Source organism: Pseudoduganella sp. R-32 (assembly GCF_049913245.1).
Taxonomy (GTDB): Bacteria; Pseudomonadota; Gammaproteobacteria; order Burkholderiales; family Burkholderiaceae_D; genus Rugamonas.
The window spans coordinates 1,413,363-1,467,427 of sequence record NZ_CP183987.1; the positions used below are offsets into that span (position 1 = coordinate 1,413,363).

Consider the following 54,065-nt stretch of genomic DNA (forward strand, 5'->3'; position numbering starts at 1 on the left):
TTGGTGACGCTGAGCGATATGACGGCGCGATAGGTGGCCTGGAATTACTCGGCGAGGATTTGCCTATTAGTGGCCCTGATGACTAAGCATAACAATTCCGCTAACCTAAGCGATGCGTCGTTTCCAGCTACATCGGGTTGCGGCCAACAGCAGACCTCCGCAATTCGCTCTACATGAGACGGTAACCCATGCAACCCCCGACAACTTTAGACGAGCGTTTTGCATTCATCGCAGCCCTTCAGTATCGCTTAAAACCTGAGAGCCTTTGGGTTACGGATTTCCTTGCCCAGCGCCTTACGGATGTTGAATGGACATTTTGCGGTGGTGAGAAAGAGAATGCGGCCACTGCTAAACTTTGTGCCGAATATAGTCGGGACATTTTGCAGGCTATGCATCCCGACAAAGTCGATTTTGCTGAAAGCCTTCAGTTGGTCGGAATTTCTGCGGCCGCACAGGAGGAAGTCCGAGACCTGTTTGTTTTGGATGCGTCAATGGATGCAGTTCCGGTGACAACGCAACAAGCGTGTGCTGCGGTTTCGGCCTTCTTCCGACTTGTATACGCTCGTGATTTCAGCTAAACCGACGCTGTCGGCCAGGAGCAGCCGCAAATTGGGAACGAAATTGAAGGAAGAATGGAAGACTTGAATTGGTATGAGGTATGGTTGGAAGACACCTTAATTCCTCCTTGCACACTCTTGTTGATGTGCCAGCGCGACGAATCTTTGGCCATATTCGATCAGGTTGAGCAGAAGATCGTGCTCAAGACTTCCGATTATGGCGAGGCGCGAAATTGGCTGCTAGAAGACGAGTATCGCCAGGTGATCGGTCGAATGAAAATTGAGTAAGACAGACGGCGCAAACGGCCACCACCAGCAATCGTGCTATAGTTGCTTGAATGGTTAAAGAAGACTTGAGCGGAGATTCGTGTCGATTCTTTTTTAGTAGTTGGGACAATTTGTATGCAAAAAACAAAAACGATTCACATGCCCGCCACGCTTGACCTGCAAAGTTCTCTCGTTTTTTCTTCGGAAATGGCGAGCATTGAGGAGTCTGAGCGCTATGTTTTTGACTTTCATCGCACCAGATTTAGCGAACCTTTTGCGATGCTGCTTGTCTCAAGCGAATTGCGGCGGCTCGTGCAAAATCATCCAGAAGCGACCGTTTCCTGTTCCAATTTTGAACAAATGACTTATGCCGCGCATATGGGCTTCTTTAAGGCATTTGGTCTTGACCACGGCAAGGAGCCTGGCGAGGCAAAAGGCGGGGTTAAGTATATTCCACTTCGAATTTTCGATTGTTCAACGCTCGAAAGAGAGGCCGCTGAAAAGGGCATAGAGGTCGGAGAGAAAATAGAGGAGAACAGTGGGCAGATGGCCGCGTTATTATGCGGGCAGACAGAAGGTGCTGTTTATGAAACTCTGACCTATTCGATGCGCGAAATCATGAGGAATGTAATCGAGCATAGTAAATCGGTGCGGTTTGGAATATGCGCTCAATACTGGCCCTCGAAAAATCGAGTCGAGGTGGCATTGTTGGATAGAGGCGTTGGCTTGCGCCAAAGTTTGAGTGCCAATCCTCACATTGATGCAAGCACAGACAAGAACGCGATCAAGTTTGCGTTAATGCCTGCAATTTCAGGAAAGGCATTTAAAGGATCGCGAATCAAACAAAAAGGCCACTGGGCAAATTCTGGATTTGGGCTTTATATGACAAGTAGAATTTGCAGAAATGGGGGGAATTTCTTTGTGGCGAGCGGAACAGCAGGCTTGCTTTTGACTTCTGGAAAAGAAGGGAAAAAGTGGTTTGACTGCGATTCGATGGGAACGGCAATTCGAATGGTCATAAAAACAGACCAATTGTCGACGTTGAAAGAATCGTTAGCGAAATACAGACAGGAAGGCTATGAATTTCAAAAAAGGTACCAAGAGATTGTAAGCATTGATCCATCGTCCGCTTCATTGATGCTTTCCGACGATTTCGATGAATCAACATGGCACAAAATCAAAATTAACTTGGGTTTGGCTCGGTAGGAAGCAAGTTTGGATATTCTGCGGAAAGTAGAGATTTCAATTCTTGCGGTGTATCAGCAAGAGCTTGAACTGCCGGAATTTACCGAAGAATTGATTGTTCGCACAAAAAGAGAATATAGCGTGACCGGCGGCTTTGGGGCGGTTGCCGCCGGTCACCAGGCATAATGGTTCTGGTCAAGTCTGAGCCAGAACAGATCAGATAGTTTTGGAGAAAGGGGGAGGATTTTTTCCTATAGCGGGTATAGGTTGCCGGCGCAGGACGCATTAGGACGGAAGAGCCTCTCGGTGAAAGGCTCTTCCGTTGCGGTTACAGGTTGGGCGCCAGCCAGCGTTCCAGCTGGTCCTTGGCAACACCGCGGCGAGCGGCCATGTCCAGCACCTGGTCTTCGTTGATCTTTCCGACGGTGAAGTACTTCGACTGTGGGTGCGCGAAGTAGAAGCCTGATACGGCGGCGCCTGGGAACATAGCGAACGATTCCGTCAGTTCCATTCCGATCTCATTCGCGTTGAGTACGCGGAAGACATCGGCCTTCACAGTGTGCTCAGGGCAGGCCGGATAGCCCGGCGCTGGGCGGATGCCGCGATATTCTTCCTTGATCAGCTCTTCGTTGCTCAGCGTTTCATCGGCGGCATAGCCCCACAGGTCTTTACGCACGCGCTCGTGCAGGTATTCCGCGAAGGCTTCGGCCAAGCGGTCCGCCAGCGCCTTCAACATGATCGAGGAGTAATCGTCGTGCGCATCTTCGAAGCGCTTTTCGTATTTCTCGATGCCCAGGCCTGCGGTCACTGCGAACATGCCGATGTAATCCTGCTTGCCAGACTCCTTCGGTGCGATGAAATCCGACAGGCACTGGTTCGGGCGCTGCACGCCATCGATCACAGGCTTCAGGCCTTGCTGGCGCAGGCCGTAGTAAGTGAACGCCACTTCCGAGCGCGACTCGTCGGTGTAGATTTCGATGTCGTCTTCATTGACGGTGTTTGCCGGCAGGAGCGCGATCACGCCGTTGGCGGTCAGCCAGCGGCCTTCGATGATTTTCTTCAGCAGCGCCTTGCCTTCTTCAAACACCTTCGATGCGGCCTCGCCGACCACTTCATCGCTCAGGATGGCAGGGAAGGGGCCGGCCAAGTCCCAGGTCTGGAAGAATGGACCCCAGTCGATGTATTCGGCGATCGCCGCCAGGTCCACGTTCTTGAATACGCGGCGGCCGACGAACTTCGGGCGCACCGGCGCAAATTCGAGCTTGGTCTTGTTGGCGCGTGCGGCTTCCAGCGAAACGGTAGGCAGCGCCTTCTTGTTGGCGTGCTGTTCGCGGATGCGGGCGTAGTCGTGGTCCAGTTCTTCCACGAACTTGCCGCGCTGTTCGTCGGTCAGAAGCGACTGCGCCACCGACACGGAACGCGAAGCATCCGGCACGTACACGACCGGGCCTTCGTAGTTGTGGGCGATCTTCACCGCAGTGTGAGCGCGGCTGGTGGTGGCACCGCCGATCAGCAGCGGGATCTTCATCATGCGGAAGTGCTCGTCGCGCTGCATCTCTTTCGCGACGTGCGCCATTTCTTCCAGTGACGGCGTGATCAGGCCGGACAGGCCGATGATGTCGGCGTTTTCCAGCTTGGCGCGCGCCAGGATCTCGGAGGCCGGCACCATCACGCCCATGTTCACCACCTCAAAGTTATTACACTGCAGGACAACGGACACGATGTTCTTGCCGATGTCGTGCACGTCGCCTTTCACGGTTGCGATGACGATCTTGCCCTTCGGCTTGGCGACGATGCCGGTACGTGCTTCCTCCGCCTTCTTCTCTTCTTCGATGTAAGGAATCAGGTGGGCCACGGCCTGCTTCATCACGCGCGCCGACTTCACCACCTGCGGCAGGAACATCTTGCCCTGGCCGAACAGGTCACCGACGATATTCATGCCATCCATCAGCGGGCCTTCGATCACATTGATCGGACGGCCACCGGAAGCGAATACCTGCTGGCGCATTTCTTCCGTGTCTTCGGTGATGAACTGGGTGATGCCGTGCACCAGCGCGTGCGCCAGGCGCTTCTCGACCGGCGCGTTGCGCCATTCGAGGTTGGCAGCTTCCTGCTTGGCGCCGCCTTTCAGCGTCGCTGCGAATTCGATCATGCGCTCGGTGGCGTCTTCGCGGCGGTTCAGCACCACGTCCTCCACACGTTCGCGCAGTTCTGCCGGCAGGTCGTCGTAGACGCCCACCATGCCGGCGTTGACGATACCCATGGTCATGCCCGCCTTGATGGCGTGGTACAGGAACACGGTGTGGATCGCTTCGCGGGCCGGGTCGTTGCCGCGGAAGGAGAACGACACATTCGACACGCCGCCGGAGATCTTCGCGTGTGGCAGGTTGTTCTTGATCCAGCGCGTGGCCTCGATGAAGTCGACGGCGTAGTTGTTGTGTTCTTCGATACCGGTTGCGATGGCGAAGATGTTCGGGTCAAAGATGATGTCTTCCGGCGGGAAGCCGACTTTCTCGGTCAGCACCTTGTAGGCGCGTTCGCAAATTTCGATCTTGCGCGCGAAGGTGTCGGCCTGGCCGGTTTCGTCGAAGGCCATCACTATCACGGCGGCGCCGTAGCGGCGGCACAGCTTTGCCTGGCGGATGAATTCCTCTTCGCCTTCCTTCATGGAGATCGAGTTCACCACGGCCTTGCCTTGCACGCACTTCAGGCCCGCTTCGATCACCGACCACTTGGAGGAGTCGATCATGATCGGCACGCGCGAGATATCCGGTTCGGAGGCGATCAGGTTCAGGAAGCGGGTCATGGCGGCCTGGGAATCCAGCATCGCCTCGTCCATGTTGATGTCGATGACCTGGGCGCCGTTTTCCACCTGCTGGCGGGCCACCGACAATGCCTCGTCGTACTGCTCGTTCAGGATCATGCGCGCGAAAGCTTTCGAGCCGGTCACGTTGGTGCGCTCGCCGACGTTGACGAACAGGGAGTCGTCGTCGATGGTGAACGGCTCCAGGCCGGACAGGCGCTGGGCCACCGGCACGTGCGGCAGCTTGCGCGGGGTGGCGGTCGACAGCAGCTTGGCGACGGCTGCAATGTGGTCTGGCGTGGTGCCGCAGCAGCCGCCGGCCACGTTGATGAAGCCCGCGTCGGCGAACTCGCGCAGCAGGCGCGAAGTATCTTCCGGCAGTTCATCGAAGCCGGTATCGCTCATCGGGTTGGGCAGGCCGGCATTCGGGTAGATGCAGACGAAGGTATCGGCGATCTGCGACAGCTCTTCGGCGTAGGGACGCATCAGGGTTGCGCCCAGCGCGCAGTTCAGGCCAATGGTTAGCGGCTTTGCATGACGCACCGAGTTCCAGAAGGCCGGGACGGTCTGGCCGGACAGGATACGGCCGGAGGCGTCGGTCACGGTGCCGGAGATCATCAGCGGCAGGCGCTCGATTTCCGGACGCTCGTCGAAGTACTGGTCGATCGCGAACAGCGCTGCCTTGCAGTTGAGGGTGTCGAAGATGGTTTCGACCAGCAGCACGTCGACGCCGCCGTCCACCAGGCCGCGCACCTGCTCGTAGTAGGCGGCGACCAGTTGGTCGAAAGTGACGTTACGCGCGGCCGGGTCGTTCACGTCCGGCGAAATCGAAGCGGTCTTCGGGGTCGGGCCGAGCGCGCCGCAGACGTAGCGCGGCTTGTCGGCGCTGGAGTACTTGGCGGTGGCCGCCTTGGCCAGCCGGGCTGCTTCCACGTTCATCTCATAGGCCAGGTGGGCCATGAAATAGTCGTCCTGCGCGATCGAGGTGGCGCCGAAGGTATTGGTCTCGATCAGGTCCGCACCGGCTGCCAGGTAGCGCTCATGGATCTCCTGGATGACGTGCGGCTGGGTCAGCGTCAGCAGCTCGTTATTACCCTTGACGAACAGCTCGCGGTGGCCGCTCCCTTCGGGCGCGGCGAAGCCGGCGAAGCGTTCGCCGCGATATGCTTTTTCGTCCAGCTTGTACTGCTGGATGATGGTGCCCATCGCGCCATCCAGGAACATGATGCGCTTCGCGAGGATCTCGCGCAGCTGGGCTTCGGTCTTGGAGGTTGGACGGGTCGTGTTAGTCATTTTGATATCGCGGATTGGGCAACGTGGACCTGAAATTATACGGCAAAGCAGCATTTTCCCTCGGCCACCGCCCCCTGCCGCCGAGACAAATTCGGTATTTGCTTATTCGGAAAAGGCATCAACTTTCACATTTGTGCTGAATCAGCACAAATCATGTGTTGCCAGAGTGCTACCAAAGCGTCAGCGGCCCGCCTAAGATGGCTTCATCAACCAACCACTTTGAAGGAGCTCAAAATGCCTATCCTGAATATCACCGTCAGCGGCACCCCGGAACAAGTGCCTGCCAAAAAAGTCACCAATATCCTGATGAAGCACACCGGCGAAATCCTGCACAAGGCGCCGGCCCTCACTGCGATCGCCGTGCATTACACGCCCCGCGAGCAGTGGTTTGTCGGCGGCGAGTCTCTGGCGGAGCTGGGAAAGGCCAGCTTCTTCTTCGACATCAAGGTGACCGACGAGACCAATACCGCCAACGAGAAGTCGGCCTACATCGCGGCGGTCTACAAGGACTTGCAGGAGCTGCTCGGCGAACTGCATGAAGTCAGCTACATCCACATCGACGACGCGCGCCCGGCAGCCTGGGGCTGGGGCGGCCTCACGCAGCAGTTCCGCGCGGTTCAGAAGATGTTGATGTAAATGCTGGCGGCGTAATCGACGAAGGCGCGCACTTTAGGCGACAGGTGGCGGTTCTGCGGGTAGAGGGCGTACAGCTCGCGCGGCTTGGGTGTATAGCCGGGCAGGACTTCCACCAGTGCGCCGTTCTCAAGCTCTTCGCGAACGATGAAGGCGGCGGCGTTGGCAATGCCAAGACCGGCCGCTGCTGCCGCTTTCAGGGCGACGTTGGTGTTGGCCTGCAGCGATCCGCGCACAGCGACAGCATGCTCCGCGCCATCCGGGCCGACCAGCGTCCATTCACTGGCGCGCGTCGCCGCCGTGTAGACGAGGCAGTTGTGTTGCGCGAGATCGTCCGGGACGGCAGGTGCGCCGTGCGCGCCCAGGTAGCCGGGGCTGGCGACAAGCACGACCTTGCTGGTGGCGAGGCGGCGTGCGACCAGCGTCGAATCGGGCAAGTCGCGCGCCAGCCGCAATGCGACGTCGAAACCATCCTCGATCAAATCGACCATGCGGTCATTGCATACCAGGTCGACCTGCACGCCGGGATGCTTCGCCATGAAGCCGGGCAGCCATTGCGCCACCTCGATGGTGCCGAAAGCCATCGGCGCATTGATGCGCAGGACGCCGGTGGGTTCGGCCTGGTGGCGGCCGACGTTGCGGTCGGCGTCATCCAGCAGGTCGAGCACTTCGCGCGTGGATTCGTAGTAATCGCGGCCGGCATCGGTCAGGGCGAAGCGGCGCGTGGTGCGGTTCAGGAGCTGGGCGCCGAGGTGTTCCTCGAGCTGGCGCACCTGGCGCGAAACGATGGTGTGGGAAATGCCGAGGGCGTCGGCGGCAGCCGTGAAGCTGCCCAGTTCAACAACGCGGCGGAGCGCACGCAGCGCCGCGAGTTGGTCCATTTACTGGAAGCGCTGCCCGTCGAGCGGGAAGCCTTTGATGAATTCGGCGGCCGGCAGGCGCTTGCCGCCCGGTTTTTGCAGCTGCGTCAGGCGCAGCGCGCCTTCGCCGCAGGCGACGATGATGCCGTGCTGCGCGTCGGCGGCAATCACCTGGCCGGGCGCGGCGCTGCTGCCTTCGTCCAGCACTTCAGCGCCCCACAGCTTGATCACCGTGCCATTCACTTCGCCGTGGGCGCCGGGGAATGGATTGAAAGCGCGGATCTTGCGGCTGATTTCGCGCGCAGGCTGGGTAAAGTCCAGCGCCGCTTCTTCCTTCAGGATCTTGTTGGCGTAGGTGACGCCTTGCTCGGGCTGCGGCACGGCTTCCACCACGCCTTTTTCCATCTTGTGCAGTACCTTGACCATCATCTGGGCGCCCATGGCGGCCAGCTTGTCGTGCAGGGTGGCGGTGGTGTCCTGCGGCGTGATCGGGGTGCGCTCGATCAGCAGCATCGGGCCGGTGTCCAGGCCTTCTTCCATTTCCATGATGGTGACGCCGGTTTCCGCATCGCCGGACTCGATCGCGCGGTGGATCGGGGCGGCGCCGCGCCAGCGCGGCAGCAGGGAGCCGTGGATGTTCAGGCAAGGCTTGATGTCGAGGGTGGAGCGCGGCAGGATCAGGCCGTAGGCGGCGACCACCATCACGTCGTAGTCGGTGGCCAGCAGGCGCTCGTGGGCGGCCTTGGCTTCCGCTGCGCGCTGCGGATCCTTGGCGTCCATGCGCAATGAGAGCGGCTGCAGCACTTCGATGCCGTGCTTGACGGCATATTGCTTGACCGCCGAAGGCTGCAGCTGCATGCCGCGGCCAGCCGGGCGGTCGGGCTGGGTCAGTACCAGGGGAATCTCGAAACCTGCTTCGTGCAGGGCCTGGAGGGCAACGGCCGCAAATTCAGGCGTGCCCGCGAAGATCACTTTCATGCTTCCCCCCGCAGGTATCAGTAACGGCGACCCGAAGCGCGCAACGCTTCTTCGCGCTGCATGCCACGTTCTTCTTTTTGCAGTTTGGTCTTGATACGATTGCGTTTCAAGGGAGACAGGTATTCAACGAATACCTTGCCTTTCAAGTGGTCCATCTCGTGCTGGATGCAGACAGCCAGCAGGCCGTCGGCGTCGATCTCGAACGGCTCGCCCTTGACGTTGTAGGCGCGCACCTTGACTGCCGACGGGCGCTCGACGCCGTCATAGATGCCTGGCACGGACAGGCAGCCTTCGTCGTACACCTGTTTTTCCTCGCTCGACCACAGGATTTCCGGGTTGATGAAGGCGGTCAGGCCGGTTTTGTCTTCGGTAACGTCAATGATGACAACTTGCTCATGCACGTCCACCTGGGTAGCGGCCAGGCCGATGCCCGGTGCGTCGTACATGGTTTCCGCCATGTCTTCCACCAGTTTTGCCAGGCGCTCGTCGAACACGGCAACGGGTTTTGCAACTTTGTGCAGGCGAGGGTCCGGATAGCGGAGAATATTCAGTTTCACGAGAGAATCTTATTTAAACAACAATGATTGTGCGGTAAACGGCGCATATTATGCGTGCACGATTGCTTCAGTGACACGAATTCCTTGCTTGATCAGGGTAATATGGGCAGAATTTGATTTCAGTGAGGCAAGCCTTTGTGGCCTTCCGTCATTGCCGCACCTAACGGATATATCAATGAAAAATTTTAGCACAAGCAGCCGCCGCCTGTTGGCCGCAGCCCTGTTTTGCGGTGTGACGGCCGTTTCGGCCCACGCCAAGACCATCGTCTGTGAATTCAAGCCGAACGCACCGGATAGCCATACCGTCGTCAAGGGAGATACCCTGTGGGATATCTCCGGAACCTTCCTCGACAAGCCTTGGTGCTGGCCGCAGGTTTGGGGCATGAACAAAGAAGAAATCGCCAATCCGCACTGGATTTATCCAGGGCAGATCGTCTGGTTCGACCGAGAGGCCGGCCGCCTGCGCCTTGGCAACAAGGTTGGCGGCGATGGCACCACGGGCGATATGCGCCTCGGCCCGCAACTGCGGACCGAAGGCCTGGGCAAGGACGCCGTCCAGTCGATCCCGTCCGGCGCGATCGAGCCCTTCCTCAGCCAACCGCTGATCATCGAAGAAGATGAACTCAAGAATGCCCCGCGCATCATTGCGACGCGCGGCGCCCGCGTCTTCATCGGCAAGGACGACAAAGCCTATGTCCGCGGCGACCTGAAGGGCAACACCTCGTTCCAGGTGTTCCGTCCGGGTAAGCCGCTGAAAGACCCGGTCACCAAGAAGACCATCGCCCTGGAAGCGTTCTACCTCGGCACCCTGAAGCTGGAAGCCCCGGCTGAAGCAGGCAGCGACGTGCATACCTTCATCGTCGCCAGCGCCAAGGAGGAAATGGGCAAGGGCGACTTGCTGATGGCAATGCCGCCGATGCCGATGCAGAACTACGTTCCGCATCCGCCGGAAGTCGAAGTCAATGCCAATGTGCTGGCCGTGTATGGCGGCGTCACGCACGCCGGCCAGAACCAGGTTGTCAGCATTAATCGCGGAAAGCTTGACGGACTCGATATCGGATCTGTGCTGCAGCTTTACCATAAGGGTGAAGTGGTGGCCGATCCGGGCGCGTCGAAAGGCCCGCTGAATCTGCGCAAACCGACGGTCAAGCTGCCGGATGAACGCGTGGGCAGCTTGTTTATCTTCCGTGTGTTCAAGCACATTTCGTATGGCTTGATCATGCAGGTGACTGAACCTGTCGTAGTGGGGGATATCGCCAAGACAGCGGAGTAAATTCCATGGCCGTGCAAGTCACGGATGCCCCCAACCCCGCCCGCCAGGACTTCGAGCGCCTGGCGATGTGGCTGCGCCTGGCGAATACGCCGGGCGTCGGCCGCCACGGAGCCTTCAAGCTGCTCCAGCATTACCACTCTCCCCAGGCAGTTTTCACCGCCGCCAATGCCCGTCTCGCTGCGCCTCCCGCACAGGATGACGCTGCGCCGCTGCCATTGCACATGCTGAAGCAAGCCGATGCCGACATCGTGCGGCCGGGGCGCGAGCGCGCCGCTGCCGGTGCTGCCGAAGACGAGATCTCGCTGGCAGCCGCCCGCTGCCTTGCCGGTCCCATGCCGGAGCGGATACACGCGCTGGCGCATGCCTCGCTGGAATGGGCCGCGCAGGCCGGCAATCACCTGGTCTTGCTGGGCGACCCGGAATACCCGCCGGCCTTGCAGCACATCGCCGATCCGCCGCTGCTGCTGTATGCCAAGGGCGACCTGGCCCTGCTCCAGCGCGAGGCTGTGGCGGTAGTGGGTGCTCGCAACGCCACCATGCAAGGCAAGTCGAACGCGCGCCAGTTTGCGCGGGCCCTGAGCCAGGCGGACATGCCCGTGATCTCCGGCCTGGCGCTCGGCATCGACGCCGCCGCGCATGAAGGCGGCCTGGAAGGACCGGGCAGTACCGTGGCCGTGATCGGCACCGGCATCGACCGCATCTACCCGCGCCGCAATGCCGACCTGGCGCGCCGGATTGCCGAGGAGGGTTGCCTGGTCAGCGAATTCGCGCTCGGCACGCAGGCGCGGGCCGAGCACTTCCCGATCCGCAACCGCATCATTGCCGGCATGACCCGCGCCACGCTGGTGATCGAAGCGGCCGCACGCTCTGGTTCCCTGATCACCGCGCACGCGGCCGTGAATGCCGGGCGTGAAGTCTTCGTGCTGCCAGGTTCCGTGCTCTCGCCGCAGTCGGTCGGCTGCCATGCCTTAATTAGAGAGGGCGCGCGCCTGGTCGCCACGCCGGAGCAACTGCTGGAAGACCTGGGCTTGCAGGCGCCGGGCGAGCCGGTGCCGCAGATGGACCAGGCCGCAGGCTGGCTGCTGGCAGCCCTCGGCCATGATCCGATTGGCGCCGATGAGCTTGCAACAAGGTTGCAACTTCCGCCAAGTGACATGCAGGCAAGCTTGCTTGCACTGGAGCTTGCAGGTGTGGTGGAAAGGCTGCCGGGCGGCGCTTTCCAGCGCCTGAAAGGCTTCTGAACTGCCGTTATGCTTGTGCCCGGCTCACAGATGCTGCTAAAGTAGCGCCATGTTTGACATCCTGGTTTACCTGTACGAGACCTATTACCGCCCTGATGCCTGCCCTGAACCCGCAGCATTGGCAAAGAAACTCTCCGCAGTCGGTTTCGACGACGTAGAGATTTCCGAGGCGCTGGTCTGGCTGAATGACCTCGCCGCCATGGCTGGCGTCGAGCAGTCGCTGACGGCCGCTTCTTCTGGCACGCGCTTCTACGTGCGCCAGGAGCTGGACGTACTGGGCACCCCCGCCGTCGGCTTTATCCAGTTCCTGGAGAGCGCCGGCCTGCTGTCCCCGCTGCAACGTGAAATCGTCATCGAGCGCGCCCTGGCGCTGGACGAGGCACCGGTGTCGCTGGGCAAGCTGAAGATTATCGTGCTGATGCTGCTGTGGAGCCAGGGCAAGGAGCCGGACGCCCTGATGTTCGACGACCTGTTTGGCGCCGAAGAAGACCAGGCGCCACGCCTGTTGCACTAAGCGCACTCTTGCCGGCGTTGCCCAACGCCGGCCGTTTCCGTAATAATATTTGCAGCATTGTGGCTTTCATACGAAGCCGCAAGCCAGCGCTTACTTGCGAATGTTGTATTATGCGCGCTGCCGCATACACCGACGAGAACTATAAATATGAGTAAAGCCCTCATCATCGCTGAGAAACCTTCTGTCGCGAACGACATCGCGAAAGCCCTTGGCGGCTTCAGCAAGCACGATGAGTATTTCGAATCCGACGACTACGTGCTGTCTTCCGCAGTGGGTCACCTGCTGGAAATCGCCGTGCCTGAAGAGCACGACGTCAAGCGCGGCAAATGGACCTTCACCCATTTGCCGATGATCCCGCCATACTTCGCGCTGAACCCGATCGCCAAGACTGAATCGCGGCTCAAGGTGCTGAACAAGCTGATCAAGCGCAAGGACGTCACTACCCTGATCAACGCATGCGACGCGGGCCGCGAAGGTGAACTGATCTTCCGCCTGATCGCGCAGAATGCGAAAGCCAAGCAGCCGGTCAAGCGCCTGTGGCTGCAGTCGATGACGCCGACCGCGATCCGCGACGGCTTCACCCACCTGCGCAGCGACGACGAGATGCTGCCGCTGGCCGACGCCGCGCGCTGCCGCTCGGAAGCGGACTGGCTGATCGGCATCAACGGCACCCGCGCCATGACCGCCTTCAACTCGAAAGAGGGCGGCTTCTACCTGACCACCGTGGGCCGCGTGCAGACGCCGACCCTGTCGATCGTGGTCGAGCGCGAAGAGAAGATCAAGAATTTCGTCTCCCGCGACTACTGGGAAGTGCGCGCAGAGTTCGTGTGCGCCGCCGGCATTTATGAAGGCCGCTGGCTGGACACCAGCTTCAAGAAGGACGAGAACGATCCGGAAAAGAAGGCCGAGCGCCTGTGGAGCAAGGCGGCCGCCGATTCGATCGCGCTGGCTTGCAAGGGCAAGCAGGGCAACGTCAGCGAGGAGTCCAAGCCGACCACCTCGATGTCGCCGGGCCTGTTCGACCTGACCTCGCTGCAGCGCGAAGCCAACTCGCGCTTCGGCTTCTCGGCCAAGAATACCCTGGGCCTGGCGCAGGCGCTGTACGAGAAGCACAAGGTGCTCACCTACCCGCGTACCGATTCGCGCCACCTGCCGGAAGATTACCTGCCGACCGTCAAGGACACGCTGGAAGTCCTGAAGGACAACCACAACTACAACCAGTTCGCCAAGCAGATCCTGGACAAGGGCTGGGTCAAGCCGAACAAGCGCATCTTCGACAACACCAAGATCAGCGACCACTTCGCGATCATCCCGACCGGCATCCAGCCGAAGGGCCTGTCGGAGCCGGAGCAGAAGCTGTACGACCTGGTGACCCGCCGCTTCATGGCGGTGTTCTTCCCGGCCGCGGAATTCCTGGTCACCACCCGCTTCACCGAAGTGGCCGGCCACCAGTTCAAGACCGAAGGCAAGGTGATGACCAACCCGGGCTGGCTGGCGATCTACGGCAAGGACGCAGCCGGCGACGACGACAAGGAAGGCAGCAGCGGCAACCTGGTGCCGGTGGCCAAGGGCGAGAAAGTCCTGACCGAGAAAGTCACGCCAAACGGCCTGGTGACCAAGCCACCCGCACGCTATACCGAGGCGACGCTGTTGTCGGCAATGGAAGGGGCGGGCAAGCTGGTCGACTCCGACGAGCTGCGCGATGCCATGGCCGGCAAAGGCCTGGGCACGCCGGCGACCCGCGCGGCCATCATCGAAGGCCTGCTGGGCGAGAAATACCTGCTGCGCGAAGGCCGCGAACTGATGCCGACCGCCAAGGCGTTCCAGCTGATGACGCTGCTGCGCGGCCTGGGCGTGAGCGAACTGACCGCGCCGGAACTGACCGGCGAGTGGGAATACAAGCTGTCGCAGATGGAGAAGGGCAAGATCTCGCGTGAAGAATTCATGCGCGAAATCGCCCAGATGACCCAGATCATCGTCAAGCGCGCCAAGGAGTACACCGACGACACGATCCCGGGCGACTATGCGACGCTGAAGACGCCGTGCCCGAACTGCAGTGGCGTGGTCAAGGAGAACTACCGCCGCTTCGCCTGCACCAAGTGCGAATTCTCGATGACCAAGGTGCCCGGCGGCCGCCAGTTCGAGATCGAGGAAGTGGAACAGCTGCTGCGCGACCGCACCATCGGCCCGCTGCAAGGCTTCCGCTCCAAGATGGGCCGTCCGTTTGCGGCGATCCTGCGCATCGTACGCGATGAAGAGATCAAGAACTTCAAGCTGGAGTTCGACTTCGGCCAGAACGACGAGGAAGGCGAGGACGGCGAAGGCGTCGATTTCACCGGCCAGACCCCGCTCGGCCCTTGCCCGAAATGCGCCGGCGGCGTGTACGAAATGGGCCTGGCCTATACCTGCGAAAACCAGGTAGCCAAGCCGAAGACTTGCGACTTCCGTTCCAGCCGCATCATCCTGCAACAGGAGATCCTCCCGGAGCAGATGGCCAAGCTGCTCAACGAAGGCAAGACCGACCTGCTGCCGGGCTTTATCTCGCAGCGCACCCGCCGGCCGTTCAAGGCCTTCCTGGTGCGCGGCAAGGACGGCAAGATCAGCTTCGAGTTCGAAGAGCGCAAGGCCAAGCCGGGTGCTGCGGCCAAGAAGTCGGCAGCGAAGGCTGACGGCGCGGAGGGTGCGGCCGAGGCGGAATCCGCAGCCAATCCGGCCGCCAAGCCAGCCGCCAAGAAAGCGGCCGCGAAAAAGGCCCCAGCGAAAAAAGCTGCAGCCAAAAAGCCGGCAGCGAAAAAGGCAGCCGCCAAGAAAACCGCAGCAGCGGAATAAACCAACGGGACCCGCGCGGTCCCGTTTTACTTTGTTCGACACCATGAAGAAATCCCGCTGGGCGGCGATTGCTGCCACCATGCTTGTAGCCGGCGCGTCGCAGGCCGCCGTCGAGCGCATCGAGATCACCGAACGCGTGCCGTTCGCGCCGGGCGTCAAGTTCGGCGAACACGGCGAGTATGAAAAGCTGCGCGGCATCGCTTACTTCTCGCTGAATCCCAAGGCCACGGCCAACCTGCCCATCGTCGACCTGAAACGCGCCCCGCGCGACAAGCGCGGCATGGTGCGTTTCTCCAGCGAGTTCGTCCTGCTGCGCCCCGTGAGCGGCAAGACCGGCACGCTGGTGTATGACGTCAACAACCGCGGCAATATCGTCGTGCTGGGCCAGCTCAATGGCAAGGCGCCGAAGAACAACGATCCAACGACGGCGGAAGATGCCGGCGACGGCTTCATGATGCGGCACGGCTTCAGCATGCTTTTCTCTGCCTGGACCTGGGACGTGGCGCCGTCGCCCGCCGGGGTGAAGCCCTTGATCTTCAAGGCGCCCGTGGTAAAAGGCCCGCGCGGCATGACGGCCAATGAATTCATCGTCGATGCCCCGGCCGAGGTGGCAAGCTACGCGGGCCTGCGCGGCATCGGCTACGAGCCTGCCACGCCGAACGATCCGGAAGCCGTGCTGACCGAGCGTACGCGCCAGGGCGACATCCGCCGCCCGATCGACCGCAACCGGTGGGAATTCGTGGAGCCGGAGCAGCCGGGCGGCCCGGGCCGCATCAAGTTGCAAGGCGGCTTCCAGCCCGGCACCATCTACGAAGTGCGCTACGAGGCAAAAGATCCGAAAGTGACCGGTGCCGGGCTGGCCGGCATCCGCGACCTGCTGGCCTACTTCCGCGACAACCAGGTGGAAGGCGGCTCCTTGCCCAAGACCGTGCTGATGTTCGGCTACAGCCAGTCGGCGCGCCTGATCGGGCGCATGCTGCACGACGGGCTGAACCTCGATGAGCAGGGCCGCATGGTGTTCGATGGCGCCTTGCTGGAAGTGCCGGGCGCCGGCGGATCGGGCGGTTTCAACAGCCGCTTCGTGCAGGTGACGCGCCACCCGTCGATGCTGGAAGAGCATGACTACCCGACCGACTCCTTCCCGTTCACCAGCACGCCGACGCGCGATCCGGTGACCGGCCGCGTGGCCTCTACGCTCGATCACGCGAAAGACAAGCACGGCCGCGTGCCGAAGCTCCTGATTGCCAACACCTCGGCGGAATTCTGGAACCGCGGCGCTTCGCTGCTGACCACCGCTCCGGATGGCGTGGGCGATGCCGCACCGGCCGCCAATGTGCGCGTGTACGGCCTGATGGGCGCCCAGCACTATGTCGGCCGCTCGCGCACCCGCGCACCGTTCACCGCCTGCGTCTCGACCACCAACTACTACCTGTCCTTGCGCGCCCTGATGCTGGCGCTGGACGGCTGGGCCAGCAAAGGCACGGCGCCGCCAGCGAGCGCCTATCCGCGCCTGGAAGACGGCACGCTGGTCTCCGTAGAGGCCTACCGCAAGGCTTTTCCCGCCGTCCCAGGCCTGATACCGCCGGAGCAGAGCCTGCGCGAGCCGCGCCTGGACCACGGCGCGCGCTTCCTGTCGCAGGGCATTGCCGACCTGGTGCCGCCGGCGCAGAAGATGGCCTTTGAAACCCGCGTCCCGGCGCCGGACGCCGACGGCAACGACCGCGGCGGCGTGCGCCTGGTGGAGCTGCAGGCGCCGCTCGGCACCCACACCGGTTGGAACCTGCGCGCGCCCGAGATAGGCTTTGCCTGGGCCACCTCGCGCTACGACGGCAGCTTCGTCCCGTTCGCCCGCACCGAAGCCGAACGCAAGGCCGCCAGCGATCCGCGTCCAAGCCTGCAGGCACGCTACCCCAATCGCGACGCCTTCATCGCCGCCACCCGCGCCGCCGCCGCACGCCAGGTCGCCGCGCGCCTGCTGCTGCAGGAAGACGTGGAACGCACGGTCGCCGAGCGCGCCGGCCTGTACGACCGCATCCTGGCGCGCGACCCGGCCGACCCAAGCTGCAATTACCTGTATCCCAATCAATGAAGAAGCTCAAGCTCCCAAATACTTTCGTCCTGCTGTTCATGATCCTGGCGCTGATCGCGCTGGCGACCTGGCTGGTCCCGGGAGGGAAGTACGAAACGCACCTGGTCAACGGCAAGCAGCTGGTCGACCCGGACACTTTCCATTACATCGAAAGCAAGCCGCAGGGCCTGGCCGCCCTGCTCATGGCGCCAATCAAGGGCTTCGCGGAGGCGGGGCTGATCATCGGCTTTGTCATGCTGACTGGCGGCGCCTTCAACGTGCTGCACAAGACGCAGGCGATCGATGCCATGATCAAGTCCATCGCCAAGGCGCATTCGCGTTCGAGCCTGGTGCGCGCGGCCCTGATCCCGGTGTTCGTGACGCTGTTTTCGATCGGCGGCGCCACATTCGGCATGAACGAGGAAGCGATTCCCTTCATCCTGATCTTCGTCCCGCTGGCGCTGGCGCTCGGCTATGACACCATCACCGGCGTATCGATTCCCTTCCTCGGTTCGCAGGTCGGCTTCTGCGCGGCTTTCCTGAACCCGTTCAATGTCGGCATCGCGCAGGGCATTGCCGGCGTACCGCTGTTCTCCGGCATCGGCTATCGCGTGATCGTGTGGTTCATTGCCACGGCCGTCACGATTGTCTTCCTGATGTGGTACGCAGCGCGCATCAAGCGCCATCCCGAAAAGAGCCCGACCTACCTGCTCGACATCGAAAAGCGCGCCGAAGGCGTGGTCGACTTCGGCGGCTTCGAAGGCATGACGGCGCGTCATCGCCTGGTGTTGTGGATCTTTGCCGCCTCGCTGGGCGGCATGGTGTTCGGCGTGGTCAAATTCGGCTGGTTCATCGAGGAGATCGGTGCGCTGTTCCTGGCCATGACCATCGTGGTGGCCCTGATCGGCCGCCTCGATTCCGATGAGGCGGTGGCAGCCTTCGTGCAGGGCGCGAAAGACCTGGTCGGCACCGGCCTGGTCATCGCACTGGCCCGCGGCACCATGGTGCTGGCACGCGATGCACACATCATCGACACCATGCTGCACGGCCTGATGCCGCTGGTCGCATCGTCCTCGCCAGTGTTCTCGGCGCAGAAGATGTTCCTGATCCAGTCGGTCATCAACTTCTTCATCCATTCCGGCAGCGGCCAGGCTGCGCTGACCATGCCGATCATGGCGCCGCTGGCCGACCTGGTCGGCGTGTCGCGCCAGACCGCCATCCTGGCCTTCCAGTTCGGCGAGTTCACCACGCCGATGATCCCGACCTCGGGCATCACGGTCGGCGTGCTGGCGCTGGCGCGCATTCCGTGGCTGACCTGGGCGCGCTGGATGGTGCCGCTGCAGCTGATTTACCTCGTCCTGGCGCTGGCCTTGCTGGTGCCGCCTTGCCTCATGAACTGGTAGGATGGCAGACATGGAAACCATCAAGCATCCGCTCTCCGCGCCCTATGGCACGGTGTATTACGAACTGACCAGCTACCACTTCGGCAAGGCGGGCGGCCCCAAGGCCTATATCCAGGCAGCGCTGCACGCTGACGAAGTGCCGGCCATGCTGGTGGCGCACGAGCTGCGCCAGCGCCTGCAAGCGCTCGAGGAGGCCGGCAAGGTCAAGGGCGAGGTGATCCTGGTGCCTGCGGCCAATCCGATCGGGCTGGCGCAAGTCATCAACGAGCGCCCGTTCGGGCGCTTTGACCTCAGCAACGGCATCAATTTCAACCGCGGCTACCCGCATTATTTCGAGCAGCTGAAGGTCAGGCTGAAGGGCCAGCTGGGCAGTGATGCCGACGCCAACGTGCGCACCATCCGCCGCCACCTGCGCGAACTGGCCGGCCAGTGGCAGCCTACATCGGATGCCACCACGCTCAAGAAAGCGCTGTTTGAAATGGCCATCGATGCCGACATCGTGCTCGACCTGCATTGCGAGAACGAGGGCGAGCTGCACCTGTACGTGGGCACCTCATTGTGCGAGGCGGCCCAGCCGCTGGCCAACCTGATGGGCGCCTGCGCCGTGCTGCACACCACCGGCGCCGGCGGCGAGCCGTTCGACGAAGCTTGCAGCCGCCTGTGGTGGGACCTGGCCGCGCATTTCGGCCCGGACTACCCGATTCCATCGGCCTGCATGGCGGCGACGGTCGAACTGCGCGGGGAAGTGGAAGTCAGCTACGAGCTCGCTGCACGGGACGCGGATGCCATCATCGGCTACCTGCACGTGCGCGGGCTGGTCGACGCGGGCGACGTCAAGGTGCCGCAGCAGGGCTGTGCGCCGACGCCGCTGGAAGGCACGCAGCGCCTCGATGCGCCGCATGCCGGCATGCTGGTCTACCTGAAGGAAGTCGGCGCCGCCGTGCGCGCCGGCGACGTGATCGCCGACCTGATCGACCCGGTCAGCGGCGATACCACCCAATTAAAATCGGAGGTCGACGGCGTGCTGTTCACGCGCCTGTCGCACCGCTACATCATCCGCGGCATGAACGTGGCCAAGATCGCAGGCGACAAGCCGTTCCGCAGCGGCAGCCTGCTGAGCCTCTAAGGCGTTTCGACAATCACGTTTTCGCGTGCGGCCGTGGTGGAGGCGATGATGCGCCACGGTCCGCCGGCCGTCTGGCGCCAGATGGTGATTTCAGCCGCCTTGTGCGGCTTGCCCGTTGCACGGGCGAGGAATTCGCCGCAGGCGATCTGGTACTGGATGCGGCCATCGTCCAGGACCATCCGGCTGGACGATACCGGCCCGCCGGCTTCGCGCCACCAGTCTTCCTTGTAGCTATCGTCCACGCCTGCTTCGTGCAGCGCATCTTCACGATCGAAGCGCATGAAACCGGCGTCCAGCTCGGGGCTCACAAAGGGGTAGGCGATCTCGGGGCGCCACTCGCAGCGTTCGCCCTCAACCACCGTGGTGCCGGCGAAACCGGTCATCGCCTTGCGGTCGGCCGGAATGCGCAAGTCGATATGGAAGTCGGCGGCCTGGAACCACCAGACCGGCGTCACCAGGTCGCTGCTGCCGTCGGCGCGCCAGATGCCCTTGCGGCGCCACAGCCCTTCGTATGCCTGCGGTACGCTCATTTCAAGTCTTCGGTTTCGAAATAGATGGTAGCGCCGACGGCTGCTGTATTCGCCTTCAGCGCCATGGCCAGGGCGTCGTTGCCGGCGGCCTTCATGCCCCATTTGCGCACCTGGACCGCAGCGGTCGGCGCACCCGGCTCGGCGTGGTAGGAAACGATATGGTCGAAGTCGGGACGGCCGTCGATTTCCTTGACGAGGAAGCGCTGTGCGCCGCTGCCGACTTGCATGTAGCGCGACATGCCGGCGTTGCGCGGCTTGCCGTCCAGCTGGCGGAACAACAGCACCTTGTCGATCACTACCGTGGCGCCTTTGTACTGGGCGCTGCCGCCGCGCTCGAAGTGGCCCTGCACCAGGTCGGCCTTGAATTCCTTGCGCGGCGCCTTGGCTTCCGGCGCCAGGGTGCTCAGCTCGAACTTCTCCGGGTCGATGGTCCACAGCGCATCCTTGCCGTCCAGGCGCTTGCGCAGTGCAGCATCGGTGGCCTGGTCGGCAATGTGGACTCGCAGGATCACCTGGTAGTCGTGTGGCGCATGAAACATCGGCAGGTGGGAGGCGTATAGCCCCTCCTGCCCGCCGAACAGAGCCATGCCGTGGGTGCCGTAGGTCTGGTCCGCCGCCTGCGAGGGCAGCAGCGGCAGGGTGCAAGTTGCCAGTATGGCGCCGGCAAGCGCGCGTCGGATGAAATTCATCCGGCCATTCTACCCCTTCAGGTCGGCGGGCACCTTGCCGCCATTTTCCTCCAGCTTGTGCATCACTTGCTTGTGCAGCCAGATATTCATGGCTGCCGAATCGCCGGAGTCGCCGGTGTAGTGCAGCTCCTGCGCCAGCTCCTTGCGGGCCTGCAGGCTGGAGTCGATGTCGAGCAGCTTGAGCAGGTCGACAATCGACGTGCGCCAGTTCAGCGGCTGGCCTGCCTGGGCGGCCTTGGCGTTGAGGATGGCTTCGACGTCGACCGGTTCCGCAGCGGCCGGCGCTGGGGCAGGCTGGGTCGGGATGGGGGCGGGCGTTGCCGCGGGCCCGCTCGGCGCAGTAGAGGGCGCACCAGAGGCCGGTGATGGGGCGGCCTCTTGATGCGACGACGGGAAAATCTTGTGGAAAATCTTGCTTAGGATGCCCATGTTTGCCTCGCTTTCATTTGCGGAAAAGCTTAACAAGCATGGGCTGGACGCAAAGTGCGCTGTCTAACCGTTGGAGCACCTTAGCGCGAGGTGATGTCCACGTTGCCCAGGTTATCGTCCGGCTTGCGGTCGATCAGTTTATTGTCCGGATCGATGCCTGCCTTGGCCGGGCGGCCGTTGACGACCAGCTTGAAGGTCGATTCGTTGCGGTCGACCAGCTTGCGTTCACGCAGCAGGACATTGCCGTCCTTGTCGTCGACGCCGATCTCGATCAGGTCGTGCAACGGGACTTCCTTTTCCGCACCCAGTTCGTCGGAACGCAGCTTGGCGGCATGCACCACCAGCGTGACATCGTATTTGCCGTCCGCGCGCTTCTGGGCGGTGGCGCTGACCAGGCGGTTGTCGAACAGCACGATGGCATTGAACAGGTCATCCACCAGGTAGGCCTGCTCCGGCGGCACGATGCGGCGCAAGCCGTCCACCAGCACCGTCACGCTTGGATACGGATCGCCGTGGTAGGAATACTTGCGCAGTAGTTCCGCCAGCAATTCGTTGACCTTGGCCTCGCCCACGATATCGGCCAGCAGGTACATGGCCAGGCTGCCCTTGTGGTAGTGGATGTAGTCCTGGTCTTCGTTATCGGCCAGCGGCAGTTCCTTCTTGTTCTCGGTGGCGCGGCCGAACAGGTATTTGTTCAGGTCATAGCGCAGGAAGCGGCGCATGCGCTGCGGGCCGAAGCTCTTCTTCATCACCATCAGCGCCGAGTATTCGGCCAGGGTTTCGCTCAGCACCGTGGCGCCGCGCGTGTTGCCCCCGATGAGCTGGTGCGCCCACCACTGGTGCGCTACTTCGTGCGCCGTGACGTAGGTCGGGTAGTCGATGTCTTTCGGGTTCTTGTCGTCCACGCGGGCGATAAAGCCCACCGCTTCCGAATACGGGATGGTGTTGGGGAACGATTGCGCATAGCGCTCATAGCGCGGGAATTCCACGATGCGCACGATCTTGTGCTGGTAGGGGCTGAAGTTGCGTGTGTAATAGTCGAGCGAATCCTTGACGCCCTTGACCATGCGCTCCAGGTTGTACTCGTGGCCCGGCTGGTAGTAGATCTCGATGCCGACATCCTGCCACCAGTCGTGCTTGACCGCGTAGCGGGCAGACTGGAAGGCGTAGAAGTTGAGGATCGGCTGTTCCATCTTGTAATGGAAGTAGCGGCGGCCGTTCTTGCGCCACTCCTTGACCAGCGCACCGGGCGCCACGGCAGTCTGGTCGCCGGCAGTGCCCAGGGTCGCTTCAAAGCCGACCCAGTCGGCATCGGCGCCGATGTAGTTGCTGGCCAGGCCTTTCGGATCGTCGCGCGGGAGCTTGCGTTCCTGCGCCGGCAAGCCGTGTTTCTTGCGGTCGCGCGGATCGGTCAGTTCGGCGTGGCGCTGGTAGCCGATGTGCGGCAGCACGGTGTTGTTGAAGAAGGTACCGTTGTTCATCACCGGCGTGGTCTTGCCGAGGTTGAAGAAGCCTTTCGGTTCGTAGCTCAGTACAAAATCCAGCGTGATCTTTTCGCCCGGTTGCAGCGGCCGCTCCAGGCGATAGCTGTAAAAGCCAAGCTCCGTGTCGTTCAGGACGCGGAACGCCTTGCGGCCGAATTGCAAGGGCTGCAGGTCCGCGTCGGTGTCCTGCTGCACGTAGATGGTGCTGATCGGCTGCAGGGTCTTGTTCTCGAGCTGGTACCAGCCTTTCACTTTCAGGGTGCGCTGCTCAGGGTACATGTCCAGGCCAAGGCGCACGTCGGTGATGCGCGGCTGGGCCACGTCCAGCACCTGCTTGTACTTGCGTTCATAATCGGCGCGCAATGCGTCGCGCCCGAAGTGGGTCTTGAAATTGTTGACGCACAGGTTGTAGGACAGCACGCCGCCGGCACCGACGAACACGGCCAGGCCGACGCCGAAGGCGCCTAGCACCGGCAGCGTCAATCCGTGGCGCGCCAGGCTGACGCGCTGGCGCCATTCCTCGTTGGTGCCGCGCGGCCAGAACACCACGGTCAGCACCATCAGCATCACGGCGGCGCCGGCCCAATACAAGTCGAACCAGCGCTCGCGCACCATGAAGTGGCCGAAGCCATTCATGTCGGAGTAGGGCAGTTCCGGCGTCACGCCGTACATGAGCAAAGGATGGTCGAGACCGAGGGTGGCGAAGGTGATCGTCGCCACGTAGTAGACGATCATCACGAAGTAGGCCACGTATTTGTGGTTCACCAGCACCTGGGTGGCGATCGCCAGCACGGCAATCAGGGCGCAGGCCGGCAGTTGCACGGTGAACAGCCATTCGAAATACAGGCCGGGCTGCAGGTTGAAGTAGCCGCGGAAAAGCTGAATCGACATGCCGACCAGCATGACGATGAACAGCAACAGCGCCTGCACGCCGATCAGGCCAAACAGCTTGGACAGGATGGGCAGCCAGCTCGGCACTGGCATCGCGTCCAGCATTTGCGACATGCGGTGTTCGCGCTCGCGCCACACCAATTCGCCGGCATAGAAGGTGGTCACCACCAGCATGAATAGCGAGAAGGTGTTCGTCACCATTTCCAGCACCAGGTAGGTGACAGGATAGGTGCCGGTGCCGTACATCGAGCCCATGTCCAGCGAACCGGCATACATGGTCAGCACGCCGGCCAATACGATGACGAAGAAGTAGATGTTCTTGGTGGTCTCGCGCAGGTTCAGGTAGCTGAAGCGCATCAGCAGCAGGCCAAGGCTGCGCGCCTTGAAGTCCGGTTTCTCGTTGGTCGAGGCGGCAACCTGGGTCAGGTTGGCCGGCAGGTCGCTGTCGGTGCGCGCCGCTGCGCCGCTATCGACCGTGCTGACGAAGTGGAAGCGCCAGTAGCCAAGCAGCAGCGCCACGAGCGCGAAGGAAGACCAGATCACGCGGTTCAGCAGGAATACGCCTTCCGGCAGCACCAGGCGCACGTTGCGTTCGGCGATCGGCCAGTATTCGGTGAGGCGGATCACGGCAGTGGTGCCGAATGGATCGATCAGCGCGGCCAGCGTCTTGTAGTCAAGGTCGCGTGCCAGGCCCGGCGCCACGATATAGCCAACCAGCATGACCACGCTCGACACGTACACCGGCAGCATGCGCCGCGTCAGCGCCGCCAGCACGAAGAAGATGGCGCCGAAGATGAACAGGTTGGGCAGCAGCGACAGCGCGTAAGGCAGCAGGTAGTGCAGCAGGTTGAAGGGGCCGAGGCGCTCCGGATCGATGCCCGGCACCTGCGTGCCAAGCCACACACCAAGCGGGATCGAGGCGAACACCACGCACAGCACCAGCCAGGCGCCGAGGAAGCGGCCCAGCATGTACTGGAATTTGCGGATCGGGGCGGAAAAGAAGAAGTGGTGCGTTTCGTACTCGAAGTCCTGCTGCACCGAGCGCCCCATCATGGCGGCGACGATGATCACGCCCATGCAGCCGAGGAAGGAGGAGGTCAGCATGATCGAGCGCGGCGCATTGATGAACACGCGGCCGCCGAAACTGACGATGGCTTCCTTGAACACGCCGCCGGCGGCGGCCATCCACAGGACGGCCAGCAGCAGGAACATGCCGAAGTAGACCCAGGTCGAGAACAGCTTCAGGCGCTGCTTCGCTTCAAAGAGGGCGATGGCGAACATGGCGGCCCCGGTCAGTCGCAGGCTTTGCTGACGTCGTGGCGGCCGAGGATGGTCGCGAAATACAGGTCTTCCAGGTCGCCCAGCGCTTCCTCGAAGCCGTCGCCCGGATCGTCGTCGTTGTAAACGTGGATCAGGGTGCGGCCGGACATCAGGCGGGTCGAGATCACGGCATGGCGCTGCTGGAAATAGGACAGCTCCTTCTTGTCGATGAAACGCGCCCAGATCTTGCAGCTCACGTCATCGATCAGTTGCTGGGTGGCGCCTGCCACCATCAGCTTGCCTTTGTTGATGATGGCCATATTGGCGCACAGGTCGGCCACGTCGGACACGATGTGGGTCGACAGGATCACGGTGCGGTCTTCGCCGATATCGGACAAGAGGTTGTGGAAGCGCACGCGCTCTTGCGGGTCCAGGCCGGCGGTCGGTTCGTCGACGATGATCAGTTTCGGGTCGCCCAGCAGGGCTTGCGCGATGCCGAAACGCTGGCGCATGCCGCCGGAGAAGCCGCCCAGGCGCTGGTTGCGCACTTCGAACAGGTTGGTTTGCTGCAGCAGGCCGTCGACCACTTCACGGCGGCGGGAACGATTGGACAAGCCTTTCAGGATCGCAAAATGGTCGAGCATTTCATAGGCGGTTACTTTCGGGTAGACGCCAAAATCCTGCGGCAGGTAGCCGAGCAGGCGGCGGATTTCATCCTTTTCATCCAGTACATCAAGGTCGCCGAAAAAGACCGAACCGGAATCGCATTCCTGCAGGGTGGCCAAGGTACGCATCAGGGTCGACTTGCCGGCGCCGTTCGGGCCCAGCAGGCCGAACATGCCGGACGGGATGGTCAGCGACACGTTGTCGAGCGCGACGACCCCATTGGCATAGGTCTTCGATAAATTCTTGATGCGCAATTGCATGGTGGCTCCGCTAACCCCTTTTCACATGATGGCATTGTATTGAATGCGCGACATATCGGTTGCCCGCATGCGATAGCCCGCACATTCAGCGCCCCAGGATGCACTTTCCGGGGAGCGAAAAGTGCGCTTCCGGCTTTGGTTTAGCACTAAAGTTTCAAGGGTAACAAGTCTGATACCCCCGCGCAAGGAACAAATCTGGACAAAAGTGCTATATAGTTCCTTGACATGCAAGTACACCATCCAAAACTCGACGCTGCTATACAGGAGAAGATCCTGACGGTGACCCGTTGCGGGCTGACGGCCAGCGAGTCCACCGGCTTTTTCCGCACCGCGATCGGGCTGTATTACCTGGCCAGCCTGATGACCAAGGAGCAGCTGGATTTCAAGGCGCTGGACAAGGCCTTCAACCGTTTCGTCTACCGCTCGATAGGCGGCGGGCATAGCATGACCAGCATCCTGCAGTTCCTCAGCGGCGGGAAGGTGGTGGAGGTGTTGGACTCGCCGCGCTTCATGCGGGCCATGGCGGACTACCTGCCGGAAGTGCCGGTCGATTCGATTCCCTTCCTGCTGGGCCTGAACCTGGGCGTGGCAAAAGACATCTCAAAGATCGACGCCCGCGGCCCGGTCGCCGATTGGCTGGAGAAGCAGCGCATCCAGCGGGAGGGCAACTGATGCGTATCCTGATTACTGGTGCCACGACGTGGCATGACGAAAGTGCGATCCGGCGCGAACTGACCGCACTCGGCAATGTAGGCTCGGTAGTTACCGGGGATACACCCGGCATTGACGCCTTGGCGATTTCAGTGGCTCATGAACTGGGCATCGAGATCGATTCCATGAAGAAGAGCCGGGCTGTCTACAAGGCTTTTCCTGGCGAAGGCTGGAAGGGCCTGAACGTTCGCATGATGGCGACGGGTGTCGACCTGGTGCTGGCATTCCATGCCGACTTTGATACCCCGGGCTGTGCTCGCGGCACCAGGCATGCGGTCGAGTTGGCGCAGCAGGCCGGAATCGAAGTACACGTGTGCCGGGCTTGAGGACACCCTATAATGAGGCTTTCCGAACAAGCTGGATAAATCGTCATGAACCGCTACCATAGTCCCCTCGACCGTTTCATCACTGGCGCCGACAAGGCTTTGCGCGTGCTGGCTGGCGTGCATTCGGCATCGCGTCCGAATCCGGCGGTGCATGCGGCAGATGCGGAGATGACGGAGCAGGAGCATCGCCATAGCGCGGGCCTGATGCGGGTGAACCATGTGGGCGAGGTGATGGCGCAGGCGCTATACAACTCGCAGGCGCGCTTTGCCAAGAGCGATGAGGCGCGTGCGGCCTTCGACAAGGCCAGTCGGGAAGAGGAAGATCACCTGGCATGGTGCGCGCAGCGTTTGTCGGAGCTGGGCTCGCAACCGAGCTTCCTGAACCCCTTGTTCTATGCGGGCGCTTATGCGCTGGGCACGGCTGCTGCGCTGGCGGGCGATAAGCAAAGCCTGGGTTTCGTGGTGGAGACCGAGCGTCAGGTTGAAGCTCACCTGGCCAGCCATCTGGACCGCTTGCCGCCGCAGGACGCCAAGTCCCGCGCCATCGTGGAACAAATGCGTGTCGATGAGATCGCGCACGGCAAGGCGGCTGAAGACATGGGCGCCGAGAAGACGCCGCTCCCTATCCAGCTAGCGATGAAAGCCATGTCGAAGGTCATGACTTCGACCACCTATTACATTTAAAAGACGCCGGTCGCCTTCAGCGCAAGGGCTATGATCACGGTTACATTGGTGATCGATAACCCTGCAACCCAACGAGTTAGCGTCAGCATCTCGCTGCGCAGAGACTCGACTTTGCTGTCGAGTCTGTTGATATCCCCGCGTAGCAAGACAATGGCTTCCTTTTGATGCTCCATTTCAGTCTCTAGCTTAACGATACGTGGCTCGTAGTCCATATTACCTCCGTTAGCAGAAGTTAGACTCTGCCGCAGTTTGTGGCGGGAGGCTTTGAGCTTGGACAGGAAGGAGCGCGGAAAGTTCCGCGTCAGGTAATTGACGTGAATTCGCGGTTGAGCGCCGCGTGGTATTCGCTCAGTGCCTTGGCACGCGGCGTGCCTTCGTTTTCCCAGGCGATGGCGTTGTCGATGCGTTTGATCACGGTCGGCAGGGTGGCGGTCCAGTCATCCTTGCGCAGCAGGCGGCGGCTGGCGGAGTCCAGTTCTTCGGAAGGCGCGTTGCGCCAGCTGATGTGGCGCACCAGGTTCAGGGCGAACGGGGGACACGTCAGCGATTCGAAGGCCAGCGCGCCGACCTGCCGGCCAGTCAACTGCAAGGCGCCGCGCTTGAACCAGACGTAGGCCAGTGCGAGCAGCGCGGCTGCATAGAATAGCAGGATGCCGGCGGCGATTGCCACGTTGCCGTAGCGGGAGAACAGGCCGGCTGGGACAAGGCCGAACAGGGACAGCGCCATCAGCCAGATAAACGGCGCCAGCACCTTGTAGGGGCCGAACGAAGGCGGCGTCCAGCGCTGCGAGGCCGGGGCCGCAGCGACCACCTGCTGTTTCCAGCGCAGCGGGAACAGAGGGCGGTGCGGCAGCAGGGGATTCGGCACAAACGGCTCCTTGCCGCGCAAGGTGTAATGCTCGGCACCGAAATGCAGCGACCAGCGGCCACCCAGGGTGGCCGCCAGCACGCCTTCATTCGAATGCAGCAGCCGCGCCGAGTCGTACAGGTAGAGGCCAGCCATGGCCGCTACCAGCAGGATTTCGGCGTGGAAGGCAATCAATTGCTGGTTTCTTTCTTCTTGAACAGCGACTTCAGGCCAGCGACGGCTGCCACGCCAGCGACTGCAACCAGTTTCCACATCTTGGCCAGGAACAGGGCCGCGGCAGCCCAGAAGCCTTTCTTGGTCGCGATGACAGCGGCGCCGCCGGTCACCAGGGCGGCCAGGCCGAATTCGGCAACGTGGTCGCCCGGCTTGAACTCGGAGTACTTTTCACCGTCGTTGTAATCGAAGCCGGTCAGCACTTTGCGGAAGCTCGCCACGTCGGCGTCCAGCGTTTCAGGCGAGGACACCAGGGTCGCGCTCATCACGCCGCTGCGGCCCAGCAGGCGGATGGTGTAGTTCAGCGAAACGCCGTGATCCGAGCGCAGCTTCAGGCCCCATTCCAGTTGCTTGGTCTTTTCGTCGTAGTGCGGCGGAACGTACCAGCCTTCGGTGTACAGGGCTCCCAGGCCGAGACGCTTGCGTTCTTCGTTGGCTGGCTCGTCGCTTTCCTTCAGGGTTTTCAGCAGCGCGTCGGCATCGATCTTGTCGCCTTCCTTGACGTAGCCGCTCTGGTCGAAGGTGAAGGTGGCCCACCAGCCGCCCTCGGTGTCCAGGATGGTGTAGTTGCCGTCTTCCGGCAGGTTGCCGGTCAGCTCCAGGAAGCGACGCGAGTTCTTGTCGTCCAGGAATTGCACTTTATCGCTTGGCGTTTTCAGGGTGGCCTTGCCGGCGATGGCTTCGGCGCGCGGGCCGGTGTGCCAATCCAGCTTGTCGAATTCCGCCTTGCGCTGCTCTGCAGTCATGTCGGCCATGGCAAATACCGGCACCAGTGCAAGCGCAATCACCCAGTTACGAATCTTCATTGTTATTCCCCGTTGAGTTATTTTGGATAAACCCAAGAGGATAGCAGCAGGGACGCCGTCCAAAATGCGTACTTTCTCACATCCGCAGGCTGCGTTCAATGGCGCCGGAAGCCGCGGCCTTCAGCAGGCGCTGGAATTTTGGGCACTCGGCATGGCTCGGCGCAGGGCAGGCCGCCGCGTGGCGCAACCCTTCGCTCATCGCCTTGAGGCGCTTGGCCAGGGCCTCGATCTCTTCCGCCTTGGACAGAAGGAAGGCGCGGTCGATGGACGTGCCGCCGTCTGGCGTGAACATCGAGCCGATTTCGTCCAGCGACAGGCCGGCTGACTGGCCCAGCGAAATGATGGCCAGCGTGTCGAGCACGCCCGGCGCATAGGTGCGCCGCAAGCCGTTGCGGCCCACCGGCTTGATCAGGCCTTTTTTCTCGTAATAGCGCAGCGTGGAGGCGGCCATGCCCGAGCGCTGCGCGACTTCGGCGATATCCATCAAAAATCCCTTGACTTGAAGTTGACTTCAACTTCTACAGTGTGCACATCAACCACGGAGATTGCAATGGAAATCATCATCATCGGCATTGGCGCCACCATCGTGTTCGACTTGTGGCTGGTCCTGCTCAAGCGCATGGGCGTGAAGACTATGAACATGGCCTTCATCGGCCGTTGGGCCGGGCACCTGGCGCAGGGCCGCTTCGCACATGACTCGATTGCGGCTTCGCCGGCGGTCGGCGGCGAGCACGCGCTGGGATGGCTGGTGCATTACGCAACGGGCGTGGCGTTTGCCGGCGCGCTGGTAGCGGTGGCGGGCCAGGGCTGGCTGCATGCGCCGAGCATCGGCCCGGCGCTGGCAGTCGGCATCGCCACCGTCGGAGCGCCGCTGTTCGTGATGCAGCCTTCGATGGGACTGGGCATCGCGTCCAGCAAAACGCCGGCGCCGCTGAAGAACTGCCTGCGCAGCGTCGCCAATCACACCGTCTTCGGACTTGGTCTTTATCTTTCCGCCTTACTCATAAAAGGAATCGCGCAATGAAGAAACTCGCAGTGATCTACCACAGCGCCCACGGCCACACGGAGCATATCGCCTCGCATATCGCGCAAGGCGCAGCCGTCGTGCCAGGAATGGTGGTGCATGTGCTAAAGGCATCGGAGCTGGCAGCGGCGCCGGATGCGCTCCTGCAGTACGATGGCATGCTGCTTGGCTCGCCGACCTATCTTGGCGGCGTGTCGGGCGTGTTCAAGACCTTCATGGATGCCACCGGCAAGATGTGGCGCTCGCAGCAGCTGAAAGGCAAGCTGGCGGGTGGCTTCACGGTATCGTCGCTGCCAGCGGGGGACAAGCAATCGACGCTGGTGTCGATGTTCACCTTCTGCATGCAGCACGGGATGATCTGGGCCGGCAATCCCATCCTGCCGGAGCAGCATTCAGGCGTGCCTTACGACGAAGCTGCCAATCGCCTGGGGTCTTGGTCCGGCCTGATGGCGCAGGCCGGGCACGGCACGGCGGCGCATGAATTCCCTGCGGGGGACATCAAGACCGCCCGCATGTTCGGGCAGGGTTTTGCCGAGACCTTGATCAGGCTTCGATGATTTCGAAGCTGTGGGTGATCTGCGCCGTCTTGGCCAGCATGATGCTGGCGGAGCAGTACTTGTCGTGGGACAGGGTGATGGCGCGGTCGACCACTTCCGGCTTCAGGTCCTTGCCGGTGACGACGAAGTGGAAGTTGATCCTGGTGAAAACCTTGGGCTCGGTCTCGGCGCGTTCGGCTTGCAGCACCACTTCGCAACCGCGTACGTCGGCACGGCCCTTCTTCAGGATCAGCACCACGTCGTAGGCGGTGCAGCCGCCGGTACCCAGCAACACCATCTCCATCGGGCGCGGCGCCAGGTTATGGCCGCCGCCTTCCGGGGCGCCGTCCATGGCGACCATGTGGCCAGAACCGGTCTGGGCGCGGAAACTCATGCCCGACGGGCCATTCCAGCTAACTTTAACTTCCATCTGAACTCTCCGTTAAATGCGTCCGGGCATTATACGGTCATCATGTATTTCTCGCTCTTCATGCGCCGCTCGGTATACCAGACGCACAGCATGGCCAGCAGCAGGCTGCTGAAGAAGGTCTGCAGGAAGGGCAGCATGCCAATGCTGCCGCCCTTGGCCAGCTCGCGCAGCAGGGTCTGGTTGGACAGCACGGGCACCATGTACATCCACCAGCTATTGGTCAGGTTCATCATCGGCACCAGGATCACCGGAACCAGCGGCACGATCATGGTGAAGCTGACCAGGGTCTGGGCTTCCTTGAAGGAGCGGGCGTTGATGGCCAGGGCGATTTCCAGCGCCGCGGCGAATAGCGACAGGGTGGCGGAGGCCAGGCACACCATGGCCAGGTCGCGCCAGCCCAGGCGCCAGGACAGGCCGATTTCCTCCAGCGGCAGCCATTTCAAAATGCCGTGCGCGATCGCCAGCTCCAGCGTGATGCCGACAATCGACAGCAGCGAAGCCGCCAGCCATTTGCCGACGATCAGGTCGGCCGGCCGCAGGGGCTGCGCCATCAGCACCTCCAGCGAGCGCCGTTCGCGCTCGCCGGCCGTGCTGTCGACCGCGGTGCTCATGCAGAACATGAAGGCCGGGATGAAGAAGATGCCCAGCATGGTGCTGATGGTGTTGGCCGAACGCGAAGCACTGGTGCCGGCATCGTAGCGCTGCACCAGCACCGGGTTCAGGTTGACCGGCGACACGCCGTGCGCCAGCAATCGCGCGCTGGCGATATTGCGGCTGTAATCGCGCAGCACGTATTCCACCTCATCGATCTTGCGCGAACTGTCGGAGGCGGAGTCGAACCACAGCTCGACCCGCGCCGGGCGCATGGCGTGGTAGTTCTCGGCGAATTCCGGCGTCAGGCGCAGCACGGCCGTCACGGTCTGCTTGCGCAGCAGGGCGTTGATGTCCTCTTCGCCCATGGCTTCAAGCTCGGTGATGTTCACGTTGCGCTGGCGTAGCTGGTTCATCAGCGTTGGCGCCTGCTCGCTGCCGATCACCGCCAGTTCCACGCCTTCGCGCTCCGGCTTGGTGGCGCGGTCGATTTGCCGCTGCAGCATGAAGCCGACCAGGATCGGATACATCAGCACGAACAGCAGCAGCAGGCTGAGGGCGCGGCGGTCGCGCAGGGTCTCCACCAGTTCCTTGCGCAGCACGATGGGGAATTTCATCCTCATAGCTCGATCCCTTCCTCGGTGCCGACCAGGCGCACGAAAGCATCTTCCAGGCTCGGCAAGCCGGCCTGTTCGCACAACTGCTGCGGCGTGCCTTGGGTGACCGTGGTGCCGTTGGCGATCACGATCACGTCGTCGCAGGAGTGGATCACTTCCTGCATCACGTGGGTTGCCATGATCACGCAGCAGCCGTCCGCCTTCAGCGCGGCCAGCGCGCGGCGCAGGGCGCGCGTGCTCATCACGTCCAGGCCCCGGCTTGGCTCGTCGAGCAGCAGGTGGCGCGGCCGGTGCAGCAGGGTGCGCGCCAGGGCGACCTTGATACGCTGGCCTTGCGAGAAGCCTTTTGCGCGGCGGTCGATGATGTCTTCCAGCGACAGCAGCTCGGTGACTTCCTTGGTGCGCTGTTCGATCGCGGCATCGGCCATGTCGTTCAACTCGCCGAAGTAGCGCAGGTATTCGCGCGTGGTCAGGCGTTCATACAGGCCGAACTGGTCGGTCAGCACGCCGACGTTGCGCCGTACCGCCATCGGATCGATGGCGGGATCGACGCCGTCGATGGAGATGGTGCCGTGGTCGCGCTGCAGCAGGCCGACCAGGGTGCGCAGCAAGGTGGTCTTGCCGGCGCCGTTCGGTCCGAGCAGGGCGGTGATGATGCCGTCGCGCGCGGTGAAGCTGGCGCCCGCCAGCGCCTGCACCTTGCCGAAGCGCTTGCAGAGGTTATGGACTTCGATCATGGCTGTGGCCCTGCACTATTGAGCTGGAAAGTCGGCGCCGGGATTTCGTTCAGGCATTCCGCCTTCACCGGGACGCCGGGCTGGTCGAGGAAGCCGCGCAGCAGGCGCGGCATGCATCCGAGCGGCGATACGATATGCCCGCCATTCTTCACGATCAGGTGCTGGGCATTCTTCATGTACTTGCGCGCCGCTTCGGCGCGGCGCGGCGGCGTGACCGGGTCGAGTGCGCCGGACATCAGCAGCACCGGCGCTTCGATCACAGTCGGCTCCTTGTAAGGCACGGCCGGCACGGCGATGGTTTCGCACATTGTCCCGATGCGCATGATCTGCGGCGCGCCGAGGAAGGAGCCTTTTGTATCCTCTTCCAGCAATTGCGGCGTCAGGCGCGGGAAGTCCTCGGCGCAGACCACGGCCAGGTGCAGCGGCATGGCCGGCCCGCCCTCGGAGGAGAAATCGCGCGACACATTGCTGCGCGCGATGAAGGGCTGCCAGCGGTCCTGGTAGGCGCTGTGGATGAGGAAGGGCAGGCGCCGGCTGTCCGCCTGCGAATACAGGATGTTATGCACGGTGCCGATAAAGCGCATGCTGGTCATTTCGACCTTGGTGGTTTCCGCCGTACGCGGATCGGGCAGCGTGAGCGATTGCGGCGCCTTGGCCAGGCGCGCCGCCAGCGCCTCGAACTCGGAGCGCAGGCTGGGGAAGGCGGTGGCGCAGACCGTATCGTCGGCGCACTGCTTGAACAGGGCGTCGAGCGCCGCCTGCGCATCGTGCGCGCCGGCCGGCACCACCTGGTCGGGCGCCGCCACGCCATCCAGCACCAGGGCGCGCACGCTGCCGGGGTACAGGCGGGCATAGGCCTGGGCCAGGCGGCTGCCGTAGGAGCCGCCCCAGACATTGATGCGCCCATAACCGAGTGCGCCGCGCACCGCTTCGATGTCGCGCGCCGCCTGTTCGGTCGTATAAAGATTGAAGCGCTTGTTCAAGCCCTTGATGCAGGCACGGGTCTCGGCCAGCAATTCGTCTTCCGTGGCCGTTTCGGCATTCTTGCCCGGTTTGCAATCGAGCTTCCCGGATAATCCGGTGCCGCGCTGGTCGATCAGCACGATGTCGCGCGTGGCGCGCACCTTGCGGAAAGTGGTGTTCAGCAAGGGCACCAGGTCGGAACCCGCTTCGCCCGGGCCGCCGGCCAGCAGGAACAGCGGATCGCGCCGGGCCGACTCGCGCAGGGCGGGGGCGACGGCAACGTGCAGGCTGAGGGTGGCGCCGGGCGCATGGTGGTCGAGCGGCACCGCCAGGCGAATGCAGCGCAGGGCTTCTTCGGCGCCAGGCAGGTGGCAGCTTTTGCCTGGCTCGGCCTGCGCCATTGCCGGACCAAGGCCAAGGGCTAACAACGTGGCCAGCATGAGCGATCGCATGGCCGTCTCCTCTTGTGATTCTGGGGTTCCATAGTAGCTCGGCAATATCTGCTTAGCAACGGCAACTCGGTACAGGGCGGGGTTGACCCGGCGGGGCTGGCCGGGCTATAATCGCCAGCTTTCCTTTTCGCTCGGGAAAATTCAACAAGAAGGATGCGTCCGCTGAAGCACAGGGGCGGAACCACCGATAGAGCGTTTTTTATCTTTCACAGAAAGTTCAAACATGAAAACTTTTTCCGCTAAGGGCCATGAAGTCCAGCGCGATTGGTTCGTGATTGACGCGACGGACAAAGTCCTCGGCCGTGTTGCCAGCGAAGTGGCACGCCGACTGCGCGGCAAGCATAAGCCAGAATTCACCCCTCACGTTGACACCGGCGACTTCATCGTTGTCGTGAACGCAGGCAAACTGCGCGTGACCGGTACCAAAGCAACCGAGAAGACCTACTACCGTCACTCCGGTTACCCAGGCGGCATCTACGAGACCAACTTCCTGAAGATGCAACAGCGCTTCCCAGGCCGCGCCCTGGAAAAGGCAGTGAAAGGCATGCTGCCGAAGGGTCCTCTGGGCTACGCCATGATCAAGAAGCTGAAAGTGTACGCTGAGGGTTCCCACCCGCACGCTGCCCAGCAACCTAAAGCACTCGAATTCTAAGGAACTGACATGATCGGTAACTACAACTACGGCACCGGCCGTCGCAAGAGTGCAGTTGCTCGCGTGTTCATCAAAGCTGGCACCGGCCAGATCATCGTGAACGGCAAGCCAGCAGCTGAGTACTTCTCCCGTGAAACCGGCCTGATGGTGATCCGTCAGCCGCTGGAACTGACCGGCAACGTTGAACGTTTCGACATCAAAGTCAACGTGCACGGCGGCGGCGAGTCCGGCCAGGCAGGTGCAGTGCGTCACGGCATCACCCGCGCACTGATCGACTACGATGCAGGCCTGAAGGGCGACCTGGCACGTGCCGGCTTCGTCACTCGCGATGCTCGTGAAGTTGAACGTAAAAAAGTTGGTCTGCGCAAAGCACGTCGCGCAAAGCAATTCTCGAAGCGTTAATCTTTATCGCTTTCGTACAAAAAGCCGCTGGTCTCCAGCGGCTTTTTTTATTTTTAGAACCGAAAGCCTGCGGCCGCCGCGTATCAGGTGTCTGACCCTGCGGGTCAGACACCGTTTTACCGGTTTTGATAAAATGGCCCCCTCACATAAACAACCCACGCAAGGAAAGAAAATGATCAAAGTAGGCATCGTCGGCGGCACTGGTTACACGGGCGTGGAACTGCTGCGACTGTTAGCCGCACACCCTGAAGTCGAACTGACCGCGATCACTTCGCGCAAGGAAGACGGCTTGCCGGTGGCTGAGATGTATCCTTCCCTGCGCGGCCGCGTGAATATCGCCTTCTCCTCGCCGGACAAGGTTGACCTGACCCAGTGCGACGTCGTGTTCTTCGCAACTCCGCACGGCGTGGCCATGGCGCAGGCGCCGGAACTGCTGGCCAAAGGCGTGAAGGTGATCGACCTGGCGGCAGACTTCCGCATCAAGGACCGAGCCGTATTCGAAAAGACGTACAAGATCGACCACACCGCGCCTGAACTGCTGGAGCAAGCCGTGTACGGCCTGCCTGAGCTGAACCGCGAAGACATCAAGAAGGCGAACCTGATCGCCAACCCGGGCTGCTACCCGACCACCATGCAGCTCGGCTTCGTGCCGCTGCTGAAGGCCGGCCTGATCGATGCCGGCCACTTGATCGCCGACTGCAAGTCCGGCGTGTCCGGCGCCGGCCGCAAGGCGGAAATCGGCACCCTGTTCTCCGAATCGTCGGACAACTTCAAGGCCTACGGCGTGAGCGGCCACCGCCACACCCCGGAAACAGCGGCCCAGCTGCAGCGCTTCACCAGCGAGAAGGTCAACCTGATCTTCACCCCGCACCTGACCCCGATGATCCGCGGCATGCACTCGACCCTGTATGCGCGCCTGACCAAGGAAGTGTCGAACGAAGAGCTGCAAAAGCTGTTCGAAGACGCCTACGCCGACCAGCCGTTCGTCGACGTGATGCCATGGGGCTCGCACCCGGAAACCCGCAGCACCCGCGGCGCCAATATGCTGCGCCTGGCGCTGCATCGCCCGAACAATGGCGACACCCTGATCGTGCTGGTGGTGCAGGACAACCTGGTCAAGGGCGCATCCGGCCAGGCCGTGCAGTGCATGAACCTGATGTTCGGCCTGGACGAAGGCCTGGGCCTGCAAACCATCGCCCTGATGCCTTAAGTGGAAGGCCGCATGGAACAGGCGCGCGTGCCAATGCTGGCACGCGTGTTTGGCCTGGCTGCGGTCCTGGTCGCCGGCGGCGCGCTGGCGATGTGGGGCGTCGACCTGGGCAAGCGCGTGGTTGGCGTATCGAAAGGCGAATCCGGCCCTACCGTTGCAAAGCAACTCGCCGCGGCTGAGCTGGAACTGGCCCGCGTATCGGCTGAGCGCGATGAATTGGCTGCAAAGCTGAAGGCTGTTCCCGTGGCAGCGCCCGCACCGGCCGCTTCCGATGCCGAATTGGCAAAATTGAATGCCGACCTGGCCCTGCTGGAAGAAGCGCTGCCGCCAGCGAAAGCCGGTTCCGGCCTGCTCATCCGCGGCATGCAAGCTCGCATGGCGGCGCCAAAGCTCTTGCATTACACGGTTCTGCTCCAATATGGTGCGAAGAAGAAGGGCCCATCCGCCTTCTCCGGCCGGCTCAAGCTGTCGGTTGCCGTCACCCAGGATGGCAAGAAAGCGGTGCTTGAATACCCGAAGGATGGCGCCGAGCGCTACGACCTGAAAGTGGACCGCTACCAGCGCGTTGACGGCACGCTGGAACTGCCGGAAGGCCTGAAAGTGGTGGCAGTCAAGGTCAGCCTGTCGGAAAAGGGCAAAATCGTTGCCGATGAAACAACGACTGTGCGCAGCCTCTAAAGCGGCCAAGTCCGGCATGGACTATAATGGGACAACTGATTTTAAGTAGGAGTAACACATGACTGCAGTAGCCGAAGACGTGATCCCGGCACCGATCGTTTTCACCGACGCCGCGGCCGAGAAAGTAGCGCAACTGATTGAAGAAGAAGGCAATCCGGACCTGAAGCTGCGCGTATTCGTGCAGGGTGGCGGTTGCTCCGGCTTCCAATACGGTTTCACCTTTGACGAAATCGTCAATGAAGACGACACCACCATGGTGAAGAACGGCGTCCAGCTGTTGATCGACTCGATGAGCTACCAATACCTGGTAGGCGCCGAGATCGACTACAAGGACGACCTGGAAGGCGCGCAATTCGTGATCAAGAACCCATCCGCGACCTCGACTTGCGGCTGCGGTTCCTCCTTCTCCGTCTAAGCAAAGCCATTACGGCTCAGCCCGTGTGACCCCATGGTGTGACACGGGCTCGTCCGTTAACGGGGGTAGAGGACGCCGAGGATGCGCTCGCCGCGCGCGCCGGTGACGGAGGGCAGGTTGCCGGGCAGGCGTTCGCCGAAACGGTAGGCCAGCCAGGCGAACACCATCGCTTCTACCCGGTTGGGCGGTACGCCCAGCGCGTCGGTGGACTGAACGTTGGTCGATTCCCCGAGTTCCGCTTGCAACTCGCGCATGAGCGTGGCGTTGTAAGCGCCGCCGCCGCAGACGTAGAGTGCATCCGCGCCGTGAGGGGCGACTTCGCGTGCCAGGCTGACTGCAGTCAGGCGCAACAGGGTGAACATCACATCTTCCGGCCTGGCTTCGGCGAAAGCCGCCAGGCGGGTGTCCAGCCAGTCGGCATGGAACAGGTCGCGACCGGTGCTCTTCGGCGCGGGCTGGGCGAAGTAGGGTTCGGCCAGCAACGTGGCCAGCAGGCCGGGTATTTCCTTGCCGGTGGCGGCCCAGGCGCCGTTGTCGTCGTATTCCACGCCTTTGTGGCGCGCGATCCAGGCATTCATCAGCACGTTGCCGGGACCGGTGTCATAGCCGCCAACCGTACCGTCTTTATGCAGCAGGGAGATGTTGGCGATGCCGCCGATATTGGCCAGCACGCGCATCTTGCCTTCCTTGCCAAATAGCGCTTTATGGCCTGCTGGCACCAGCGGGGCGCCCTGGCCGCCAGCTGCGACATCGCGCGAGCGGAAGTCGGCTATCACGTCGATGTCGCTCAGCTCGGCCAGCAGGGCGGCGTTAATGATCTGGCGCGTGAAGCCGAGCTCGGGGCGGTGGCGGATGGTCTGCCCATGCGCACCCACGGCGCGCACGTCAGCCGATTTCATTTCAGCCTTGGCCAGCAGCTCGGCCACGCAATCCGCATAGAGTTCGGCCAGCTTGTTCGCGGCCAGCGCTTCGCGCTCGATTTCGTTAGGAGAGGCGGCTTGCAGCGCCATCAGCTCGTTGCGCAGCGACTGCGGGAACTCCACGTACGCCGCCGACATGGTGCGCGCAGCACCGGCCCAAAAGTCCACGAGGACGCCATCCACGCCGTCCAGGCTGGTACCCGACATCATTCCGATATATAAGCTCATGGTCCTATTGTAGTTCGGGGGCAGTTGAGTCAAATAAAAAAAAGGCGCACCTTTGTGCGCCTTTTATTCCTTTGCCGCCGGATTACTTGGCGGCGAGGGTGTTGGTCTTGTCGTTCGAACGGAGCAGGGCGAAGCGGTGGATCATGTCGCCGGCCACCGATTTGAAGCGCGCCAGTTCGGCAGTCGTCAGCGGGGCTTGGGCCGTAATGTTCAGCTTGTTCGGGTCCTTGGCTTCGCCTGCGACGCGGAATTCGTAGTGCAGGTGGGCGCCGGTCGACCAGCCGGTGGTCCCGACGTAGCCGATGATGTCGCCTTGGTTGACCTTGGCACCCTTTTTCATGCCGGCGCCGAAGCGGCTCATGTGCGCGTAGGCGGTGGAGTAGTTGGCCCAGTGCTTGATCACGACCACGTTGCCGTAGCCGCCTTGCACGCCGGCGAAATCGATCACGCCGTCGCCGGCTGCGCGAATCGGGGTGCCGGTCGCTGCGGCGAAGTCGGTGCCTTTGTGCTGCTTCCAGTTGCCGGAGATCGGATGCGAGCGCATGCCGAAGCCGGACGAAATACGCGAGAATTCCAGCGGCGATTTCAGGAAGGCCTTCTTCAGCGATTTGCCGTCGAAGCTGTAATAACCGCCGCCCGATTTGGTCAGCGGATCTTCAAACCACACGCTTTGGTAGGTGGTGCCCTTGTTGGTGAATTCGCCTGCCAGGATGCGGCCGGCGCGCACGAACTCGCCGTCCTGCCAGAAGGTTTCATACACCACGTTGAAACGGTCACCGCGCTTCAGGTCGGAACGGAAGTCGATGTTGGTGGAGAACATTTCAATGATCTGCGCGACGACGGTGTCGGGCAGGCTGCTGCCGTCGGAACTCGAGTCGGTCGCGGCATACAGGGAAGTGGTGATTTCGCGCGCGCGCATTTCAACGCGGCGTTCCAGTTTCGCGGCGGTCTCTTCAGCCGTGAATTCTGCGTCGCCCGAACGGGTGACCATAATATTCTTGACGGGATTGTCTTTGCCGTCCACAACGGTGGCCTTCAGCCACAGCAGGTTGCCGTTTTCGTCGGTCTGCGCCTGCACGCGCTTGCCGCTGCGCAGCTGCATGATGGCGCGCGCGGTCTTGTCTTTCTTGATGAAGGTTTCTGCAGCGTCGTCTTCCACGCCCAGGCGATTGAGCAGCGTCGCGAGCGTGTCGCCGGCGCGGATCTTTTCTTCGTGGACGTAAGTCTGGTTAGCTTCTTGCTTCTGCAGGGCGGTAATCTGCGAGCTCAGGTCCGGCAGCTGGATTTCCTGGGCAACGGTCTTCACGGGCAGGTCGCTTGGATCGGGGGCGAGCGGAGCCACGCCAGCAGCACCAAAAGCGCATACGGCAAGGAAGATCGCCGATGCGCTGATGATCCGCGCCTTACGCGTCGAACCTAGCAGATTGTGCAAGCCGGAGCTTGTGAACTTGTTTATAGGGTTCATGCAATCAGTTAAAATTTGCCGCTTGAACTTTCAGGATTCTTGGTATTTTGTTCTAAGTTGTTGATTTAATTCGTTTTCATCGGGCAAGATTGATGGGATCGGGCATTATAACAAAGTCCTGAGCCGTGCCAACAATTTGAGAGAATTTCGCAAAAATGGATACAGACAACAAAATCCTGCCGCTGACCGATAGCGTCCAGGAAGCCCTCGCCATCACCAAGCGTGGTGTGGACGAGCTCATCATCGAAAGCGAATTTGCTCAAAAGCTGGCGCGCTCGGAAAAGACTGGCGTGCCGCTGCGCATCAAGCTGGGCCTGGACCCGACCGCGCCTGACTTGCACCTGGGCCACACCGTGGTGCTGAACAAGATGCGCCAGCTGCAGAACCTGGGCCACCAGGTGATCTTCCTGATCGGCGACTTCACTTCGATGATTGGCGACCCTTCCGGCCGCAACGTCACCCGTCCGCCGCTGACCCGCGAGCAGATCGAGCTGAACGCACAGACTTATTTCAAACAGGCATCGCTGGTGCTGGATGCGGCCAAGACCGAAATCCGCTACAACTCGGAGTGGTGCGATCCGCTGGGCGCGCGCGGCATGATCCAGTTGTCCTCGCGCTACACCGTGGCGCGCATGATGGAACGCGACGACTTTTCCAAGCGGTTCAAGAACGGCACCCCGATTTCGGTGCACGAGTTCCTGTACCCGCTGATGCAGGGTTACGACTCGGTGGCACTGAAGGCCGACCTGGAACTGGGCGGTACGGACCAGAAGTTCAACCTGCTGGTTGGCCGCGAGTTGCAAAAGGATTACGGACAGGAGCAGCAGTGCATCCTGACCATGCCGCTGCTGGAAGGCCTGGACGGCGTCGAGAAGATGTCCAAGTCCAAGAACAACTATATTGGTATTACCGAGCCGGCCAACACCATGTTCGCCAAGGTGATGTCGATTTCGGACGTGATGATGTGGCGTTACTACGACCTGCTGTCGTGGAAGTCGATCGAGGAAATCGCTGGCCTGAAGAAGGCGATTGAAGGCGGGGCGAATCCGCGCGATGCCAAAGTGGCGCTGGCGCAGGAGATCGTGGAGCGCTTCCACTCGCGCCAGGCGGCGGAGGATGCGCTGGCCGACTTCGTCAATCGCTCCAAGGGTGGCATTCCGGATGATGTGCAGGAAGTTGCCGTGGCCGGCGCGCCGGTTGGCATTGGCCAATTACTGAAGCAGACCGGCTTGTGCGCTTCGACCGGCGAAGGCCTGCGCATGATCGATCAGGGCGGCGTGCGCATCGACGGTACGGTGATCAGCGATAAGGCGCTGAAAATTGAGGCAGGCACCTTCGTGCTGCAGGTCGGCAAGCGCAAATTTGCTAAAGTGACCTTGTCGGCATGATCGGGCTGCTGCAGCGGGTGTCGTCCGCCAAGGTTGTTGTCGATGGCGAGACGACCGGCGCCATCGACGGCGGCTTGATGGTGCTGGTGTGCGCGGAGAAGGGCGATACGGAGAGGGAGGCGGACCAGTTGCTGGCCAAGCTTTTGTCGTATCGTGTATTTTCCGACGATGCCGGCAAAATGAACAAGTCGGTGACGGATGTTGCGGGCGGCTTGCTGCTGGTGCCGCAGTTTACGCTGGCGGCGGATACCAACTCCGGCACCCGGCCTTCATTCAGCCCGGCGGCAGCGCCGGCGGATGGGAAGCGGCTGTTTGAGTATTTTGTGGAGCAGGCGCGTTCCAGGCACGCGGTCGTTGGCACGGGCGTGTTTGGGGCGGATATGAAGGTGTCGTTGACAAATGATGGGCCGGTGACGTTCTGGTTGCAGGTGAGTCCAAAATAAAAACCGGTAAACCTGGGTCTGACCCGCAGGGTCAGACCCAGTCTGAGCCGCTGCCAGGGGTATTGGTTCTGGGCCTTTGAGGCCGCAGGCAGACGAGCTGACCGGGTCTGACCCTGCGGGTCAGACCCGGGTTTACCGGTTCAAAAAGCAAGCTGGGAGATAAAGATGAAAATCTGGAGCGATTCCTTCAAGGATGGCGCCGCCATCCCCGGCGATTTTGCTTTCGCGGTGCGCGACAAGGCGACGAAAGTGCGCCTGTCATCCAACAAGAACCCCCACCTGGCCTGGTCCGACGTCCCCCCAGGCACCGAATCCCTGGTCCTGCTCTGCATCGACGGCGACGCCCCCACCGACGGCACCTACGTCAACCAGGAAGGCCACACGCTGCCCGCTTCGATGCCGCGCGCCGACTTTTACCACTGGTCCCTGGTCGACATTCCGCCGAAACGCAGCAGCATCTCCGCCGGCGAATTCTCGAAAGCAGTCACGCCGAAGGGCAAGCCGGCCGGCCTGCCAGCGCCCCTGCGCCACGGCATCAATGACTACACCGGCTGGTTCGCCAGCGACAAGGACATGGCCGGCGACTATTACGGCTACGACGGCCCATGCCCGCCATGGAACGACGAGCGCACCCACCATTACATTTTCCGCCTGTACGCGCTGGACACCCCGCGCCTGGAGCTGGAAGGCCGCTTCACCTGCCAGGACGTGCTGACCGCCATCCACGGCCATATCCTCGACGAGGCGCAGGTAATCGGCAGCTACTCGCTATTTGAATGACAAGAATCCTGCTGATCCGCCACGGCGAAACCGCGTGGAACGCCGTGCGCCGCCTGCAAGGCCACATCGACATCCCCCTTAGTCCGACCGGCGAACGCCAGGCTGATGCCCTGGCGCGTGCGCTGGCGGCCGAGCCGCTGGAGGCCATCATTTCCAGCGACCTGGGGCGCGCCCTGCAAACCGCGCAAGCGGTGGCGGCGCACCATCCCCACCTGCCGCTGCACACCGACCCCGGCCTGCGCGAGCGCGGCTACGGCGCCTTCGAGGGCCTCTTATATACAGAGATCGCCGAACGCTACCCCGTGGAGTTCGCGGAATGGCAGGCGAGGGACGTGGATGCCGTGATGCCGGCCGGGGACCGCGTGGCGGAAAGCTTCCGCCAGTTCTTCCAGCGTTGCCAGGACGGCATCGCACGCTGGGCCGAACGTTATCCACAACAATCCATCCTGATCGTCGCCCACGGCGGCGTGCTGGAATGCGCCTACCGCGCTGCCCGCGGCCTGTCGATCGACGGCCCGCGCGATTTTGAGGTCAAAAACGCCAGCATCAATCGATTTACCTTTGATAAAGGGGTGTTGTCGCTTGATCAATGGGGCGAGGTTGCGCACCTGTCCGCCAGCCTGGACGACATTGTTTAAAAAAGTGATTAGTTTTTGGGCAGCGCATCGGTTAAAATAGCCCCCTTTCCCGCACTGTCTTACGGATTTGTTAAGTGAATATCGGACCTCACGAGCTCCGCAATAACGTCTTTGTCGCGCCCATGGCTGGCGTGACGGACCGCCCGTTCCGCCAATTGTGCAAGGAACTGGGCGCGGGCTACGCCGTGTCCGAGATGGCCGCTTCCAATCCGCGCCTGTGGGCCAGCGAGAAGTCCTCGCGCCGTACCGACCACACCGGCGAGATGGAGCCGAAAGCCGTGCAGATTGCCGGCGCGGTGCCGGAAGAACTGGCGGAATGCGCCAAGTTCAACGTCGACCGCGGCGCCCAGATCATCGACATCAATATGGGCTGCCCGGTGAAAAAGGTGTGCAACAACTGGTGCGGTTCCGCCCTGTTGCAGCACGAAGACCTGGTCCAGCGCATCCTGGAAGCGGTGGTGCCGGCGGTGAACGTGCCGGTTACCCTGAAATTCCGCACCGGCTGGAACCGCGAGAACAAGAACGCCCTGCGCATCGCGCGCATCGCCGAGCAAGCCGGCATCCAGATGCTGACGCTGCACGGCCGCACCCGCGCCGACGGCTACACTGGCGACGCCGAGTACGACACCATTGCCGCCGTCAAGGCAGCAGTCAGCATCCCGGTGGTCGCCAACGGCGACATCACCACCCCTGAAAAAGCGCGGTATGTGCTCGACAAGACCGGCGCCGACGCCGTGATGATCGGCCGCGCGGCCCAGGGGCGCCCATGGATCTTCCGCGAAATCGACCATTTCCTGCGCACTGGCGAACACCTGCCGGCGCCGCTGGTGGCCGAAGTGCGCAAGCTGATGGACGAACACCTGCAGGCCCACTACGCCTTCTACGGCGAATTCCTGGGCGTGCGCACCGCACGCAAGCATATTGGCTGGTACGTGCGCGACCTCCCGGGCGGGGAGGAGTTCCGTCAGGAGATGAACCGCCTCGAGTCGACCGCAGAACAACTGCGCGCAGTCGACAGTTTCTTCGAATCCCAATGGAAGTACGGCGAGCGGTTACAATACCGCCTCGCCGAAGAACCGCTGGCTGCGTGAACCGCGCCTGCATTGGCAAATATTTAGCAAGATCGATAAGAAAATGAGCAAAGAAAGCATTCAGGAAGTAGTCCAGAAAAGCCTGGAAGACTACTTCAATGACCTGGGCGAGCAGCAGGCATCGAACGTGTACGACATGGTAGTGATGACCGTTGAGCGTCCGATCCTCGAAGTGGTGATGGGCCGCGCCGACGGCAACCAGTCGCACGCAGCCCAGATGCTGGGTATTAACCGCAATACTTTGCGCAAGAAATTACAGGAACACGGCCTGCTGTAAGGCTGATTCCGCGTCCCGGTCCCTTTTGGCCGCGACGGGCCGTGGGGCCGGATGGTTTGTACCGATTTCCGTAACCTTCCCCCCACAGCTATGATCAAACAAGCTCTCATCTCCGTATCCGACAAGACCGGCGTGCTGGATTTCGCCAAGGCCCTGTCGGCCATGGGCGTCAACATCCTGTCCACCGGCGGTACCGCGAAACTGCTGGCCGATAACGGCGTGCCGGTCACCGAAGTGGCCGACTACACCGGCTTCCCGGAAATGCTGGATGGCCGCGTGAAGACGCTGCACCCGAAAGTCCACGGCGGCATCCTCGCCCGCCGTGACTTCCCTGAGCACGTCGCCAAGCTGGAAGAGCACAGCATCCCGACCATCGACATGGTGGTGGTGAACCTGTACCCGTTCCAGGCGACCGTGGCCAAGGCCGAGTGCTCGCTGGAAGACGCGATCGAGAACATCGACATCGGCGGCCCGGCCATGCTGCGCTCCGCCGCCAAGAACCACAAGGACGTGGTGGTGATCTGCGATCCGACCGACTATGGCGTGGTGCTGGCGGAGATGAAGGGCACCGACAACGCACCGGGCTACGTGTCGTACGAAACCCGCTTCAACCTGGCCAGGAAAGTCTACGCGCACACCGCGCAGTACGACGGCGCCATCACCAACTACTTCTCCAGCCTGGGCCCGGACCGCAAGCACGAAACCCGTTCCGCCTACCCGGCAACCCTGAACGTGGCCTTCGAAAAAGTGCAGGACATGCGTTACGGCGAAAACCCGCACCAGTCGGCTGCCTTCTACCGCGACCTGGCTCCGGTGGCCGGCGCGCTGGCCAACTACCGCCAGCTGCAGGGCAAGGAACTGTCCTTCAACAATATCGCCGACGCTGACGCAGCGTGGGAGTGCGTGAAATCCATGGGCTCCACCGCCTGCGTGATCATCAAGCACGCCAACCCGTGCGGCGTGGCCCTGGGCGCGAATGCGCTGGACGCCTACCAGCGCGCGCTGAAGACCGACCCGACTTCCGCTTTCGGCGGCATCATCGCCTTCAACGTGGAAGTGGACGGCGCAGCGGCCACCGAACTGGCCAAGCTGTTCGTGGAAGTGCTGATCGCTCCTTCCTTCACCGCGGAAGCGCGCCAGATCATGTCGGCCAAGCAGAACGTGCGCCTGCTGGAAATCCCGCTGGGCGAAGGCGTGAACGCGATGGACTTCAAGCGCGTGGGCGGCGGGCTGCTGGTGCAGTCGGCTGACTCCAAGAACGTGCTGCCTTCCGAGGTGCGTGTCGTGAGCAAGCTGCAGCCTACCCAGCAGCAGCTGGCCGACCTGATGTTCGCATGGCGCGTGGCCAAGTACGTGAAGTCGAACGCCATCGTCTTCTGCGGCAATAACATGACCCTGGGCGTGGGCGCGGGCCAGATGTCCCGTATCGATTCCGCGCGCATCGCATCGATCAAGGCGCAGAATGCCGGCCTGTCGCTGCAGGGTTCCGCCGTGGCTTCCGACGCATTCTTCCCGTTCCGCGACGGCCTGGATGTGGTGGTTGATGCGGGCGCGACCTGCGTGATCCATCCAGGCGGCTCGATGCGCGACCAGGAAGTGATCGACGCCGCCGACGAGCGCGGCGTGGTGATGCTGTACACCGGCACTCGCCACTTCCGTCACTGATCTGCGGTAAAACCGGTAGGGCGGGGTCAGACCCGCAGGGTCTGACCCCATCTGCTCGGCGGCCGCTGTGTAATTAGGTGCCGGACCCTGCGGGTCTGGCACCGGTCTACCGGTTTCTGCCGTAAAATCCGGGAATGATAATTCTCGGCATCGACCCCGGCTTGCGCACCACTGGCTTTGGCGTCATCCAAAAAGTGGGCAACAAGCTGCGCTACATCGCCTCCGGCACCATCAAGAGCGGCGAGGGCGACCTGCCGCAGCGGTTAAAGGTCATCCTCGACGGCGTCGCCGAAATCGCGGCCACCTACAAGCCCGATTGCGCCGCGATCGAAAAAGTCTTCGTCAACGTCAACCCGCAATCCACCTTGCTGCTCGGCCAAGCCCGCGGCGCCGCGATCTGCGCCCTGGTGACGCACGAACTCAAAGTCGCCGAATACTCGCCAACCCAGCTGAAGCAAGCCGTCGTCGGCACCGGCCGCGCCACCAAGGCGCAAGTGCAGGACATGGTCGCGCGCCTGCTGGCGCTGCCCGGCCTGCCCGGCACCGACGCCGCCGACGCCCTCGGCATCGCCATCTGCCACGCCAACAGCCAGGCCACGCTGGCCGTCGTCACCAACGCCCATCCCGCCCTGTCTGGACTGCGCATGAAGCGCGGCCGCCTGGTGGGCTAACCGCATTCAAAGGAACACTATGATCGGACGTCTCACCGGCATCCTGCTCGAAAAGAATCCACCGCAACTGCTCGTAGACGTACAAGGCGTCGGCTATGAAGTCGACGTGCCGATGTCTACCTTCTACAACCTGCCCGGCGTGGGCGAGAAAGTCAGCCTGTTCACCCACCTGACGATCCGCGAAGACGCGCACCTTCTGTTCGGCTTCGGCAATGCCGAAGAGCGCGCCGTATTCCGTCAGTTGATCAAGATCAGCGGCATCGGCGCGCGCACTGCGCTGTCGATCCTGTCCGGCCTGTCGATCGCCGACCTGGCGCAGGCCGTCACGCTGCAAGAAGCCGGCCGCCTGGTGAAGATACCCGGCATCGGCAAGAAAACCGCCGAACGCCTGTTGCTGGAACTGAAGGGCAAGCTGGGCGCCGACATCGGCGCTGCCGGCGCGCACCCGGTCCACGATTCGCAAGCGGACATCCTGAATGCGCTGCTGGCGCTGGGCTACTCCGACAAGGAAGCGTTGCAGGCGCTGAAGACCGTACCTGCCGGCTCCTCGGTTTCCGACGGCATCAAGCAAGCGCTGAAAGCTTTGTCGAAAGGCTGAGAGCTGTCGAGGAATGAGGTCTCATGAATATTGAGAGAATCCACGAGCGTCTGGCAAGCGCACTCGATCGCGAAGAGAACACGTTCATTTCCAGCGAGGTATTCGACATTAGCCTCGTCGATGGCGATATCAGGCTTAGCACTCGGACCGTGGAACCGTTCACCAAACGCTACGACGCGGATGATGAATGCGATGATGACGTTGAAGCCTACGGAGCATTTGTCGATGGTGGGCTGGCCGGTAAGATCGAGTTGGCAACAAGCTGGAATGACCTTGGGTCAATCGAGCACGTCGTCGTCTCCCGCAGGTTTCGCCAACGCGGTATTGCGACTGCGCTGATTCAGTTCGCCAAATCGTGGGCCCGGGACAGACTGCTCAAGGGCCTGCGCCTGGAAACCCAGACCAACAACGTCGCCGCCTGCAAACTCTATTTGCGGAACGGCTTCGAGGTGGGCGGCTTTGACCGATTCGTCTATCGCACCCAAGAGCAAGTCGCCAACGAGACCGCACTCTATTTGTACTGGTTTCCCGAGCAGCGGTCGCCGGAGTTGCAAAAAAGATAGTATGCTTCGGGTTTTCGAAATCAACTGAACGCTGCATGAAATCGATCCGCAAGTCCTTCCTCGCCTTGCTGTTGTGCGCACCAATGCTCGCAAGCGCAGGCTCCAAGACATTGTCGGTTGCCTTCTTCGATTACTCGAACGGGATCGGCAAGACATCGTTCAAGGCATTGCGTGCGAGCGGATACGAACACCAATGCTGGCAAGAGAGCTTTGGAGAAATCGAAGGCATTGACACCGCGTACATAGAGAAGCCACCGGCGAACCTTCAAAGGGACTTGCTGTTGCGCGCGGTACGCGGCGACGCAGCTGCTGCCGAACAATTTCGCCAGCAGCTAAACAACGCAAGGCTCAGCGGCGCCTATGCGTTTGTTCCTGATCCCTCAGGAAGGTTTGCCACCATTTACGGCCTGGGCTACCAATCGATCGCTGTTACGTCGTCGGCCTCTGTTCGTCTTCCGGAAGATGGCAAGCCGATCGCAAACCCCACGCTTTCCAAACGCCTGTGTGAAGCCGGCAAGGCGATGGACTGAACCCAGTTATTTGATCGAAGCGGGGCGTGATAATCGGATGTTTTTAACTTTTCGTTGGGAGTGAAATGCTGCGTCTTTCTTTTTTCATTATTTTGACCCTTATCGCATCTGGCGTGCATGCCGAAGAAGATCCGTTTGCTGATCTGAAAAAGGGACAGCCTAAAGCTGTCGGAGCACTCGCCGAACGAATCGCCATGTGCACTCATTTCGCCGGCGAAGAACCTTACGACGCTGAGCGCCGGAAAGAGATTGCTGAGGCCATGAATACATACCGCTGTGGAAAGATCGAGAGGGACGAGGCGGTCCTGCGCAAGCGCTATAAGGACAATCCGGGAGTGTTGGGGGCACTTCAAAGAGCGCACGAATGGTAAGAGCTAAAGTGCATGCGCATCCCGGCCACCCAGGCCCATTGACGTCTGAGGGCGTACGCTGCCGCCGCTGGTTAATCCAACGTTAGCGTCCGATGCGCACGCTACTATCATTCCTTTTGCTGATGCCGCTGGCTGCGTTGGCCTGCTCGCCACCTCCCGACATGAAGCCTTTTTCTGTCGAAGAGCTTTTTCAAGGTTCGGCTTACGTGGCATATGCCGAAGTAGCTTCGGTTAAGAGCTCGGGTGGAATTGAAGTCGCGGAGGTGAAGGTGTTGGAACAATTCAAGGGTGACGGCCTTTCCACCGTCATATCATCGGCAGATAGTTGTGGCCTTTCTTTGCACCGTGGCGAACGACGTATCTTCTTTCTTAACGGTGAGCGAAAGGGTCATGCACTTGCCTATCCATGGAACCATTCGCCTGAGATTATCCTTGCTAAGCTGCGAAGCTTAAAACAGCGATGAACACCATTGCGCTAATCATTTACTTCAGCGGACGCGCTGGCGCGCGCAGCTTGGCACCACGTTATGCAGAACATGACTGACGCTTGGGATAGTCCAACCTGGCTTGGACCCTCGGGAACCTGAGTTTGAGGTGCCAGCACTTAGGGCGTTGGCTCTGGCTGTTCAAATTCGTTCATCCGACATTGTTTGCGAACCGGACTTCGCTATTGATGGCTGTGCTTTCGTTCGGTTTTATCGCAGTGGCATTAATATTGGCCGTGCATGTGTCGCAAGACATGTAAGCGGTAACGCCTTCTACAGCGGCTACTTTGGTGCCGATGGTGATGAATTTCATGGATTCAACTATCTAGCCATCGCAAATTTGGTTTGCGAGTACAAAACTTCGATCGATGACGCACCTGATTTGGATTTGGCCGATGACGCAAAAGCATAACATTGCGGTCAACTGGACTGCCTCCACGCTGCGCGCTCCTTCGGCCGGTTACGTCCAACGTTGGGGAGTGTATGGCAGTCGTATCTAAGTGGATCTGCGGTAGCTGTGTGGCAAAAGATGTGCTGTTCGCTGTTCACACTGGACGTGAGACGGTCTTTGTCATTTGTGCCGCGTGTGGCGCCACTCAATTTTCCCCCGAGCGTGGTGATGCTGAATTCATCCAAATGGATGGAACCGCGCGCGAGCTGACGGGCAACTGGGTTATGGCTACCCATGAAGTTGTGAGGTCTGCTGGCTACGAATCTCAATTCGATGTGGAGGTGTGGCATTTTACGAAAGGATCTTTGAAAGTTTTCCTGGCTTTAGAATATGAAATCTGTGACCCAACCATGCTCCAGCAGACGTGCTACAGCGGGGTTTGCCCGCAAGACCCTTTGGCAACCGGCTTACGTTCATCAATGCCATTTGTACCCAATCCTCTAATCCGGCGGATGCCTGTGGCGCTGCTGACTTGGGAACGTCAGCTATGAGAATTCTTACTGCGTCGGCTGTTATCTTGATCTTGCTGACGGTGCTGCTAGCGTTGCTCTCGCGTGGGCCGGTTGGACCGGAGTCGATCGTTGCAAAAGACGTTCAAGCCCTCATTGACGATTCCGCCAAGAGCGTAAGCGCTTTGGCCCGAGACCCAGTATCGGTCGCTCCAAGGGAAGTTCCGCTGACCTTGGAACTGGAAGTGAAGCGCATACTTAAGGGGCTTTATTCATCCGAAGAAGAACGTGCCGAAGTCTATTCGATCGAATTCGGAAAGCTTGGCACTCCAGTGAGATGTTTTATTCGCTTACGTGGTGACCACGTAATTGGCATCGCAGTAGAGGCGGCCGCGTCCCGCGAATTAATGCAGGCACTCCATACGCGGTTTCCCGGGTACACAATTCATGAAATCGTGCCTAATCCTGAACTCGAGCGGACGCCTCCGGCGCCGCTGACTTAATACGTTGGCCCCTGACATGAAAATCCGTAGCTCGGTTAAGAAGAGCAATTGGGGTGAATCGCGGGAGGCCTTCTATCGTCAGGAGGCTAACAATATCGCGTACTCACTTAAGGGGAAGCTTGCAGTGCGTGGCGCCGATGTGTTTTTGCAGCAAGGCGGAAGTGAGGTGCACTTAGTTACCGAACGACAGACCACTGCACTCTGGTTCGATGTATGGACTGCGCTCAAAGAAAAATTTCCGGGCTTTTAGCATGAACGCTTTTGGCCCTACATCTCGATCAACTGCATCGCCACGTTAGCGGGAAAGTGTGGTGGAATTTGGTGAGCCTTTCTGAAACTTGGTAAGTTAAGATATGCCGACTTTTTCAGGAGCCTATTGATGTCCTTACGCCTAATCCTTGCCGCGGCGCTGCTGCTGCAGGTCTGCTTCGCACACGCTAACAATACCTCCCTGGAGGGCCTGCTGGATGCCCAATTGGCGCCCATGTTCAAGTCCGGCGCCCCCGGCGCCGCTGTCATCGTGATGCGAGATGGCGAGACGGTCTTTCGCAAAGCATATGGTTTGGCCGACCTCGACAAAAAGGTTCCGCTGCAAGCGGACATGCAGTTGCGACTGGGCTCGATCACCAAGCAGTTCACGGCAGTGGCAATCCTGATGTTGGCGGAGCAAGGCAAACTTTCGCTGCAGGACGACATTACGCGGTTCGTGCCGGGCTATCCGACCAAGGGTAAGTCCATCACCATACAGCAGCTACTGCAGCACAAGTCCGGCATCCACAATTACACGGACATGCGTTCGTTCTGGTCGGTGGCGCGCAAGGACATGAGCGTCGCGCAAATGATCGACTTCTTCAAGGATGAACCGCTGGACTACGCACCTGGCGAACGCTGGGCCTACAGCAACTCTGGCTACTTCCTTCTTGGCGCAGTTATCGAGAGAGCTTCCGGCATGCGCTACGCCGATTTTATTGCGCAGAATATCTTTGAGCCATTAGGTATGGTGGATACGGCCTACGAAGGCGCGGAGCGCAGCGCGAAGCGCCGCATTACAGGCTATCGCGGCGGCTTTTTCTCAGCCTATAGTCCGGCCGATCAAATCAGCATGTCGCTGCCCTATGCGGCTGGTGCGTTGGTTTCCACCGTTGACGACCTGGCGCGTTGGGATGCCGCCATCAGCGCTGGCAAGCTGCTGACGGCGGAAAGCTGGAAGCAGGCTTTCACGCCATGCACTCTGCCTGGTGCGGCGGCATGCAATTATGGTTTCGGTTGGACCATTGGCAAACTGCGCGGGCACCAGGAAATAGCGCACGGCGGCGACATCCCTGGTTTCAATGGCTACGTCATTCGACTGCCGGACGATAAAGTCTTTGTGGCTGTTTTGAGCAATGGCGAACGCAATTTGCTCAATTCGGAAGTGGTGGCGAAGCATGCAGCTGCCATGGCCATTGGCGATCCATTCCCTGAGCGGAAAGTCATCGCTCTGGCGCCTGAGGCGCTGGACGCTTTCGTCGGAACTTATAAGCTGCCCGACAACAGCACGCGTACGGTGCGCCGCAAAGGGGCAATTCTGACATGGCAGCGCGAAGGCCGCCCGGCGACGGACCTGAAGCCGTATGCATCGACCAGCTTCTTCATGGAGGGAACGATGAATAGCGTTGAGTTCCGGCGCGGCGCCGGCGGCAAAGTTACCAGCCTGTTGATGCAGCAGACCATTGGCGACCAGGTTGCCGAGCGCATTGCGGATTAAGCGAATCGCGAATACGTTTTGCCCAGATGCGAGAACCTCTCTCAATCAATGAAGTAATTGACCGGCTTGACGAACTTGCTGGCTTCGACATCTGCGTTCGAGGGTTGCTGACCTTCGAGCTCGAAGATATTTCGATCACACATTTACCGCGCGCCGAACGGCGTGAAGGCGAGATGTCTTCGATTTGGCTGTCGACTGGCACTGGGGCGCTTGGCTTCGATCACAGAAAATGCGAATCCTTGAATGGAAAGATCGTGGTCGTTGAAGGTACCTTATTCAAACCTGAGCCGCCCTTTGGGGGCTGCGGTCATATGAGTCTTTGGCCAGCGGAGCTCTTGGCGCGCACCTTGGAGCGCGAATGAGTGACAACCCCTTAATAAACCGGTGCTCTTTGAGTTCCTTCAGCGCTTCGGCGACACGGACAAGCTTATGATCGAAGACCAAGCGGAGGAACGAGCACTTTGGAACTTGTGCTGCTTGCTCGAGAAAGTGCGTGTGGTTCCTTTTGACGTTGCTTGTCCTTGCCCTCCGACTGATCAACTGAAGGGTGGAGCGGCTATGAGCAGTTTTCGCTGACCAACTCCAACCATGACGACGCTCGGTGCATTCGCTGTCATCTTCGACTCCTCGAATCGAGTGCTGCTCTGCCATCGAACAGACCGTGATTTGTGGAACCTTCCGGGCGGGCGCG

62 protein-coding genes (2 of these 62 cut by a window edge) are annotated in these 54,065 nt (G+C 61.3%); 43 read left to right on the forward strand and 19 right to left on the reverse strand.

All coding sequences use genetic code 11. The features are described 5' to 3' along the window. The 5 genes from ACN9MU_RS06615 to ACN9MU_RS06635 all read left to right on the forward strand — a co-directional run. A protein-coding gene (locus tag ACN9MU_RS06615) for a hypothetical protein (protein WP_426344319.1) crosses the window boundary here: on the forward strand, positions 1–86 show its 3' end. The gene continues 184 nt to the left of window position 1, outside the view; 86 of the gene's 270 nt are visible here — the last part of the coding sequence; its start codon lies off the left edge, out of view; the stop codon is at positions 84–86. A gap of 102 nt (positions 87–188) precedes the next feature. Further along, positions 189–578 (forward strand): hypothetical protein, encoded by a 390-nt coding sequence (locus tag ACN9MU_RS06620; protein ID WP_426344320.1) that lies wholly within the window; start codon positions 189–191, stop codon positions 576–578. 54 nt (positions 579–632) lie between these two features. Beyond that, entirely contained in the window at positions 633–845 is a 213-nt protein-coding gene (locus ACN9MU_RS06625; RefSeq protein WP_426344321.1) for a hypothetical protein, read from the forward strand. A 114-nt stretch (positions 846–959) separates the two neighbouring features. Then, positions 960–2,030 carry a hypothetical protein gene (locus ACN9MU_RS06630; RefSeq protein WP_426344322.1) on the forward strand — a complete coding sequence of 357 codons (1,071 nt, stop codon included), beginning with the start codon at positions 960–962 and terminating at the stop codon, positions 2,028–2,030. Between the two features lie 9 nt (positions 2,031–2,039). Then, complete coding sequence (locus ACN9MU_RS06635) at positions 2,040–2,195, forward strand: hypothetical protein (RefSeq protein ID WP_426344323.1); 156 nt, start codon at positions 2,040–2,042, stop codon at positions 2,193–2,195. 142 nt (positions 2,196–2,337) lie between these two features. Here ACN9MU_RS06635 and metH read toward each other — a convergent pair whose 3' ends face one another. Next, on the reverse strand, positions 2,338–6,105 hold the full coding sequence (metH, locus tag ACN9MU_RS06640; protein WP_426344324.1) for a methionine synthase: 3,768 nt from the start codon (positions 6,103–6,105) through the stop codon (positions 2,338–2,340). Positions 6,106–6,339: 234 nt separating this feature from the next. On the opposite strand from metH, the gene ACN9MU_RS06645 reads away from it, so the two are divergent. Continuing rightward, a complete protein-coding gene (locus ACN9MU_RS06645) occupies positions 6,340–6,741 on the forward strand; it encodes a tautomerase family protein (RefSeq protein ID WP_426337030.1) in 402 nt (133 codons plus the stop codon). On the opposite strand, the gene ACN9MU_RS06650 is transcribed toward ACN9MU_RS06645, so the two are convergent. From ACN9MU_RS06650 to def, 3 genes are read right to left on the reverse strand one after another with little or no spacing between them, the layout of a single operon-like run. Continuing rightward, positions 6,723–7,619: a LysR family transcriptional regulator gene (locus tag ACN9MU_RS06650; RefSeq protein ID WP_426168749.1), complete on the reverse strand. Its 897-nt coding sequence runs from the start codon at positions 7,617–7,619 to the stop codon at positions 6,723–6,725. The genes ACN9MU_RS06645 and ACN9MU_RS06650 overlap by 19 nt on opposite strands. Beyond that, the gene (gene fmt, locus ACN9MU_RS06655) at positions 7,620–8,576 is read right to left on the reverse strand and encodes a methionyl-tRNA formyltransferase (RefSeq protein ID WP_426168751.1); all 957 of its coding nucleotides are present in this window, start codon (positions 8,574–8,576) and stop codon (positions 7,620–7,622) included. 17 nt (positions 8,577–8,593) lie between these two features. After that, positions 8,594–9,133 (reverse strand): peptide deformylase, encoded by a 540-nt coding sequence (gene def, locus ACN9MU_RS06660; RefSeq protein ID WP_426168754.1) that lies wholly within the window; start codon positions 9,131–9,133, stop codon positions 8,594–8,596. Positions 9,134–9,308: 175 nt separating this feature from the next. Between def and ACN9MU_RS06665 the strand changes: the two genes are divergently transcribed. From ACN9MU_RS06665 to ACN9MU_RS06695, 7 genes are all read left to right on the forward strand, one after another. Further along, positions 9,309–10,406: a LysM peptidoglycan-binding domain-containing protein gene (locus tag ACN9MU_RS06665; RefSeq protein ID WP_426321242.1), complete on the forward strand. Its 1,098-nt coding sequence runs from the start codon at positions 9,309–9,311 to the stop codon at positions 10,404–10,406. Positions 10,407–10,411: 5 nt separating this feature from the next. After that, the gene (gene dprA / locus ACN9MU_RS06670) at positions 10,412–11,647 is read left to right on the forward strand and encodes a DNA-processing protein DprA (RefSeq protein ID WP_426344325.1); all 1,236 of its coding nucleotides are present in this window, start codon (positions 10,412–10,414) and stop codon (positions 11,645–11,647) included. 49 nt (positions 11,648–11,696) lie between these two features. After that, entirely contained in the window at positions 11,697–12,161 is a 465-nt protein-coding gene (locus tag ACN9MU_RS06675; protein WP_426168762.1) for a DUF494 family protein, read from the forward strand. Between the two features lie 147 nt (positions 12,162–12,308). Continuing rightward, a complete protein-coding gene (locus tag ACN9MU_RS06680) occupies positions 12,309–14,990 on the forward strand; it encodes a DNA topoisomerase III (protein ID WP_426321246.1) in 2,682 nt (893 codons plus the stop codon). A 43-nt stretch (positions 14,991–15,033) separates the two neighbouring features. Further along, on the forward strand, positions 15,034–17,079 hold the full coding sequence (locus ACN9MU_RS06685) for an alpha/beta hydrolase domain-containing protein (RefSeq protein ID WP_426344326.1): 2,046 nt from the start codon (positions 15,034–15,036) through the stop codon (positions 17,077–17,079). Then, positions 17,076–18,461 (forward strand): YfcC family protein, encoded by a 1,386-nt coding sequence (locus ACN9MU_RS06690; protein WP_426168770.1) that lies wholly within the window; start codon positions 17,076–17,078, stop codon positions 18,459–18,461. Before ACN9MU_RS06685 ends, ACN9MU_RS06690 begins: the two co-directional genes overlap by 4 nt. A 10-nt stretch (positions 18,462–18,471) precedes the next feature. After that, complete coding sequence (locus tag ACN9MU_RS06695; protein ID WP_426168773.1) at positions 18,472–19,587, forward strand: succinylglutamate desuccinylase/aspartoacylase family protein; 1,116 nt, start codon at positions 18,472–18,474, stop codon at positions 19,585–19,587. Here the strand turns inward: ACN9MU_RS06695 and ACN9MU_RS06700 are convergent. From ACN9MU_RS06700 to ACN9MU_RS06720, 5 genes are all read right to left on the reverse strand, one after another. After that, entirely contained in the window at positions 19,584–20,117 is a 534-nt protein-coding gene (locus ACN9MU_RS06700) for a hypothetical protein (protein ID WP_426168776.1), read from the reverse strand. The two genes, ACN9MU_RS06695 and ACN9MU_RS06700, sit on opposite strands and share 4 nt — an antisense overlap. Next, a complete protein-coding gene (locus tag ACN9MU_RS06705; protein WP_426168778.1) occupies positions 20,114–20,806 on the reverse strand; it encodes a hypothetical protein in 693 nt (230 codons plus the stop codon). Before ACN9MU_RS06705 ends, ACN9MU_RS06700 begins: the two co-directional genes overlap by 4 nt. 9 nt (positions 20,807–20,815) lie before the next feature. Continuing rightward, a complete protein-coding gene (locus ACN9MU_RS06710) occupies positions 20,816–21,235 on the reverse strand; it encodes a DUF3597 domain-containing protein (RefSeq protein ID WP_426168780.1) in 420 nt (139 codons plus the stop codon). An 80-nt stretch (positions 21,236–21,315) separates the two neighbouring features. Further along, positions 21,316–24,891, reverse strand: coding sequence for a M1 family aminopeptidase (locus tag ACN9MU_RS06715; protein WP_426168782.1), 3,576 nt, complete (start codon positions 24,889–24,891; stop codon positions 21,316–21,318). Between the two features lie 11 nt (positions 24,892–24,902). Further along, positions 24,903–25,796, reverse strand: coding sequence for an ABC transporter ATP-binding protein (locus ACN9MU_RS06720; protein ID WP_426168785.1), 894 nt, complete (start codon positions 25,794–25,796; stop codon positions 24,903–24,905). 225 nt (positions 25,797–26,021) lie between these two features. On the opposite strand from ACN9MU_RS06720, the gene ACN9MU_RS06725 reads away from it, so the two are divergent. The 3 genes from ACN9MU_RS06725 to coq7 are packed head-to-tail and all read left to right on the forward strand — an operon-like array spanning position 26,022 to position 27,517. Further along, positions 26,022–26,468, forward strand: coding sequence for a hypothetical protein (locus ACN9MU_RS06725; RefSeq protein WP_426321259.1), 447 nt, complete (start codon positions 26,022–26,024; stop codon positions 26,466–26,468). Continuing rightward, entirely contained in the window at positions 26,468–26,833 is a 366-nt protein-coding gene (locus tag ACN9MU_RS06730) for a hypothetical protein (RefSeq protein WP_426321261.1), read from the forward strand. The genes ACN9MU_RS06725 and ACN9MU_RS06730 overlap by 1 nt, the downstream gene beginning before the upstream one ends. A gap of 45 nt (positions 26,834–26,878) precedes the next feature. Continuing rightward, positions 26,879–27,517, forward strand: coding sequence for a 2-polyprenyl-3-methyl-6-methoxy-1,4-benzoquinone monooxygenase (coq7, locus tag ACN9MU_RS06735; RefSeq protein WP_426321263.1), 639 nt, complete (start codon positions 26,879–26,881; stop codon positions 27,515–27,517). Here coq7 and ACN9MU_RS06740 read toward each other — a convergent pair. The 4 genes from ACN9MU_RS06740 to ACN9MU_RS06755 form a co-directional block, all read right to left on the reverse strand. After that, complete coding sequence (locus tag ACN9MU_RS06740; protein WP_426344327.1) at positions 27,514–27,729, reverse strand: hypothetical protein; 216 nt, start codon at positions 27,727–27,729, stop codon at positions 27,514–27,516. The genes coq7 and ACN9MU_RS06740 overlap by 4 nt on opposite strands. An 89-nt stretch (positions 27,730–27,818) precedes the next feature. Next, positions 27,819–28,559 carry a hypothetical protein gene (locus tag ACN9MU_RS06745; protein ID WP_426168800.1) on the reverse strand — a complete coding sequence of 247 codons (741 nt, stop codon included), beginning with the start codon at positions 28,557–28,559 and terminating at the stop codon, positions 27,819–27,821. Further along, the gene (locus tag ACN9MU_RS06750; protein ID WP_426168802.1) at positions 28,556–29,404 is read right to left on the reverse strand and encodes a DUF2167 domain-containing protein; all 849 of its coding nucleotides are present in this window, start codon (positions 29,402–29,404) and stop codon (positions 28,556–28,558) included. Before ACN9MU_RS06750 ends, ACN9MU_RS06745 begins: the two co-directional genes overlap by 4 nt. A gap of 76 nt (positions 29,405–29,480) precedes the next feature. Continuing rightward, the gene (locus ACN9MU_RS06755) at positions 29,481–29,888 is read right to left on the reverse strand and encodes a helix-turn-helix domain-containing protein (RefSeq protein ID WP_426168805.1); all 408 of its coding nucleotides are present in this window, start codon (positions 29,886–29,888) and stop codon (positions 29,481–29,483) included. Positions 29,889–29,954: 66 nt separating this feature from the next. Between ACN9MU_RS06755 and ACN9MU_RS06760 the strand changes: the two genes are divergently transcribed. Continuing rightward, positions 29,955–30,428, forward strand: a complete 474-nt coding sequence (locus tag ACN9MU_RS06760) for a DUF2938 domain-containing protein (protein WP_426168808.1) — start codon at positions 29,955–29,957, stop codon at positions 30,426–30,428. Continuing rightward, positions 30,425–30,985 (forward strand): flavodoxin family protein, encoded by a 561-nt coding sequence (locus tag ACN9MU_RS06765; protein WP_426168810.1) that lies wholly within the window; start codon positions 30,425–30,427, stop codon positions 30,983–30,985. Before ACN9MU_RS06760 ends, ACN9MU_RS06765 begins: the two co-directional genes overlap by 4 nt. Here the strand turns inward: ACN9MU_RS06765 and ACN9MU_RS06770 are convergent. The 4 genes from ACN9MU_RS06770 to ACN9MU_RS06785 are packed head-to-tail and all read right to left on the reverse strand — an operon-like array spanning position 30,972 to position 34,754. After that, positions 30,972–31,394 carry an OsmC family protein gene (locus ACN9MU_RS06770; RefSeq protein ID WP_426168813.1) on the reverse strand — a complete coding sequence of 141 codons (423 nt, stop codon included), beginning with the start codon at positions 31,392–31,394 and terminating at the stop codon, positions 30,972–30,974. The two genes, ACN9MU_RS06765 and ACN9MU_RS06770, sit on opposite strands and share 14 nt — an antisense overlap. 29 nt (positions 31,395–31,423) lie before the next feature. Then, positions 31,424–32,602, reverse strand: coding sequence for an ABC transporter permease (locus tag ACN9MU_RS06775; RefSeq protein ID WP_426321267.1), 1,179 nt, complete (start codon positions 32,600–32,602; stop codon positions 31,424–31,426). 2 nt (positions 32,603–32,604) lie between these two features. Next, a complete protein-coding gene (locus ACN9MU_RS06780; protein ID WP_426168818.1) occupies positions 32,605–33,339 on the reverse strand; it encodes an ATP-binding cassette domain-containing protein in 735 nt (244 codons plus the stop codon). Then, positions 33,336–34,754 carry an alpha/beta fold hydrolase gene (locus ACN9MU_RS06785; RefSeq protein ID WP_426168821.1) on the reverse strand — a complete coding sequence of 473 codons (1,419 nt, stop codon included), beginning with the start codon at positions 34,752–34,754 and terminating at the stop codon, positions 33,336–33,338. Before ACN9MU_RS06785 ends, ACN9MU_RS06780 begins: the two co-directional genes overlap by 4 nt. A gap of 223 nt (positions 34,755–34,977) precedes the next feature. On the opposite strand from ACN9MU_RS06785, the gene rplM reads away from it, so the two are divergent. The 5 genes from rplM (at position 34,978) to erpA (ending at position 38,111) form a co-directional block, all read left to right on the forward strand. Then, positions 34,978–35,406 (forward strand): 50S ribosomal protein L13, encoded by a 429-nt coding sequence (gene rplM, locus ACN9MU_RS06790; protein ID WP_028102306.1) that lies wholly within the window; start codon positions 34,978–34,980, stop codon positions 35,404–35,406. Positions 35,407–35,415: 9 nt separating this feature from the next. Next, positions 35,416–35,808: a 30S ribosomal protein S9 gene (gene rpsI, locus ACN9MU_RS06795; protein ID WP_028102305.1), complete on the forward strand. Its 393-nt coding sequence runs from the start codon at positions 35,416–35,418 to the stop codon at positions 35,806–35,808. Positions 35,809–35,980: 172 nt separating this feature from the next. After that, a complete protein-coding gene (gene argC / locus ACN9MU_RS06800) occupies positions 35,981–37,018 on the forward strand; it encodes an N-acetyl-gamma-glutamyl-phosphate reductase (RefSeq protein ID WP_426168825.1) in 1,038 nt (345 codons plus the stop codon). 12 nt (positions 37,019–37,030) lie between these two features. After that, the gene (locus ACN9MU_RS06805; protein WP_426344328.1) at positions 37,031–37,696 is read left to right on the forward strand and encodes a DUF6776 family protein; all 666 of its coding nucleotides are present in this window, start codon (positions 37,031–37,033) and stop codon (positions 37,694–37,696) included. Between the two features lie 58 nt (positions 37,697–37,754). Beyond that, entirely contained in the window at positions 37,755–38,111 is a 357-nt protein-coding gene (gene erpA / locus ACN9MU_RS06810) for an iron-sulfur cluster insertion protein ErpA (RefSeq protein WP_028102302.1), read from the forward strand. 56 nt (positions 38,112–38,167) lie between these two features. Here erpA and ACN9MU_RS06815 read toward each other — a convergent pair whose 3' ends face one another. After that, the gene (locus tag ACN9MU_RS06815) at positions 38,168–39,259 is read right to left on the reverse strand and encodes an anhydro-N-acetylmuramic acid kinase (protein WP_426168831.1); all 1,092 of its coding nucleotides are present in this window, start codon (positions 39,257–39,259) and stop codon (positions 38,168–38,170) included. 82 nt (positions 39,260–39,341) lie between these two features. Beyond that, on the reverse strand, positions 39,342–40,724 hold the full coding sequence (locus tag ACN9MU_RS06820) for a peptidoglycan DD-metalloendopeptidase family protein (protein WP_426344329.1): 1,383 nt from the start codon (positions 40,722–40,724) through the stop codon (positions 39,342–39,344). A 155-nt stretch (positions 40,725–40,879) separates the two neighbouring features. On the opposite strand from ACN9MU_RS06820, the gene tyrS reads away from it, so the two are divergent. From tyrS to ACN9MU_RS06920, 20 genes are all read left to right on the forward strand, one after another. Further along, the gene (tyrS, locus tag ACN9MU_RS06825) at positions 40,880–42,112 is read left to right on the forward strand and encodes a tyrosine--tRNA ligase (RefSeq protein WP_426344330.1); all 1,233 of its coding nucleotides are present in this window, start codon (positions 40,880–40,882) and stop codon (positions 42,110–42,112) included. Next, positions 42,109–42,555 (forward strand): D-aminoacyl-tRNA deacylase, encoded by a 447-nt coding sequence (gene dtd, locus ACN9MU_RS06830; RefSeq protein WP_426168838.1) that lies wholly within the window; start codon positions 42,109–42,111, stop codon positions 42,553–42,555. Before tyrS ends, dtd begins: the two co-directional genes overlap by 4 nt. Positions 42,556–42,720: 165 nt before the next feature. Next, entirely contained in the window at positions 42,721–43,335 is a 615-nt protein-coding gene (locus ACN9MU_RS06835; RefSeq protein WP_426344331.1) for a YbhB/YbcL family Raf kinase inhibitor-like protein, read from the forward strand. Then, positions 43,332–43,973, forward strand: coding sequence for a histidine phosphatase family protein (locus tag ACN9MU_RS06840; protein ID WP_426344332.1), 642 nt, complete (start codon positions 43,332–43,334; stop codon positions 43,971–43,973). The genes ACN9MU_RS06835 and ACN9MU_RS06840 overlap by 4 nt, the downstream gene beginning before the upstream one ends. A gap of 74 nt (positions 43,974–44,047) precedes the next feature. Further along, positions 44,048–45,064 carry a tRNA dihydrouridine synthase DusB gene (gene dusB / locus ACN9MU_RS06845; RefSeq protein ID WP_426168846.1) on the forward strand — a complete coding sequence of 339 codons (1,017 nt, stop codon included), beginning with the start codon at positions 44,048–44,050 and terminating at the stop codon, positions 45,062–45,064. Positions 45,065–45,107: 43 nt separating this feature from the next. Continuing rightward, on the forward strand, positions 45,108–45,341 hold the full coding sequence (locus ACN9MU_RS06850) for a helix-turn-helix domain-containing protein (protein WP_028102293.1): 234 nt from the start codon (positions 45,108–45,110) through the stop codon (positions 45,339–45,341). A 90-nt stretch (positions 45,342–45,431) separates the two neighbouring features. After that, entirely contained in the window at positions 45,432–47,006 is a 1,575-nt protein-coding gene (gene purH / locus ACN9MU_RS06855) for a bifunctional phosphoribosylaminoimidazolecarboxamide formyltransferase/IMP cyclohydrolase (RefSeq protein WP_426321284.1), read from the forward strand. Between the two features lie 134 nt (positions 47,007–47,140). Beyond that, a complete protein-coding gene (ruvC, locus tag ACN9MU_RS06860) occupies positions 47,141–47,677 on the forward strand; it encodes a crossover junction endodeoxyribonuclease RuvC (RefSeq protein WP_426168851.1) in 537 nt (178 codons plus the stop codon). A gap of 19 nt (positions 47,678–47,696) precedes the next feature. Further along, positions 47,697–48,275 (forward strand): Holliday junction branch migration protein RuvA, encoded by a 579-nt coding sequence (ruvA, locus tag ACN9MU_RS06865; RefSeq protein WP_426168854.1) that lies wholly within the window; start codon positions 47,697–47,699, stop codon positions 48,273–48,275. 23 nt (positions 48,276–48,298) lie between these two features. Beyond that, complete coding sequence (locus ACN9MU_RS06870) at positions 48,299–48,838, forward strand: GNAT family N-acetyltransferase (RefSeq protein WP_426321287.1); 540 nt, start codon at positions 48,299–48,301, stop codon at positions 48,836–48,838. A 35-nt stretch (positions 48,839–48,873) separates the two neighbouring features. After that, on the forward strand, positions 48,874–49,368 hold the full coding sequence (locus ACN9MU_RS06875; protein WP_426321289.1) for a hypothetical protein: 495 nt from the start codon (positions 48,874–48,876) through the stop codon (positions 49,366–49,368). Between the two features lie 65 nt (positions 49,369–49,433). Next, entirely contained in the window at positions 49,434–49,739 is a 306-nt protein-coding gene (locus ACN9MU_RS06880; RefSeq protein WP_426321291.1) for a hypothetical protein, read from the forward strand. A 116-nt stretch (positions 49,740–49,855) separates the two neighbouring features. Next, positions 49,856–50,203, forward strand: coding sequence for a hypothetical protein (locus ACN9MU_RS06885; protein WP_426321293.1), 348 nt, complete (start codon positions 49,856–49,858; stop codon positions 50,201–50,203). 130 nt (positions 50,204–50,333) lie between these two features. Beyond that, positions 50,334–50,636 carry a hypothetical protein gene (locus ACN9MU_RS06890; protein WP_426321295.1) on the forward strand — a complete coding sequence of 101 codons (303 nt, stop codon included), beginning with the start codon at positions 50,334–50,336 and terminating at the stop codon, positions 50,634–50,636. Between the two features lie 71 nt (positions 50,637–50,707). Next, positions 50,708–51,166, forward strand: a complete 459-nt coding sequence (locus tag ACN9MU_RS06895; protein WP_426344333.1) for a hypothetical protein — start codon at positions 50,708–50,710, stop codon at positions 51,164–51,166. Beyond that, positions 51,163–51,627, forward strand: coding sequence for a hypothetical protein (locus ACN9MU_RS06900; protein WP_426321299.1), 465 nt, complete (start codon positions 51,163–51,165; stop codon positions 51,625–51,627). The genes ACN9MU_RS06895 and ACN9MU_RS06900 overlap by 4 nt, the downstream gene beginning before the upstream one ends. A 16-nt stretch (positions 51,628–51,643) precedes the next feature. Then, entirely contained in the window at positions 51,644–51,877 is a 234-nt protein-coding gene (locus ACN9MU_RS06905; protein ID WP_426321301.1) for a hypothetical protein, read from the forward strand. 129 nt (positions 51,878–52,006) lie between these two features. Beyond that, positions 52,007–53,374, forward strand: a complete 1,368-nt coding sequence (locus ACN9MU_RS06910; RefSeq protein WP_426321303.1) for a serine hydrolase — start codon at positions 52,007–52,009, stop codon at positions 53,372–53,374. 26 nt (positions 53,375–53,400) lie between these two features. After that, a complete protein-coding gene (locus tag ACN9MU_RS06915) occupies positions 53,401–53,736 on the forward strand; it encodes a hypothetical protein (RefSeq protein WP_426321305.1) in 336 nt (111 codons plus the stop codon). Positions 53,737–53,962: 226 nt separating this feature from the next. Beyond that, positions 53,963–54,065: the start of an NUDIX hydrolase gene (locus ACN9MU_RS06920; protein WP_426321307.1), read on the forward strand. Its footprint extends 296 nt past the window's final position; 103 of the gene's 399 nt are visible here — the first part of the coding sequence; its start codon is at positions 53,963–53,965; its stop codon lies off the right edge, out of view.

Bases quoted from the DNA above. Each gene is read 5' to 3' on its own strand.
- ACN9MU_RS06620 (WP_426344320.1), top strand. From the start codon at position 189: ATGCAACCCCCGACAACTTTAGACGAGCGTTTTGCATTCATCGCAGCC.
- ACN9MU_RS06625 (WP_426344321.1), top strand. From the start codon at position 633: ATGGAAGACTTGAATTGGTATGAGGTATGGTTGGAAGACACCTTAATT.
- ACN9MU_RS06630 (WP_426344322.1), top strand. From the start codon at position 960: ATGCAAAAAACAAAAACGATTCACATGCCCGCCACGCTTGACCTGCAA.
- metH (WP_426344324.1), bottom strand. From the start codon at position 6,105: ATGACTAACACGACCCGTCCAACCTCCAAGACCGAAGCCCAGCTGCGC.
- ACN9MU_RS06645 (WP_426337030.1), top strand. From the start codon at position 6,340: ATGCCTATCCTGAATATCACCGTCAGCGGCACCCCGGAACAAGTGCCT.
- ACN9MU_RS06650 (WP_426168749.1), bottom strand. From the start codon at position 7,619: ATGGACCAACTCGCGGCGCTGCGTGCGCTCCGCCGCGTTGTTGAACTG.
- fmt (WP_426168751.1), bottom strand. From the start codon at position 8,576: ATGAAAGTGATCTTCGCGGGCACGCCTGAATTTGCGGCCGTTGCCCTC.
- ACN9MU_RS06665 (WP_426321242.1), top strand. From the start codon at position 9,309: ATGAAAAATTTTAGCACAAGCAGCCGCCGCCTGTTGGCCGCAGCCCTG.
- dprA (WP_426344325.1), top strand. From the start codon at position 10,412: ATGGCCGTGCAAGTCACGGATGCCCCCAACCCCGCCCGCCAGGACTTC.
- ACN9MU_RS06675 (WP_426168762.1), top strand. From the start codon at position 11,697: ATGTTTGACATCCTGGTTTACCTGTACGAGACCTATTACCGCCCTGAT.
- ACN9MU_RS06680 (WP_426321246.1), top strand. From the start codon at position 12,309: ATGAGTAAAGCCCTCATCATCGCTGAGAAACCTTCTGTCGCGAACGAC.
- ACN9MU_RS06685 (WP_426344326.1), top strand. From the start codon at position 15,034: ATGAAGAAATCCCGCTGGGCGGCGATTGCTGCCACCATGCTTGTAGCC.
- ACN9MU_RS06690 (WP_426168770.1), top strand. From the start codon at position 17,076: ATGAAGAAGCTCAAGCTCCCAAATACTTTCGTCCTGCTGTTCATGATC.
- ACN9MU_RS06695 (WP_426168773.1), top strand. From the start codon at position 18,472: ATGGAAACCATCAAGCATCCGCTCTCCGCGCCCTATGGCACGGTGTAT.
- ACN9MU_RS06700 (WP_426168776.1), bottom strand. From the start codon at position 20,117: ATGAGCGTACCGCAGGCATACGAAGGGCTGTGGCGCCGCAAGGGCATC.
- ACN9MU_RS06705 (WP_426168778.1), bottom strand. From the start codon at position 20,806: ATGAATTTCATCCGACGCGCGCTTGCCGGCGCCATACTGGCAACTTGC.
- ACN9MU_RS06710 (WP_426168780.1), bottom strand. From the start codon at position 21,235: ATGGGCATCCTAAGCAAGATTTTCCACAAGATTTTCCCGTCGTCGCAT.
- ACN9MU_RS06715 (WP_426168782.1), bottom strand. From the start codon at position 24,891: ATGTTCGCCATCGCCCTCTTTGAAGCGAAGCAGCGCCTGAAGCTGTTC.
- ACN9MU_RS06720 (WP_426168785.1), bottom strand. From the start codon at position 25,796: ATGCAATTGCGCATCAAGAATTTATCGAAGACCTATGCCAATGGGGTC.
- ACN9MU_RS06725 (WP_426321259.1), top strand. From the start codon at position 26,022: ATGCAAGTACACCATCCAAAACTCGACGCTGCTATACAGGAGAAGATC.
- ACN9MU_RS06730 (WP_426321261.1), top strand. From the start codon at position 26,468: ATGCGTATCCTGATTACTGGTGCCACGACGTGGCATGACGAAAGTGCG.
- coq7 (WP_426321263.1), top strand. From the start codon at position 26,879: ATGAACCGCTACCATAGTCCCCTCGACCGTTTCATCACTGGCGCCGAC.
- ACN9MU_RS06740 (WP_426344327.1), bottom strand. From the start codon at position 27,729: ATGGACTACGAGCCACGTATCGTTAAGCTAGAGACTGAAATGGAGCAT.
- ACN9MU_RS06750 (WP_426168802.1), bottom strand. From the start codon at position 29,404: ATGAAGATTCGTAACTGGGTGATTGCGCTTGCACTGGTGCCGGTATTT.
- ACN9MU_RS06755 (WP_426168805.1), bottom strand. From the start codon at position 29,888: ATGGATATCGCCGAAGTCGCGCAGCGCTCGGGCATGGCCGCCTCCACG.
- ACN9MU_RS06760 (WP_426168808.1), top strand. From the start codon at position 29,955: ATGGAAATCATCATCATCGGCATTGGCGCCACCATCGTGTTCGACTTG.
- ACN9MU_RS06765 (WP_426168810.1), top strand. From the start codon at position 30,425: ATGAAGAAACTCGCAGTGATCTACCACAGCGCCCACGGCCACACGGAG.
- ACN9MU_RS06770 (WP_426168813.1), bottom strand. From the start codon at position 31,394: ATGGAAGTTAAAGTTAGCTGGAATGGCCCGTCGGGCATGAGTTTCCGC.
- ACN9MU_RS06775 (WP_426321267.1), bottom strand. From the start codon at position 32,602: ATGAAATTCCCCATCGTGCTGCGCAAGGAACTGGTGGAGACCCTGCGC.
- ACN9MU_RS06780 (WP_426168818.1), bottom strand. From the start codon at position 33,339: ATGATCGAAGTCCATAACCTCTGCAAGCGCTTCGGCAAGGTGCAGGCG.
- ACN9MU_RS06785 (WP_426168821.1), bottom strand. From the start codon at position 34,754: ATGCGATCGCTCATGCTGGCCACGTTGTTAGCCCTTGGCCTTGGTCCG.
- rplM (WP_028102306.1), top strand. From the start codon at position 34,978: ATGAAAACTTTTTCCGCTAAGGGCCATGAAGTCCAGCGCGATTGGTTC.
- rpsI (WP_028102305.1), top strand. From the start codon at position 35,416: ATGATCGGTAACTACAACTACGGCACCGGCCGTCGCAAGAGTGCAGTT.
- argC (WP_426168825.1), top strand. From the start codon at position 35,981: ATGATCAAAGTAGGCATCGTCGGCGGCACTGGTTACACGGGCGTGGAA.
- ACN9MU_RS06805 (WP_426344328.1), top strand. From the start codon at position 37,031: ATGGAACAGGCGCGCGTGCCAATGCTGGCACGCGTGTTTGGCCTGGCT.
- erpA (WP_028102302.1), top strand. From the start codon at position 37,755: ATGACTGCAGTAGCCGAAGACGTGATCCCGGCACCGATCGTTTTCACC.
- ACN9MU_RS06815 (WP_426168831.1), bottom strand. From the start codon at position 39,259: ATGAGCTTATATATCGGAATGATGTCGGGTACCAGCCTGGACGGCGTG.
- ACN9MU_RS06820 (WP_426344329.1), bottom strand. From the start codon at position 40,724: ATGAACCCTATAAACAAGTTCACAAGCTCCGGCTTGCACAATCTGCTA.
- tyrS (WP_426344330.1), top strand. From the start codon at position 40,880: ATGGATACAGACAACAAAATCCTGCCGCTGACCGATAGCGTCCAGGAA.
- dtd (WP_426168838.1), top strand. From the start codon at position 42,109: ATGATCGGGCTGCTGCAGCGGGTGTCGTCCGCCAAGGTTGTTGTCGAT.
- ACN9MU_RS06835 (WP_426344331.1), top strand. From the start codon at position 42,721: ATGAAAATCTGGAGCGATTCCTTCAAGGATGGCGCCGCCATCCCCGGC.
- ACN9MU_RS06840 (WP_426344332.1), top strand. From the start codon at position 43,332: ATGACAAGAATCCTGCTGATCCGCCACGGCGAAACCGCGTGGAACGCC.
- ACN9MU_RS06850 (WP_028102293.1), top strand. From the start codon at position 45,108: ATGAGCAAAGAAAGCATTCAGGAAGTAGTCCAGAAAAGCCTGGAAGAC.
- purH (WP_426321284.1), top strand. From the start codon at position 45,432: ATGATCAAACAAGCTCTCATCTCCGTATCCGACAAGACCGGCGTGCTG.
- ruvC (WP_426168851.1), top strand. From the start codon at position 47,141: ATGATAATTCTCGGCATCGACCCCGGCTTGCGCACCACTGGCTTTGGC.
- ruvA (WP_426168854.1), top strand. From the start codon at position 47,697: ATGATCGGACGTCTCACCGGCATCCTGCTCGAAAAGAATCCACCGCAA.
- ACN9MU_RS06870 (WP_426321287.1), top strand. From the start codon at position 48,299: ATGAATATTGAGAGAATCCACGAGCGTCTGGCAAGCGCACTCGATCGC.
- ACN9MU_RS06875 (WP_426321289.1), top strand. From the start codon at position 48,874: ATGAAATCGATCCGCAAGTCCTTCCTCGCCTTGCTGTTGTGCGCACCA.
- ACN9MU_RS06880 (WP_426321291.1), top strand. From the start codon at position 49,434: ATGCTGCGTCTTTCTTTTTTCATTATTTTGACCCTTATCGCATCTGGC.
- ACN9MU_RS06895 (WP_426344333.1), top strand. From the start codon at position 50,708: ATGGCAGTCGTATCTAAGTGGATCTGCGGTAGCTGTGTGGCAAAAGAT.
- ACN9MU_RS06900 (WP_426321299.1), top strand. From the start codon at position 51,163: ATGAGAATTCTTACTGCGTCGGCTGTTATCTTGATCTTGCTGACGGTG.
- ACN9MU_RS06905 (WP_426321301.1), top strand. From the start codon at position 51,644: ATGAAAATCCGTAGCTCGGTTAAGAAGAGCAATTGGGGTGAATCGCGG.
- ACN9MU_RS06910 (WP_426321303.1), top strand. From the start codon at position 52,007: ATGTCCTTACGCCTAATCCTTGCCGCGGCGCTGCTGCTGCAGGTCTGC.
- ACN9MU_RS06915 (WP_426321305.1), top strand. From the start codon at position 53,401: ATGCGAGAACCTCTCTCAATCAATGAAGTAATTGACCGGCTTGACGAA.